55 protein-coding genes and 1 tRNA gene (1 of these 56 only partly in view) are annotated in these 56,130 nt (G+C 53.9%); 23 read left to right on the top strand and 33 right to left on the bottom strand.

Annotation, left to right across the window (positions count from 1 at the left end):
• Positions 1–154 precede the first annotated feature (154 nt).
• Positions 155–1,609, bottom strand: a complete 1,455-nt coding sequence (locus RT657_RS18250) for an AMP nucleosidase (protein WP_313656150.1) — start codon at positions 1,607–1,609, stop codon at positions 155–157.
• Positions 1,610–2,060: 451 nt separating this feature from the next.
• On the opposite strand from RT657_RS18250, the gene RT657_RS18255 reads away from it, so the two are divergent.
• From RT657_RS18255 to RT657_RS18280, 6 genes are all read left to right on the top strand, one after another.
• Entirely contained in the window at positions 2,061–3,470 is a 1,410-nt protein-coding gene (locus RT657_RS18255; protein WP_313656151.1) for an EmmdR/YeeO family multidrug/toxin efflux MATE transporter, read from the top strand.
• Positions 3,471–3,642: 172 nt separating this feature from the next.
• Positions 3,643–4,755: a beta-propeller fold lactonase family protein gene (locus RT657_RS18260; protein ID WP_313656152.1), complete on the top strand. Its 1,113-nt coding sequence runs from the start codon at positions 3,643–3,645 to the stop codon at positions 4,753–4,755.
• 134 nt (positions 4,756–4,889) lie between these two features.
• The gene (locus tag RT657_RS18265; RefSeq protein ID WP_313656153.1) at positions 4,890–5,045 is read left to right on the top strand and encodes a hypothetical protein; all 156 of its coding nucleotides are present in this window, start codon (positions 4,890–4,892) and stop codon (positions 5,043–5,045) included.
• 396 nt (positions 5,046–5,441) lie between these two features.
• Complete coding sequence (locus RT657_RS18270) at positions 5,442–7,109, top strand: ShlB/FhaC/HecB family hemolysin secretion/activation protein (protein ID WP_313656154.1); 1,668 nt, start codon at positions 5,442–5,444, stop codon at positions 7,107–7,109.
• Between the two features lie 15 nt (positions 7,110–7,124).
• Entirely contained in the window at positions 7,125–19,364 is a 12,240-nt protein-coding gene (locus RT657_RS18275; RefSeq protein WP_313656155.1) for a hemagglutinin repeat-containing protein, read from the top strand.
• 2 nt (positions 19,365–19,366) lie between these two features.
• A complete protein-coding gene (locus RT657_RS18280) occupies positions 19,367–19,750 on the top strand; it encodes a DUF6911 family protein (RefSeq protein ID WP_313656157.1) in 384 nt (127 codons plus the stop codon).
• Positions 19,751–21,051: 1,301 nt separating this feature from the next.
• On the opposite strand, the gene RT657_RS18285 is transcribed toward RT657_RS18280, so the two are convergent.
• The 3 genes from RT657_RS18285 to RT657_RS18295 form a co-directional block, all read right to left on the bottom strand.
• Positions 21,052–21,127, bottom strand: a tRNA-Asn gene (locus tag RT657_RS18285).
• 103 nt (positions 21,128–21,230) lie between these two features.
• Positions 21,231–22,004, bottom strand: coding sequence for a DgsA anti-repressor MtfA (gene mtfA, locus RT657_RS18290; protein ID WP_313656158.1), 774 nt, complete (start codon positions 22,002–22,004; stop codon positions 21,231–21,233).
• A 168-nt stretch (positions 22,005–22,172) separates the two neighbouring features.
• Entirely contained in the window at positions 22,173–22,850 is a 678-nt protein-coding gene (locus RT657_RS18295; protein ID WP_313656159.1) for a hypothetical protein, read from the bottom strand.
• Between the two features lie 611 nt (positions 22,851–23,461).
• Here RT657_RS18295 and RT657_RS18300 point away from each other — a divergent pair.
• Together RT657_RS18300 and RT657_RS18305 are read left to right on the top strand one after the other, a co-directional pair.
• On the top strand, positions 23,462–24,166 hold the full coding sequence (locus RT657_RS18300; RefSeq protein ID WP_313656161.1) for a phosphohydrolase: 705 nt from the start codon (positions 23,462–23,464) through the stop codon (positions 24,164–24,166).
• A gap of 72 nt (positions 24,167–24,238) precedes the next feature.
• Positions 24,239–24,520: an Arc family DNA-binding protein gene (locus tag RT657_RS18305; protein WP_313656162.1), complete on the top strand. Its 282-nt coding sequence runs from the start codon at positions 24,239–24,241 to the stop codon at positions 24,518–24,520.
• A 33-nt stretch (positions 24,521–24,553) separates the two neighbouring features.
• Here RT657_RS18305 and dcm read toward each other — a convergent pair whose 3' ends face one another.
• Positions 24,554–25,939: a DNA (cytosine-5-)-methyltransferase gene (gene dcm / locus RT657_RS18310; protein ID WP_313656163.1), complete on the bottom strand. Its 1,386-nt coding sequence runs from the start codon at positions 25,937–25,939 to the stop codon at positions 24,554–24,556.
• Between the two features lie 189 nt (positions 25,940–26,128).
• Here dcm and RT657_RS18315 point away from each other — a divergent pair, with 189 nt between their 5' ends.
• The 5 genes from RT657_RS18315 to RT657_RS18335 all read left to right on the top strand — a co-directional run bounded on the left by RT657_RS18315 (position 26,129) and on the right by RT657_RS18335 (position 28,391).
• Positions 26,129–26,608 carry a DNA mismatch endonuclease Vsr gene (locus RT657_RS18315; RefSeq protein WP_313656164.1) on the top strand — a complete coding sequence of 160 codons (480 nt, stop codon included), beginning with the start codon at positions 26,129–26,131 and terminating at the stop codon, positions 26,606–26,608.
• 52 nt (positions 26,609–26,660) lie between these two features.
• The gene (locus tag RT657_RS18320) at positions 26,661–26,936 is read left to right on the top strand and encodes a hypothetical protein (RefSeq protein ID WP_313656166.1); all 276 of its coding nucleotides are present in this window, start codon (positions 26,661–26,663) and stop codon (positions 26,934–26,936) included.
• Positions 26,937–26,946: 10 nt separating this feature from the next.
• Complete coding sequence (locus RT657_RS18325) at positions 26,947–27,858, top strand: DUF808 domain-containing protein (RefSeq protein WP_313656167.1); 912 nt, start codon at positions 26,947–26,949, stop codon at positions 27,856–27,858.
• A gap of 33 nt (positions 27,859–27,891) precedes the next feature.
• Positions 27,892–28,023: a hypothetical protein gene (locus RT657_RS18330; protein WP_003854444.1), complete on the top strand. Its 132-nt coding sequence runs from the start codon at positions 27,892–27,894 to the stop codon at positions 28,021–28,023.
• 188 nt (positions 28,024–28,211) lie between these two features.
• Positions 28,212–28,391 carry a YodC family protein gene (locus RT657_RS18335; protein WP_128084363.1) on the top strand — a complete coding sequence of 60 codons (180 nt, stop codon included), beginning with the start codon at positions 28,212–28,214 and terminating at the stop codon, positions 28,389–28,391.
• Positions 28,392–28,475: 84 nt separating this feature from the next.
• Here the strand turns inward: RT657_RS18335 and RT657_RS18340 are convergent, their stop codons facing one another.
• The 3 genes from RT657_RS18340 to RT657_RS18350 form a co-directional block, all read right to left on the bottom strand.
• A complete protein-coding gene (locus tag RT657_RS18340; RefSeq protein ID WP_313656168.1) occupies positions 28,476–29,696 on the bottom strand; it encodes a glycosyl transferase in 1,221 nt (406 codons plus the stop codon).
• Positions 29,697–29,726: 30 nt separating this feature from the next.
• Positions 29,727–30,515, bottom strand: coding sequence for a mannosyl-3-phosphoglycerate phosphatase-related protein (locus tag RT657_RS18345; protein WP_313656170.1), 789 nt, complete (start codon positions 30,513–30,515; stop codon positions 29,727–29,729).
• A 352-nt stretch (positions 30,516–30,867) separates the two neighbouring features.
• Positions 30,868–31,101, bottom strand: a complete 234-nt coding sequence (locus tag RT657_RS18350; protein ID WP_313656172.1) for a DUF2525 domain-containing protein — start codon at positions 31,099–31,101, stop codon at positions 30,868–30,870.
• A 316-nt stretch (positions 31,102–31,417) separates the two neighbouring features.
• Between RT657_RS18350 and RT657_RS18355 the strand changes: the two genes are divergently transcribed.
• Complete coding sequence (locus RT657_RS18355; RefSeq protein WP_313656174.1) at positions 31,418–31,576, top strand: YqaE/Pmp3 family membrane protein; 159 nt, start codon at positions 31,418–31,420, stop codon at positions 31,574–31,576.
• Positions 31,577–31,639: 63 nt separating this feature from the next.
• Positions 31,640–31,834, top strand: coding sequence for a protein DsrB (gene dsrB, locus RT657_RS18360; protein ID WP_313656176.1), 195 nt, complete (start codon positions 31,640–31,642; stop codon positions 31,832–31,834).
• A 140-nt stretch (positions 31,835–31,974) separates the two neighbouring features.
• Here dsrB and RT657_RS18365 read toward each other — a convergent pair whose 3' ends face one another.
• From RT657_RS18365 to fliF, 16 genes are all read right to left on the bottom strand, one after another.
• Complete coding sequence (locus RT657_RS18365; RefSeq protein ID WP_313656178.1) at positions 31,975–33,681, bottom strand: methyl-accepting chemotaxis protein; 1,707 nt, start codon at positions 33,679–33,681, stop codon at positions 31,975–31,977.
• 143 nt (positions 33,682–33,824) lie between these two features.
• Complete coding sequence (gene rcsA, locus RT657_RS18370; RefSeq protein WP_313656180.1) at positions 33,825–34,460, bottom strand: transcriptional regulator RcsA; 636 nt, start codon at positions 34,458–34,460, stop codon at positions 33,825–33,827.
• Between the two features lie 30 nt (positions 34,461–34,490).
• Entirely contained in the window at positions 34,491–34,841 is a 351-nt protein-coding gene (locus RT657_RS18375) for a hypothetical protein (RefSeq protein ID WP_313656182.1), read from the bottom strand.
• 246 nt (positions 34,842–35,087) lie between these two features.
• On the bottom strand, positions 35,088–35,873 hold the full coding sequence (gene fliR, locus RT657_RS18380; RefSeq protein ID WP_313656184.1) for a flagellar biosynthetic protein FliR: 786 nt from the start codon (positions 35,871–35,873) through the stop codon (positions 35,088–35,090).
• Positions 35,873–36,142, bottom strand: coding sequence for a flagellar biosynthesis protein FliQ (gene fliQ, locus RT657_RS18385; protein WP_003854466.1), 270 nt, complete (start codon positions 36,140–36,142; stop codon positions 35,873–35,875). Before fliQ ends, fliR begins: the two co-directional genes overlap by 1 nt.
• Positions 36,143–36,168: 26 nt before the next feature.
• On the bottom strand, positions 36,169–36,900 hold the full coding sequence (gene fliP / locus RT657_RS18390; RefSeq protein ID WP_128084380.1) for a flagellar type III secretion system pore protein FliP: 732 nt from the start codon (positions 36,898–36,900) through the stop codon (positions 36,169–36,171).
• Positions 36,900–37,298: a flagellar biosynthetic protein FliO gene (gene fliO, locus RT657_RS18395; protein ID WP_111142211.1), complete on the bottom strand. Its 399-nt coding sequence runs from the start codon at positions 37,296–37,298 to the stop codon at positions 36,900–36,902. The genes fliP and fliO overlap by 1 nt, the downstream gene beginning before the upstream one ends.
• Before the next feature lie 13 nt (positions 37,299–37,311).
• Positions 37,312–37,725, bottom strand: coding sequence for a flagellar motor switch protein FliN (fliN, locus tag RT657_RS18400; RefSeq protein ID WP_313656186.1), 414 nt, complete (start codon positions 37,723–37,725; stop codon positions 37,312–37,314).
• On the bottom strand, positions 37,718–38,725 hold the full coding sequence (gene fliM, locus RT657_RS18405) for a flagellar motor switch protein FliM (protein WP_313656188.1): 1,008 nt from the start codon (positions 38,723–38,725) through the stop codon (positions 37,718–37,720). Before fliM ends, fliN begins: the two co-directional genes overlap by 8 nt.
• Before the next feature lie 4 nt (positions 38,726–38,729).
• Positions 38,730–39,215, bottom strand: coding sequence for a flagellar basal body-associated protein FliL (gene fliL, locus RT657_RS18410; protein ID WP_279768036.1), 486 nt, complete (start codon positions 39,213–39,215; stop codon positions 38,730–38,732).
• A gap of 129 nt (positions 39,216–39,344) precedes the next feature.
• Entirely contained in the window at positions 39,345–40,616 is a 1,272-nt protein-coding gene (locus RT657_RS18415; RefSeq protein ID WP_313656192.1) for a flagellar hook-length control protein FliK, read from the bottom strand.
• Positions 40,613–41,056, bottom strand: coding sequence for a flagellar export protein FliJ (fliJ, locus tag RT657_RS18420; RefSeq protein WP_313656193.1), 444 nt, complete (start codon positions 41,054–41,056; stop codon positions 40,613–40,615). Before fliJ ends, RT657_RS18415 begins: the two co-directional genes overlap by 4 nt.
• Positions 41,057–41,080: 24 nt before the next feature.
• Positions 41,081–42,445, bottom strand: a complete 1,365-nt coding sequence (gene fliI, locus RT657_RS18425; protein WP_140916955.1) for a flagellar protein export ATPase FliI — start codon at positions 42,443–42,445, stop codon at positions 41,081–41,083.
• On the bottom strand, positions 42,445–43,137 hold the full coding sequence (fliH, locus tag RT657_RS18430) for a flagellar assembly protein FliH (RefSeq protein ID WP_313656194.1): 693 nt from the start codon (positions 43,135–43,137) through the stop codon (positions 42,445–42,447). Before fliH ends, fliI begins: the two co-directional genes overlap by 1 nt.
• Entirely contained in the window at positions 43,130–44,122 is a 993-nt protein-coding gene (fliG, locus tag RT657_RS18435) for a flagellar motor switch protein FliG (RefSeq protein ID WP_313656195.1), read from the bottom strand. Before fliG ends, fliH begins: the two co-directional genes overlap by 8 nt.
• Positions 44,119–45,843, bottom strand: coding sequence for a flagellar basal-body MS-ring/collar protein FliF (gene fliF, locus RT657_RS18440; protein ID WP_313656197.1), 1,725 nt, complete (start codon positions 45,841–45,843; stop codon positions 44,119–44,121). Before fliF ends, fliG begins: the two co-directional genes overlap by 4 nt.
• A gap of 230 nt (positions 45,844–46,073) precedes the next feature.
• Between fliF and fliE the strand changes: the two genes are divergently transcribed.
• The gene (gene fliE, locus RT657_RS18445; protein ID WP_313656198.1) at positions 46,074–46,385 is read left to right on the top strand and encodes a flagellar hook-basal body complex protein FliE; all 312 of its coding nucleotides are present in this window, start codon (positions 46,074–46,076) and stop codon (positions 46,383–46,385) included.
• Between the two features lie 74 nt (positions 46,386–46,459).
• On the opposite strand, the gene RT657_RS18450 is transcribed toward fliE, so the two are convergent.
• A complete protein-coding gene (locus RT657_RS18450) occupies positions 46,460–46,957 on the bottom strand; it encodes a hypothetical protein (protein WP_313656200.1) in 498 nt (165 codons plus the stop codon).
• Between the two features lie 253 nt (positions 46,958–47,210).
• Here RT657_RS18450 and RT657_RS18455 point away from each other — a divergent pair, with 253 nt between their 5' ends.
• Positions 47,211–47,675: a hypothetical protein gene (locus RT657_RS18455; protein ID WP_313656201.1), complete on the top strand. Its 465-nt coding sequence runs from the start codon at positions 47,211–47,213 to the stop codon at positions 47,673–47,675.
• 153 nt (positions 47,676–47,828) lie between these two features.
• Here RT657_RS18455 and RT657_RS18460 read toward each other — a convergent pair whose 3' ends face one another.
• On the bottom strand, positions 47,829–48,029 hold the full coding sequence (locus RT657_RS18460) for a hypothetical protein (protein WP_313656202.1): 201 nt from the start codon (positions 48,027–48,029) through the stop codon (positions 47,829–47,831).
• Positions 48,030–48,323: 294 nt separating this feature from the next.
• Between RT657_RS18460 and RT657_RS18465 the strand changes: the two genes are divergently transcribed.
• Positions 48,324–48,572 carry a hypothetical protein gene (locus tag RT657_RS18465; RefSeq protein WP_313656203.1) on the top strand — a complete coding sequence of 83 codons (249 nt, stop codon included), beginning with the start codon at positions 48,324–48,326 and terminating at the stop codon, positions 48,570–48,572.
• A gap of 40 nt (positions 48,573–48,612) precedes the next feature.
• Here RT657_RS18465 and RT657_RS18470 read toward each other — a convergent pair whose 3' ends face one another.
• Complete coding sequence (locus tag RT657_RS18470; RefSeq protein WP_313656204.1) at positions 48,613–49,245, bottom strand: helix-turn-helix domain-containing protein; 633 nt, start codon at positions 49,243–49,245, stop codon at positions 48,613–48,615.
• Positions 49,246–49,382: 137 nt separating this feature from the next.
• Here RT657_RS18470 and RT657_RS18475 point away from each other — a divergent pair, with 137 nt between their 5' ends.
• From RT657_RS18475 to RT657_RS18485, 3 genes are all read left to right on the top strand, one after another.
• Positions 49,383–49,766 carry a hypothetical protein gene (locus RT657_RS18475; protein WP_313656206.1) on the top strand — a complete coding sequence of 128 codons (384 nt, stop codon included), beginning with the start codon at positions 49,383–49,385 and terminating at the stop codon, positions 49,764–49,766.
• Positions 49,753–50,094, top strand: coding sequence for a hypothetical protein (locus RT657_RS18480; RefSeq protein WP_313656208.1), 342 nt, complete (start codon positions 49,753–49,755; stop codon positions 50,092–50,094). The genes RT657_RS18475 and RT657_RS18480 overlap by 14 nt, the downstream gene beginning before the upstream one ends.
• A 151-nt stretch (positions 50,095–50,245) precedes the next feature.
• Positions 50,246–50,512 (top strand): hypothetical protein, encoded by a 267-nt coding sequence (locus RT657_RS18485; RefSeq protein WP_111139970.1) that lies wholly within the window; start codon positions 50,246–50,248, stop codon positions 50,510–50,512.
• 38 nt (positions 50,513–50,550) lie between these two features.
• Here the strand turns inward: RT657_RS18485 and RT657_RS18490 are convergent, their stop codons facing one another.
• Entirely contained in the window at positions 50,551–50,790 is a 240-nt protein-coding gene (locus RT657_RS18490; protein ID WP_111139969.1) for a DinI-like family protein, read from the bottom strand.
• 176 nt (positions 50,791–50,966) lie between these two features.
• On the opposite strand from RT657_RS18490, the gene iraP reads away from it, so the two are divergent.
• A complete protein-coding gene (gene iraP, locus RT657_RS18495) occupies positions 50,967–51,266 on the top strand; it encodes an anti-adapter protein IraP (RefSeq protein ID WP_111139968.1) in 300 nt (99 codons plus the stop codon).
• Positions 51,267–51,427: 161 nt separating this feature from the next.
• Here the strand turns inward: iraP and RT657_RS18500 are convergent, their stop codons facing one another.
• Complete coding sequence (locus RT657_RS18500) at positions 51,428–51,751, bottom strand: DUF6388 family protein (RefSeq protein WP_313656212.1); 324 nt, start codon at positions 51,749–51,751, stop codon at positions 51,428–51,430.
• Between the two features lie 251 nt (positions 51,752–52,002).
• On the opposite strand from RT657_RS18500, the gene yedD reads away from it, so the two are divergent.
• Complete coding sequence (gene yedD / locus RT657_RS18505) at positions 52,003–52,473, top strand: lipoprotein YedD (protein ID WP_313656213.1); 471 nt, start codon at positions 52,003–52,005, stop codon at positions 52,471–52,473.
• 85 nt (positions 52,474–52,558) lie between these two features.
• Here the strand turns inward: yedD and amyA are convergent, their stop codons facing one another.
• The 4 genes from amyA to fliD form a co-directional block, all read right to left on the bottom strand.
• Positions 52,559–54,040 (bottom strand): alpha-amylase, encoded by a 1,482-nt coding sequence (gene amyA, locus RT657_RS18510; RefSeq protein WP_313656215.1) that lies wholly within the window; start codon positions 54,038–54,040, stop codon positions 52,559–52,561.
• A gap of 100 nt (positions 54,041–54,140) precedes the next feature.
• Complete coding sequence (gene fliT, locus RT657_RS18515; protein WP_313656217.1) at positions 54,141–54,506, bottom strand: flagella biosynthesis regulatory protein FliT; 366 nt, start codon at positions 54,504–54,506, stop codon at positions 54,141–54,143.
• The gene (gene fliS, locus RT657_RS18520) at positions 54,506–54,913 is read right to left on the bottom strand and encodes a flagellar export chaperone FliS (protein WP_111139963.1); all 408 of its coding nucleotides are present in this window, start codon (positions 54,911–54,913) and stop codon (positions 54,506–54,508) included. Before fliS ends, fliT begins: the two co-directional genes overlap by 1 nt.
• An 11-nt stretch (positions 54,914–54,924) precedes the next feature.
• On the bottom strand, positions 54,925–56,130 hold the 3' portion of the coding sequence (fliD, locus tag RT657_RS18525) for a flagellar filament capping protein FliD (RefSeq protein ID WP_313656220.1). It continues 207 nt past the right edge of the window; only the last 1,206 of its 1,413 coding nucleotides appear in the window; its start codon lies beyond the right edge, outside the window — the gene reads right to left on this strand; its stop codon occupies positions 54,925–54,927.

Below are 56,130 nucleotides of genomic sequence, written 5' to 3' on the forward strand. Positions count from 1 at the left end.
AATTGCCCGGCCCGTCAGGCGAACGAAACCCGCTCAGCGTAAAACCACTGCAGGCGAACGAAACCTTCTCAGCGTAAAACCACTGCAGTCGAACGAAACCCTCCTGACGCCTGTTCGCGCAGCGGACAAACTTCCCTAAGCCAGCAGTAAAAACCTACCGGAAAGGCGGCTCATTAAACGTCCGTAACTTACGCGAATGCAGCTTATCGCCTTCAGCGCGCAGCAGTTCAACCGCATGGATGCCAATCTGCAAATGTTCCGAAATCGCGCCTTCATAGAAACGGTTCGCCTGACCCGGCAGCTTAATCTCGCCGTGCAGCGGCTTATCGGAAACGCACAGCAGCGTGCCGTAAGGCACACGGAAGCGATAGCCCTGGGCAGCGATGGTGGCGCTCTCCATATCTACCGCGACCGCGCGGCTCAGGTTAAAACGTAGTGCCGATGCGGAGTAGCGCAGCTCCCAGTTGCGGTCATCTGTAGTGACCACGGTGCCGGTACGCAGCCGCTGCTTCACCTCTTCGCCTGGCATGTTGCTCACCGCTTTGGTGGCGTCATAGAGCGCGCGCTGCACTTCGGCGATGCTTGGTACCGGGATATCAGGCGGCAGTACGCTGTCCAGCACGTGGTCATCACGCAGATAGGCATGCGCCAGGACGTAATCCCCAATCCGCTGACTCTCACGCAGGCCGCCGCAGTGGCCAATCATCAGCCACGCATGCGGACGCATCACGGCCAGATGGTCGCAGATGGTTTTGGCATTCGACGGGCCGACGCCAATGTTAATCAGCGTGATACCACGGCGATTTGGCGACGTCAGGTGCCAGGCAGGCATCTGATGCTTCTTCCACGCCAGATCGGAGAGCATCGATTCGCTGTTCGCAGTGTCGGCGGTCAGCACCACATCACCGGCACAGGCCAGGCTGTCATAAGGGGTATTGGGATCGCGCACCTGCTCAATCGCCCAGCGCACAAACTCATCCACATAACGGGTGTAGTTGGTGAACAGCACAAATGGCTGGAAGTGCTCTACGCTGGTGCCGGTGTAATGACGCAGACGCGCCAGCGAAAAGTCGGTTCGCAGCGCGTCGAAATGAGACAGCGGGAACTGGGCATCTGCGTGGAACAGACCGTCGGTCGTCTCATCGCCAATCTGTGACAGCTCCGTGGTCGGGAAATGGCGCGCTATCCCTGCGCTCATGGTGCGATCCAGTGAGAGATCGGAACCGTCAATCACATAAGGATAGGGGATCTCCTGGCTGGATGGCACCACGTCAATCTCCAGCTGATACTCCTTCTCCAGCATCGCCAGCTGTTCCGCTATGTAGTGACGCAGCAGCGCCGGGCGGGTAATGGTCGTGCTGTAACTGCCGGTATGGGTAAAGCGTCCCCAGGCGCGTGTGCGGTTCTGTTGCGGCCCTTCACCGTGCCAGGTGATGCGCAGTTCCGGATAAACAAAGAGCCCCTGCGCCCGCCGATCGGCATCGGGCAGCGTGCCGTTTTCCGTAAAAGCTTTAATCGCCGCGCGCAGCGCCTCAACAGCACCTTCGTACAGACGTTCAAGTTCATCCAGCGCCTGCAGACTGGTCAGGTTTTTACGTTGTGTCGGCATGGTTTCTCCTTCCATTTTTTTCCGTAATTTGCCTCAAGCTTAGCGGGTTTGTTACCGGGATTGGTGAAGAATATTTAGCTGCTTTTATTTTGTGCTGAAAGCGCGTGCTATCTGAGCAGCGCGGTGCTGTGGAAGAAAAGGGAAGCTGAAAACCTGTTAAGAAAATCTTTACTATCAAAGGAGGAGAAATGGGTTTTAAAGGTGCAGCTGAAAGCTCAATGTCCGGCAACGTGAGTGCCAGCTAACAGATCGTCACAGCAGGCAATTAATCAGGCTGATTAAAGCTGGCGGGGGGCTGCGACAGAATCTGCCGGGACGGCCATAAAAAGTTTGTAACTATGATTAATTTCCACCGCAAAGACTTTGCATATTTCTCTGACGCCTATCATCATAATATCTCGTCTGTCACTTCTGATTTGGTAATCCTTTGCAAAATCCCGGCGTAGCAGTGATGCAGGCGATCAGGCGCACGGCGTGGTATCCGAAACGCCGCACTTATCGCACGCTCTACTGGCGTGAAATATCGCCACTGGCAGTGCCTATCTTCTTCGAGAACGCCTGTGTATTGCTAATGGGCGTGCTGAGCACCTTCCTGGTCAGCTGGCTGGGCAAAGAGGCGATGGCGGGTGTAGGCCTGGCCGACAGCTTCAACATGGTGATCATCTCTTTCTTTGCCGCTATCGACCTGGGAACGACGGTTGTGGTGGCGTTCAGCCTGGCCAAACGCAATGGTAAGCGGGCGCGAGCCGCTACACGTCAGTCGCTGGCCATGATGACAATCTTCGCTTTTGTGCTGGTGATCGCCATTGAGTTCTGGGGGCATCTGATTGTCGATGCCATCGCCGGTGCCGCAGATCCTAAAGTCAAAGCACTGGCGCTCAGCTATCTGCAGACCTCGGCCTGGAGCTATCCGGCGGCCGCCATCACCCTAATCGGCAGCGGGGCGCTGCGCGGTGCAGGCAATACCAAAATCCCGATGCTGATTAACGGTGGCATGAACATCCTTAACATCATCATCAGCAGCGTGCTGATCTACGGCTGCTTCTCCTGGGATGGTTTAGGTTTTATCGGGGCCGGACTCGGGCTGACTATTACCCGATATATCGGGGCGATTGCGGTGATCTATGTGCTGATGATCGGCTTTAACGCCTCACTGAAAATTACGCTGTCGAGCTACTTCCGGCGCTGGAACAGCAGCATCCTGATGGAAGTGCTGGGAATCGGCGTGCCTGCCAGTATCGAGTCGGTGCTGTTCAACGGCGGTAAACTGCTGACCCAGGTCTTTGTCGCGGGCATGGGCACCAGTGAGATTGCGGGTAACTTCATCGCTTTCTCGGTCGCTTCGCTGATTAACCTGCCGGGCAATGCGCTGGGGTCGGCATCAACCATTATTACCGGCACCCGCCTGGGCAGGAATCAGGTGTTTCAGGCAGAGCGTCAGGTGCGGCATGTTTTCTGGCTGGCCACCGCCTGTCTGAGCGCCATTGCGCTGTTAACGGTGCCGCTGGCCGGACTGCTGGCGCGTTTCTATACCAGCGATCCGGAAGTGATTAACGTGACGAAGCATCTGCTCTGGCTGAATGCACTGTTTATGCCGCTGTGGGCCGCCTCCTGGGTGCTGCCCGCCGGGCTCAAGGGCGCGCGCGATGCACGCTATACCATGTACGTGTCGATGTTCAGCATGTGGGGCGCGCGCGTGGTGGTCGGTTATCTGCTCGGCATTCAGTTCGGGATGGGCGTGACCGGCGTCTGGCTCGGGATGTTCCTGGACTGGACGGTGCGCGGGATTTTCTTCTGGTGGCGACTCAACAGTGGTAAATGGCTCAACCGCTATCAGAAAATGATTGAGAAATCCGGTTAGCGCTTCACCCTTCCGCCAGCGATGGGGAAGGGCCTCTTCATAAATGATTGTTCCGTCACATCTCCAGACTTTCATTTACAATCTCAGGCAGTTGCATAAAGCCAGCTGCCTCTCACCGGGGTAGCGTAAAACCTGCTGCGCACCGGCGCAGATTTAACTTCCTGAGGTGATCATGAACCGTTTTATACCAACGCTGGCACTGCTGCCTTTGCTGTGCTGTAGTCCACTGTGGGCGACAACCTTTGTCTATGTGTCGAATGCCGAGTCCGGCACGGTTTCCCGTTATCAGCTCAATGAGAATAATGGCGGACTGCAGTGGCTGGGCGATACAGCCGCCGGAAAAAAGATTATGCCGCTGGCGGCCAGCCCTGATGGTAAACATCTTTATGGCGCACTGCGCACGAAGCCTTATGCAATTGTCAGCTGGCGCGTGACCCGTCCGCACGGTGATCTGCAGAAACAGGCGATGACGCCGGTTAAAGCTAGCTTTCCGTGGATCACCACCGACAAGAGCGGGCGCTACCTGCTTGCCGCCTCCTATGACAACGATATCGTCACCAGCAATCGGATCGATGATAAAGGGATTGTGACGACCCAGGTTACGGGCGAGGTGAAAACCGGGCCGCATGCCCATTCGGTCATCACCGACGTCAGCAACCAGTCACTCTATGTCGGGAATCTGGGCGCAGATCGGGTGCTGCAGTACCAGTTCAGTGCTGAGGGCGTCATAACGCCACTGGGCACCGGTTTTGTTCAGGGTGAGAAAAACAGCGGCGCACGGCATTCCGTGATTTCGCCGGATAATCGTTTCCTCTACAACCTCGCGGAGATGAGCGGTGCCATTACGCAGTTCCGGCGTGCAGCCAATGGCACGCTGACGCCTTTAAAAACCTGGTCAAATGCGGTGGCGAAGAAATATAACCTGCAGCATGGCGAGCAGCGCCCGGCGGGCTACAGCGATCCGACGCCGCGCATCTGGGCGGCAGACATTAAAATCACACCGGACGGACGGTTTCTGTTTGTGACAGAGCGCACCTCCAGCACCGTTACGGGTTATCGGGTCGATAAGTCGTCGGGAGAATTGACTCTGACTGGCAGCTGGCCGGTCGAGAAACAGCCGCGCAGTATCGCGATTGATGCGCAGGGTAAATGGCTGATTGTCAGCGGCGAGAAGAGCGCCGTTATAGGGAGTTATGCTATCGATCCTGCCAGCGGCACGCTCACACGGGTCGCTGAAGCGCCGGCAGGTAAAGGCGCGAACTGGGTGACGCTGATCACGCAGTAGCCAGCCCGAAGCGGGCCTTCAGCCGGTCAGAATCCGCTTTGCCATTTCGGGTATAAGCAGCGCAGAAATTTTTGCTTCTGTCATGACGCGCAAGGGGGTTTACTCAGGGCATCAACTGAAGCGGAGATCCTGAGATGAAACAGAAACTGAAAGTCTGGTTTGAACAGCTGCTGAGCGGTTCTGCGGCAGAGGCAGCCGGACGGGATATCAATACTGAACTGCTGTTGCCGCTGGGGCAGCTCTATGGACTGGAATATTATCCGGCCGTACATCGCTACCATGAAAAATAACAGTGATTCTATTTTCTTGGGTTAAAGGCCCGCCATCTGGCGGGCCTTTTTAATTTATGGGGGTGATGTGCTCCGGTGGGTTTTATCCTGATAGCCTTATTGTTTTACCGCGCAAGATTCATCAGATATTTATATTTACAGGCTATCTGATACAGACGAACAGGGACAATAGAATCGCATTACATGCATTTCCTTAACACTCCCTGAAAGCCTCTGATCTGCGAAGGTGATATTTCTGCCATCAATTTAGCTTAAATAAACATTAATTACTGGTAGTTTAGTTTTCTATAACTGTGAATTTTTATTTGCCGTCAATAAGGAACTTCTGATTATTAAGGTGGTAATCTGCACGCCTGTGCTTACACAAAACTTACAATAAGCGTCATTAATACTTCGATGAAAATGCCTCAGACAGGGAAGTGGCTGGTTTTCGGAGCCAGTCTGTTTATCAGCGACCTCATGGCTGCGCCGGTAACGCCCGGTGACCTTGATATTATACAAAATCTGCAGCAGCAGCGCCTGCAACAGGATCAGAAGCAGCGTGATGCCTTAATACAGTCGCATCAGATTGAATTGCAAAAAACCGGGTCGGCGCCTGCCCGCGGCCCCTGCTTCAATATTCATCAGATTTCCCTGCAACAGGCAACCTTAGTTACGCAGGTTCAGCAGGCGAAACTCATCGCGCCTTATATTAATCAGTGCCTGAGCCTGGAACGCATTAATCAGCTGGTTCGCGACATATCAGACTGGTATGTCCAGCGTGGCTATATCACCAGCCGGGCTTTTCTGACAGAACAGAATCTGTCCCACGGCGTGTTAATTATTACTGTGCTGGAAGGCAGGCTGGAAGAGATTCGTTTGCAGGGTGCCCGTTCACATCAGTTGAAAATGGCATTCCCGACTGGTACCGGGCGCATTTTGAATTTACGCGATATTGAACAGGGCATGGAGCAGATAAACCGTCTGCGCACGACGCCAGTGCAGATTGAGATCATCCCTTCGACGAAGCCTGGCTACTCCATCGTTAATCTGACCAGTAAACCTGAATTCCCACTGACGCTGCGACTGAACCTGGACAATAGCGGGCAGAGAAGCACGGGCATCGGTCAGCTTTCTGCCTTGCTGGTGGGTAATGACCTGCTGGGTTTTGCCGATCGCTGGTTTGTCAGCGGCGGTCGCAGCAGTGCGTTCAGCAACTGGCGTGACGCGCAAAATTTCCAGGCAGGTATCAGCGTGCCTTATGGCTACGGGCTGCTGGACTACAGCTATAGCTGGAGCAACTATCACAGCCGCTTCAATGCCAATAATTTCGACTGGTACAGCAACGGCGATAACATCTCTCATCGTCTCAGCGGTTCATGGGTGCTGTTCCGCAACGGGCAGGTCAAGACCGGTGTTCAGGTCGGACTCAACCATTATGTCAGCCATAACTGGCTGAACCAGACGCTGCTTCACAGCAGCAGCCGTAAACTGACCAGCCTGCAGTTCGGCTTCAACCACACCCAAAAAGTCGCAGGAGGTGTTGCCACCTTTAACCCGATGATGAGTCGCGGAATGCCGTGGTTCGATGCGGAGAGCGACAGCGGAAAAAGCGATGATCTTCCCAAAGCGCAATTCCGCAAGTGGAGCATCAGCAGCAGCTATCAGCGACCGCTGACACAGAAAATGGGGTGGCTGAGCAGTTTGTACACTCAGTGGTCGCCGGATCGACTGTATGGCAGCGAGCGTCTGACTATTGGCGGTGAAAATTCCGTTCGCGGTTACAAAGAGCAGTACCTTTCCGGCGATGTGGGCGGTTACCTGCGCAACGAACTCAACTATACGCTGTTCACTCTGCCAGCCATTGGCGCAGTCAGTACCACGCTGGCCCTGGATGGGGGGTGGCTGCAGAGCGACAAACAGGATCGCTATGCCGCCGGCACGCTGTGGGGCAGTTCGCTGGGGCTTGGCACCCGCAACGCCCATCTGACCACGCAGCTGTCTCTGGGCATCCCGGTCAGCTATCCCGATTATCTTGCCCCGGATCGCCTCAGCGTATACGCACGCATTGGACTCACTTTCTAAAAAAAGGCCCTGATTATGGATGATCAATTACCGCTTTCACTGCCGCGTCGTCTGCTGAGCTATCTCATTTGCTCGCTGATTGCGTTTCAGCCCCTGTTGCCCGCTTTCTCAGCCGTGATTACGCCTGCGACGCCGGGAACCCAGGTGGATGCGGCCGGGAATGGCGTGCCGGTCATCAATATCGCGACACCCAATGCGTCAGGCCTGTCGCACAACCAGTATCAGAATTACAACGTCGGCCGGGAAGGATTGATCCTGAATAACACAACCGGCCGATTAACGCAGACGCAGCTGGGGGGACTCATCCAGAACAACCCCAATCTGAAAGCAGGGCAGGAAGCCCGGGCCATTATTAACGAAGTCGTCGGCGCCAACCGTTCCCAGCTTCAGGGCTATACCGAAGTGGCGGGAAAAGCAGCCAACGTTATGGTCGCTAACCCCTATGGCATCACCTGTAACGGTTGTGGCTTTATCAATACGCCAAACGTGACGCTGACCACCGGCAAACCGCAGTTGGATGCGCAGGGTAATCTCCAGTCGCTGGAAGTGACGAAAGGTGCCATCAGCATTGAGGGTAAAGGACTGGATGGCAGCCAGGCCGATGCGGTCTCGATCATCGCGCGCGCAACCGAAATTAACGCGGACATCCATGCCAGAGATCTCAATGTCACGCTGGGTGCAAACCGGGTCGGTGTTGATGGCAGCGTGACACCTATCGGGGGCGAAGGGGCTGCGCCGTCAGTCGCCGTGGATACCGGTGCGCTAGGCGGGATGTATGCAAACCGCATCCATCTGGTCTCCAGTGAAAACGGCGTCGGCGTGAATCTCGGCAACTTGAATGCCCGTCAGGGCGATATGGTGCTGGATGCGCAGGGGCGGCTGAGCATCAATAACAGCCTGACCAGCGGTAACCTGACGGCAAGAGGCAGCAGCATTGCGTTGCAGGGTGAGCATAAAGCGGTTGGCAACGTCGCTCTGACCGCACAGCAGGAAATTGCCCTAACCGGCGCAAAACTTGGCAGCGATGCGTCGCTCGACCTTAACAGTCAGGGTCAGATAGCGCTTAAGGGCAGTAGCCTGAGCGCAGGCCAGAGCGCCCGTCTCAGCAGTGGCGTTCTGAGCATCGATAAAAACAGCAGCGGCAATGCGGCTGACCGGATGCAGCTTTCTGCCACATCGCAGCTGCAGAATGCGGGGCAACTGTCTGCCGCAAAAAATCTTGATATCCAGGCAGCACAGGTTGTTAACAGCGGTAACCTGACAAGCCATGGCGACGCACAGGTTCGCAGCAACAGCCTGCAGCAGCAGGGCATGCTGCTCTCTGAGGGCACCAGCACGGTCGTCGTTGCCAGCGATCTGAGCAATAGCGGTGAAATCAGCGGCAGTAACCTGAACGTTCAGGGCAACACTATCGATAACAGCGGCAGGCTGTTAAGCGCCAGTGATGCACTGATCACAGCGAATAATATTCAGCAACGCGGCACCCTTTCAGCCAGCAAAAAAAATCAGCTTAACGTTACCGGCGTGCTGAACAATAGCGGTGAGATCAGCGGCGGCAGCCTGAACGTTCAGAGCGACACCATCGACAACAGCGGCAAACTGTTAAGCGCCGGTGACGCGCTGATCACAGCCAATCACGTCAGGCAGCGCGGTATCCTGTCCGCCACTAACCTTAATCAGCTGAATGTTGCTTCAGAACTGAACAACAGTGGCGAACTGAGTGGCAGCAGCCTCGCGATTCACAGCGGTTCGCTGCTCAACAGTGGCAGCCTGCTGGGCAGCCAGGAGGCGGATATCACTTCCGTTAGCCTGCAGCAGGAGGGAACGCTTTCCTCTCAGGGGAGCGTGCATCTGAACGTGGCCGATCGGCTGAGTAACAGCGGGGAGCTGAGCGCGGGGCGTCTTGATATCAAAAGCGGTGCGCTGACGAACAAGGGAAAAGTCATCAGCAGCGGTGACACCACGCTGACGGCGAAACGTCTGGATCAGGACGGTGCACTCTCTGTACAGGGTAACGCAACGCTTAACCTCGCCGACGCGCTCAGTAACAGTGGCAACATCGTCAGTCAGCGGTTGCAGATTGACACATCGGCCCTGAAAAACAGTGGCGAAATGGTCAGCCAGGGCGATACCGTGGTTAACGCCGATACGCTGCAGCAGAATGGCTCCCTCACAGCCCGGGGTGACGCGCAGATGACCGCCCGTGGCTGGCTGGAAAATCAGGGCGCCATCAGCAGTCAGAACGCGCTTATTCTGAACAGCGTGCAACTGCGTAATTCCGGTTCATTAATCGCGCCTGAACTGAAGCTGGACACCGTGCAAATCAGCAACGGCGGCCTGCTGCAGGGTAAGAAATTACTCGCCATAAAAGCCACACAGCTGGATAACCTGCCTGCGGGGACGATCAGCTCCGACAACGATTTCGCACTCGCGCTGCCCCAGCTTAATAACAGCGGATTAATAACCAGCGGCAAAACAGTGACGGTCACGAGCGAACAGCTGAACAACAGCGGCGAGATCAACGCCGCCAGCCTGAATGCTACTCTCAAACGTTTGCATAATCAGCAGGGCGGGAAATTGTTGGCTGATGGCCAGCTCCGGTTGCAAGGCGATGCGCTGATCAATCAGGGGACGATCGCGGCCGGAACACTGGACAGTGATCTCAGTCAGGTTAACAACAGCGGGACGATTCAGGGCGACGCGGCACTCTCGTTGCAGAGCGACACATTGACTAACAGCGGCACGCTGCTCAGCGCAGGCCAGCTGCGTGTGAAACAGCAGGCGCTGGACAACAGCGGACTGATGCAAGGCAAACAGCTGACAGTCAATGCTGACCGCTGGCAGAACAGCGGCAATGTCCTGAGCGAAGCCGACGCCGATCTGCAGAGCGATACCCTGAACAATAGCGGCAAAATTCTGGGACAGCAGGACATCGCGCTGAAAGCGAACCACACTGATAACAGTGGCTGGCTGATAGCCCAGGTACTGACGCTGCGCAGTGACATGATCAACAGCGGCCTGCTTCAGGGTAACCAGCAGATGACGCTGGAAGGCAAACAGCTCGACAATCAGCAGGACGGCCAGTTGCTGAGCGACGGCACCCTTAGCGCTGACTTTACGGCACTAAACAACCACGGTGCGATGCAGGCCAGTGAGATGGCATTAAACGCGGAGACATTGCAGAACGACGGCACCGTTCATTCCGGAAACACATTAACTGCCGTGACGAAAGGTAGGCTGACCAACAGCGGCAGTCTTCTCAGTCAGCAGCAGATGAATCTGCTGGCCGCGCAGATTGATAATCAGGGCACGCTGGCGGCGAATAACCTGAGCCTGCACTCACCGGCACTGAGCAACGCTGGACTTCTGCAGGGCAACAGCTCGCTGTTGCTGGACAACCAGCAGATCCACAACCTCAGTATCGGCCAGTTAATTGCCGGAGGCCCACTGACACTCTCCTTAGATCAACTCGATAACGACGGGTTGCTGCAGGTGAATGGTGCACTGGCAGTCAACGGCAACCGTTTCAGTAACAGCGGACGCCTGTTAAGCGATAACCTCAACCTCCGGATAGCCGATACGCTGAACAACAGCGGCACGGGACAGATCGTGACCGGCCATGAGGCTGTTCTTAATACAAAAACCTTCACTAACAGCGGCCAGATTGCGGCAGAGCAGCTCAGCGCAGGCGGCAACACGCTGGAAAACGGCGGGCTCCTGCAGGGTGATACGCTGCTGGGTCTGGGATTTGTTCAGACGCAAAACCACAACAGCGGGCAGCTGCTGAGCGGCGATCGGTTGATCATAAAGGGTACTCGCGCGGCTAATGATGGCCGCTGGCAGGGTCAGCAACTCGACGTCACGCTGGATGCGCTTGACAATCGCGGCAGCCTCAATGGCATCAGCGCCTTACGCGCTAACATCGCCAGCGACCTGGTCAACAGTGGCACGCTGGTCAGTCAGGGAGAAGGCGACCTGAATGCCAGCACGCTGCGCAATAGCGGGAAAGTGCTGGCGAATCGTCTGGGATTGCAGGGCGACAGTCTGAGCAACGATGGCCTGTTACAGGGCACCACGGCGCTGACTGCTCAGGCCAGTAACATCACGCAGTCGGCGGGTGGCAAAACGATGAGCGGTGGAACGCTGACGCTGAACGTGAGCCAACTCACCACTCAGGGGGTGCTACAGGGTGAGCAGGCAGCGGTGTATGCGGATAACTGGCAACACCAGGGATCGCTGCTGGGCAGCAAAGATCTCACTGTCAGCATCAGCAACGAGCTGACTAACCTGGGTTCTCTGCTGAGTCAGGGCCAGGCGCAGATCACGGCCAGCGCGCTGAACAACCGCGGTTCTCTGCTCAGCGAAGGGGCGATGACGCTGAACGGAGCCGCACTGAACAACAGTGGCTCGGTACAGGGTAAAACCCTGACCATTATCCCCGCCAGCGTCATCAATCAGGGTAGCCTGATCGGGCTTCAGGCATTAACTTTTGCTGCGGTGCCACAGATGAGCGGGCGGATGCTGCTCAGGTCGCTGGCCGCGCCAGCACGTCAGCTGATCAATAATCAGGGCGGATCGCTGCTGACGCAGGGCACGCTGAATATCAACGGCAATAACGTTGTAAATAACGGCAACTGGCAGGGTCAGCAGATCCTGCTGAATGCCCAACAGCTGACCAACAATGGCGCGATCCAGAGTGCGGATGCGCTGCAACTGATTCTGGCGGATCGTCTCGATGCAGGCGCGGGCAGTAAAATTTCAGCCAACGGCACAGCGGCGTTGCAGGCGCTGACGCTGACCAACCATGGCGAATGGATTGCCCGCAATCTGACGCTTCGGGGGGACACGTTAAACAATAACGGCGCTGTGACCGGCGTTGACGCGTTGACGGTGGAACTTAACGGCGCACTCACACAGCAGCAGGATAAAACGTTGCTCAGCGCGGGCAGGCTGACGCTTCACTCCTCATCACTTAATAATGCCGGACGCGTGCAGGGCGGCGACCTGCAGATCACCAGTGGCGCGGTAGACAACAACGGGCGCTTACAGGGTGACAACAGCCTGCAGATCAATGCCGGTGGTCGCATCACCAATGGCGGCAATGGCGCCATGATCACGCAAAACGCCCTGACGCTGACCGGCCCCGAACTGTTTAACTATGGGCTGCTCCAGGGTAACGGTGTCGCGACCATCACCGGCTTAACTCAGAATGATGGCCGGTGGCTCTCAGGCGGCGCGCTGACACTGAATACGCCTCAGCTGAACAACAACGGCTGGTTACAGGCGTCGCAGCTTATCCTGAATGCCGCCAACGCCAGCAACAACGGTACGCTGCTGGCCGACGGCCAGGGTACATTGTCCGGCAACGGTTTCAGTAACCAGGGCACAGCCCAGGGCGGCAACCTTGAAGTTAACTATCAACAGGTCAACAACAGCGGCACGCTACTGGGTAACAACCGGCTGAGTGTGATGGCCGCGCAGGTAGGCCAGCAAGGCAGTGGTCGTTTATTCAGCGGTGGCGATCTGCTGGTTCACAGCAACGGCTTTGATCAGCGCGGTCAGGTGGTGGCGCTGGGTAACGCCACACTGGACATCGCCAATGGCTTTACCGGTCGCGATGTGCTGGCGGCAGGTGGACGACTCACCGTCAGCAGTAACGGCGCGATAGATAACCAGGGCACCATGCAGGGCGGGGCGCTGACGCTGAGTGCAGGCGGCGATCTCACCAATAATGGTCAGCTCACGACCGGTTCGGGTGACAGTGCGTTAAGCGGCAATCGCATCGCCATGAACGGGAATGGCACACTGCAGGGCGGCGGTAACATCAACTTAGCCAGTCGCAGCGATATAACGCTGGACGGGTTCACCGGGACTACTGGCAATCTGGTGCTCAACGCACCCGGTAGCATTGTTAATACCGCGCTACTCTACGCAGGCAACAATCTCTCTTTATTTGCAAATAGTATTAAAAACCAACGCGGCGACGTGCTGGCTGGTAACAGCCTGTGGATGCAGCGCGATGCGGCAGGCAATGCGAATGGTGAAATAATCAATATATCAGGCACCATTGAGTCACAGGGCGGCGATATTACGATTAATACCGGGCATTTAGTGAACCAGTGGGAAGCTATCAGCATAGGGGAAACCACCACCGAAAATGTCACTAATAGCTATGGATCGGTTGCGCCGGGTACGGTTGAACTCCCTCTAAGCCTGTTTGAACGAGGCGAGCTGAATTACTATTTTACGGAGCATCCGCTTTCACCCGCTCCGCCCTTTATTGCCTGGGTCTGGAATATTAAACCTATCCCGGCCAGTCTGGATAAGAACAAAGAAATACTCGTTGCCAGAACGACGTCAAGTACGCATGTAACGGGTCAGGCCGGAAGAATAGCCGCCGGAAGAAATCTGACAGGGCGGGCCAGTTCACTGGATAATCTGGGCAGCTATATCCTCGCCGGGCAAAATTTATCGCTCAGCGGCGACAGGTTAAATAACCAGTCTTATTTATCGGGCACGCAGGCCGTATGGCGTATTTTTAAGCCTTCGCCCAGCTATAGTAATTACAATTCGGTCAAAAACAGTAATAGTACGATGCTGACTGATAATATCGATGATTTAAAATTCAGCGGCGCAGGAAAATATAATTATAAGGGGCAGGCAGCAGATTTAGAAGGTAGTGTAACCTATGTCGCTACTGATACATATCGCACCGAGCAGGCCGCGACAATTCGTGGCGTTGTTCAGGCCAATGGCAACATTAACTTACAGTTCAATAAAGTTATTAATAATAGCGAGTCTCAGGATGTTCGCGGAACTATTTCGCCAACGCTGTCGCGCCCCGGACTTAATACGCATATGCAACCATCAGTAAGCGGTGCGCGCACTCCGCTTGCGGTAGCCGCCGCTTCTTCAGTTAGCGTCGGGAGTCCTGACTGGCGCGACCAAATCACCAGCGCTTTGCAGCAGATTAACGGCGCGGCCGGTCTTGATGCTGCAAATGTGGCGCAGACAGACCTGAATACCTATTCTGTCGACCCGCTTCGTCCTGCTGAAATCGAGGAAAGAGGGGTCTTGGGCAAGACGCCCTACGACCTTTTACGACAACAAACTGGAAAGCCATCGCTAACTCCGGTTGATACCAGCGCCTATCCATTGCCGCAGGGAAGCGACGGCTATTTTATTGCCTCAGCGGATATAAAAAGCCCCTATCTGATTGTTGTTAACCCAAAACTAAAAGAATTAGGTAAAATTGATAAAAACTTATTTAGCGATCTTAACCAGTTACTGGGCAAACAACCCCAACAAGCCCCAATAGAAACATCAGTTACCTGGACAGATAAAGAGACGTTTCTGGGCTCATCATATTTACTGAACAGACTTAATCTGAAACCAGAATATGACTATCGCCTGCTGGGGGATGCCGCATTCGATACGCGCTACGTCAGTAACCGCGTGCTGAGCCAGACGGGAAATCGCTATCTAAACAATCTCGGTTCCGATCTTGAGCAGATGCGCTATCTGATGGATAACGCTGCCGCCGCGCAGCAATCGCTTGGATTACAAAGCGGTGTAACGCTTTCTGCAAGGCAGGTAGCCTCACTGGATCACAGCATTCTCTGGTGGGAAGCGGCAACGATAAACGGTGAAACCGTGCTGGTGCCGAAGCTTTATCTGATTGCGAATGATACCACTATTAATAACGGCAGTGTCATTGCTGGCAAAACCGTCACAGTGGATGCAGGTCAGGTAAGTAATAATGCTAGCACCCTGTTGGCAAAGAATACTATAACGCTTAACAGTGAGAACGGCTTTGATAATCTTAACCATGCACTTATTAAAGCTGGTGATAATTTAAAAATCAGCGCCATTAATGATATTAACAATATCGGCTCAGTGATTGGTGGTAAGCGTATTGAGCTCGAAAGCATCAACGGTAACATTAACAACACCACACAGGTCACGAAAAATGATAATAGCTCAACGCTAAATCGTTCATTATTTGATGAGCAGGGCGAACAGGCGACTATTAATTCAATCGATAATCTTATCCTTAATGCTGGTAAAAATATCACCAATCGTGGTGCATCGACTTATTCTGGTGGCGATACCTTACTTAACGCAGCTGGGGATGTATTGATCGGTGCCAATTTTATCGATACCTTTTTTGATAATGGCTGGCGTCATTACAATAGCAAAAATTCTATCGCTTCAAGCGTTGAATCAGCTGGTGCAACGAATATTAAGGCGGGTCGCGATATAACCATTACCGCCAGCGCTCTTAATGCAGGAGGTGATACTACCCTTGCGGCAGCTAACGATCTTAATCTCAACGGTATCAACACAAGCCTGAAGGATATTCGGGGGCGAGATAAATCCTACGCAACCGGCAAGGATCGCACTGCTATTAGCAGTGGTGGCAATCTGGCATTAACCGCCGGACGCGACCTTATCAGTGACGCCGCAGCGATTGCGGCGGAGCAGGATATTTCCCTGAGGTCAGGGCGTGACGTCAATCTGCTGGCAGCTGAAACTGAATCTGGTAATAGCTATAAATCCGGTAAGAAGGTTGAGATCAATGAGTCAGTACGCCAGCAGGGCACTGAAATTGCCAGCGGTGGGAGTACGACGGTTAAAGCGGGTAGGGATATGGTCGCGGAAGCGGCGAGAGTGGATGCACAAGGCGATCTTGCTGTCCAGGCAGGACGCGACGTGGCTATCACTACGGCCACCGAAAGCGATTATCACTACGACGAAGAGACAAAGGTTAAGAAAAAGCTCTTTTCTAAAAAAACCACACACACAGTTCATGAAAACTCAGCAACAACTGAACAGTCATCGGCGTTGAGTGGAAACAATATCGCGATTGTCGCCGGACGTGATCTGGGCGTAACGGGTTCAAGCGTAGTAGGCGATAACAGTGTTGCGCTCAAGGCAGGACGTGACCTCGCGATCGCTGTGGCTACTGAAGAGCAGCATAGCTACAGCCTGAAAGAAACTAAAAAGAGCGGCATGATGAGCGGCGGCAGTATCGGCGTGACGTTCGGCAGTGCTTCTACTCGCCAGCAGCTTAATCGCGACGGCACAACACAAAGTCAGAGCGCCAGCGCTGTAGGCAGTACCGGTGGTAGCGTCACGTTAATCGCTGGTAATAATGCTCACATCAGTGGCTCAGACGTCATCGCTAAAAAAGACATCAGCGTGGTCGGCGGCTCTGTGAATATCGATACGGGTAACGATCTTGTCAGTCGTCGTCAGGTATATGAGCAGAAGAAAAGTGGCCTGACTCTTCAGCTAACCAGTCCGATTACCGATGCTCTGTTAAGCATCGGAGAACAGGCAAAGTCTGCCAGCGAAGCGGGCGACGATCGTCTTAAAGCACTGGGCGCCGTGAAAGCCCTTGAAAGTGGCTGGGCAATGTCAGGCAAACAGACCATGCAGTCCGGACAGGCTCTTGCCAACGGCAATATGAGTGAGGCGGGGATCAAAATTGAACTCAGCGTCGGCGCGAGTAAGAGTAAATCCTCTTCGGAATATAACGCCAATGCCGTCAAAGGCAGTTCGCTTAATGGCGGCGGCAATATTGCCGTGGTAGCGACCGGTGCCAATGGCAGCAGCGGTGATATTACACTCTCGGGCAGCGGCATTACCGGCAAAAATGTCGCGCTTGCTGCGGCGCACGATCTCAACCTCACGGCGGCAACCAATAACACTGAACAGAAGAGCAGCAATAAAGCGTCTGGCTGGAGTGGCGGCATTCATGTCGCAATAGGTCAAGAGACAGGCATTGGTGTGCAGGCCAGCGGCTTTATGGCCAGCGGCAGGGAGAACGGCAAAACCACCGATTACGTCAACAGCCGGGTGAACGCCAGCAATGACCTCACCCTGAGCAGCGGCAACGATACCGTGCTGTCTGGCGCGCAGGCACTGGGTAACAGGATTGTTGCTGATATTGGTCATGACCTGACGATGGCCAGCCTGCAGGATACCGATGATTATCAAAGTAAACAGCAAAGTGCCAGTGGTGGCTTCAGCTTCACGTTCGGCAGCATGACCGGCTCTGCTGGCCTCAGTCTGAGCCAGAGCAAAGTGAACAGTGAATATGCCAGCGTCGGCGATCAGAGTGGCCTGTTTGCAGGCAACGGCGGTTATGACGTTTATGTGGGTAACCACACCCAGCTGAATGGTGCGGTGATCGCCTCAACAGCACAGTCCGCCAACAATGCACTTTCCACCGGTACGCTGGGCTGGTCAGACATCGACAATCACGCTTCCTATAAAGCCAGCAGCTCATCCATCAGCATGGGGGGAGGCAACGAAAATAATAAGATGTCAGGCGGAGCGATACCTACCTCTGCCAACACTAGTGCCAGCGCATCCGGTACGACACGTTCAGCCGTAGCAGAAGGTGCCATCACGGTGCGTGATAGCCAGGCTCAGACACAGAATGTCACAGACCTGAGCAGAGACACTGATAACGCCAACGGCCACATCGATAAGATATTTGACAAGGATAAGGTCGCTCGCAAACTTGAGTTCGCACAGGGAATTCAGGAGCTGGGTCAGCGTGTAGCAGGTGATGTCAGCAGTTACAAAATGCAGGCTGCTGAAGATGAGACCAGAGAAAGACTGCTGAAAGCGGACCCAAAAAATGCCGAACTATCTACTGCAGAATTTAACAAGCTGGTTATAAACGACGCAGGCTATAAGGCCGTTGCAGAGAAATGGGGCACAGGCGGCAGCTATTCGATGGCAGCAGCAGCGGTGACCGGCGTTCTGGGTGGCCTTGGCGCAAGTAATCTGGGTGCAGCCGCAGCAGGTGGAATGGCGCCTTATATAGCTAATAAAATAAAGCACGCTACCAGCACATTTGTTAATGGACAGGAACAGACTAACGTCCTGGCCAACACTATGGCGCATGCGGTAGCGGGCGCTGTATTGGCGCAGCTGGCGGGCAACAACGCATCTGCAGGAGCAGCTGGTGCGGCAGGTGGTGAGTTGATGGCCAGAGCGATCCTCAGCTCGATGTATCCCGGCAAGCAGGCCAGCGACCTGACGCAAGAAGAGAAGCAGGTTGTCAGCGCGCTCGGCCAGCTTGCCGCACAGTTGTCAGCTGGAGTAACATCTGATTCTGTTGAGGGTGGCGTTCAGGGGGCTGTAGTAGGGAAAAATGCGGTTGAGAATAATTTCCTGAGCGTGCAGAAAGCCGAAATATTGAATAAATCCATCGAGGATCAGAAAGCCGGTAAAAACCTGTTAGAAGCTTCACAGAATATTGTCAGGTTGACGAACGAAGATCGAGCCAGCAATTTGCTGCTGCAACAGTTCCAATCAGGTCAGCCACTGACAGAAGGCCAGAAGAAAGAGCTGGCTGGATTACTTAACCAATATGGTTATGAACTTCAGTCTATGTATGGATATACCCCACAGCAAGCGGCTGACGCTATTCACTCACTGATTGCAGGTAAGGCGTTTATCGCCTCAACAGGAAATACAAAAGCGTATAACGAGGCGCTGAGTTATCTGAAAGGGTACAGCGTACAATCCGGCCAGGCTGCAACAGGAACGGATGCTTTGCTCGCTTTGCCTGGTGCTCCTGGTATTATTGCTCGTTCAACGCTGGCAGCCGGTGGCGGTTTTCAAACCGGTACAGGAATTGGCCAGGTAGTCGATGGCAACTACGGCGAAGGTGTACTGAATGTAGGTTTGGGCACAGCGGCTATATTTGGTGGTGTTGCAGGAAATAATGCTATATCGAAAGGAGAAACTGGCATTACTTCTCCGAACAGAGAATTAGCATGGACAAATAGTTCTCAACCACTTGATCCTAAAACACCTTCTGCAAATCCTAAAGTGACAGCAGAGTTAACTGACCCTCAAACAGGTATAATCTTTACCGATACTAACCAAGGCAGTAGACCTGACTTTTTCTTGGGTGATGCGAGTCGACCAACACTGATTAACGGAAGGATTGTTGCAAAAATTGAAAGTAAAGGTAGAACCTTACCAAATGGAAATATGGCGACAGCTCATGCGGAAGTTGGTGTTATTCAGCAAGCTTTCGAACAAGGTATCACTAAAGGTCGTGATATGACATTAACAGTATCACTAGAGCCGGTGTGTGGTTTTTGCAAAGGTGATATTGCTGCAATGGCGGACAAAGCAGGTTTGAAATCTTTGACAGTAGTCGAAGAAAAAACCCAAACGATTCTATATTGGCAGCCTGGTATGAAATCTATCAAGGAGAAAAAATAGAGATGTTCTTATCCTTAAAATGGACATTCAATAATCAGGGAGGTAAAAAAAAATCACCTGCATGGGAACAGGTTGAAGAATACCTGATCAAACTTGAAGGCGAAGCAGGAACTCTGACTCTTGTTGTCCTTGATGGTGCAGACGTTGGACCTGATATGCTTCAGGTAAGAGCAGAGAATGGTAATTATATGCTGACTCTTGGTGAAGAAACAGATGATGACTATAGGGTGCGATTTTACTGGGATCAATCCCGGCCTAATGATAAGTTATTGATATTGGGTGATTATTGGTCTGGGCAACAATTGACAAAAGACTTTGAACTTGTTGTTAGAGTGTTTAAAGAGTTTTTCGATACTGGTAATGTGTCAGGGGATATTTTGAACTGAGATAAGAATCCCGGCCAGTTGGCTAGAGTTCTCAAACATTGAAAATTATCACCTTCCACGGCTGCAATCGGGACACATCAGGTACGATGTTGTGATTGGTTTTTCTTTAACTGCATTGGGTAAAATGGCTTAACAGGCTGAAAAAACGTGCCTGAGAAAAAATTGCCCGCGCTAAAATGCACAGGAAAAATTAGATTATAAAGTGCTCAGTGTTTCAGGATGAATTCTGTTAGATGGCTGATTGCGCCCAGGATAAAGTTGTTGTTGCGAATAATGCTTTGTGGAGCAACCCCGTACATGAGGAAGATGAGCGGAAAGATGAGTGTAGGAATCATTCATTAAAATCATACCGACAAATTCGATGCTCTTGGTATTATTAATGCGGATGGAGAAGCTCTGATAAATGGAATATCAAAAACTTCAGTTCCTAAGATACTGCCAAAGTTACATGAGTTTACAACCCCTGCCCAAGAGTCAGTCATTCCTCAGGGTGAATAAGCAAGCCTGCGCGCACATACGGAAGCACTATTTATTACCCACCAAATAAGAATCCTGGTAGTTTCGGTTGGGTTTTATGCATGTTTACCTATTTAAGTAGCTTCTACAGTATGATATTTATAAAATCAAAGAATATTTATTTACGTTTTCTGTTCGAAGTGACAGTTATTAAATCAGGGCTTTCGTTTTGTTTTATGGCATTTTTCAGTTCATCACTTTTTTAGCCATAATATTCAGAGGGAAGCATACATTCCAACTGCTTTTACTCATTCATACTCTGAACACAAAAGATAAAAGTCCCAGACATCATTCTCAGGCTTTTACCTCCCGGTTGCCTCATGATTAGTGCGTTGACTGACTGACCAGCGCGGTCAAATCGACTTCCTTGTCAATTATGCCTGCGGAAGATGCTTTATCGACCAGCTGAGGCAGATATTTCACAAGCAGGTTCAGTGCGTCGCTGGTGTTAATGCCCGTTTGATCAGCAGGCTGTCCAATGACCTCTGGGTTAATCATCTAGTCCCATCCCAGCAATCCGGATCATATTGCCCCGGGTCAGGTGCTGAAAATCCCTGAATATCGCCAGCCGAATAAGCCAGCGAGTCTGTTATGACGGCGGGTTTTTTGCGGGTCTCTGCGTATGTATCCTGGTGACAGAAGGATGTGTGCCTGTGCGGGCTAAAGCCAGCTGACGTTTACGTTATTGGCAGAGGGATATAAAAGAAACAGTATGCAGGAAAAGAAATCCGGGACATCTGAAAAGCAAAAAAGCAGCTATCCGGAGATAGCTGCTTTTTCTAATCTGGCTCCTCTGACTGGACTCGAACCAGTGACATACGGATTAACAGTCCGCCGTTCTACCGACTGAACTACAGAGGAATCGTTGGAACGAGGCGAATATTAACGACGTCGCCCGAAGGTGTCAACAGCAAAAAATACATTATCATTCAACTGGCTAGCTTTAAAGCAAAGCGATCACGATTTAAGCACTTTGGGCCGTCTCTTCGGCCATTCTGCCCAAGGGATCCTGCTGATAAAAGTGCTGCAGATGCTGATACATGGCCGGAAAGCGTTCAGCCAGCAGAACCGGGGCCGTAAAAAAGTATTCAGAGAGAACGGCAAAACACTCTGCCGGATCGCTGGCGGCGTAGGGATCGATAGTCGCGGCCTGTTCACCCACCAGTTCCACTTCCGTTTCGATCTCCGTCATCGCGGCACGCAGATCGTTTTCCCACTGCGCCACATCACGCAGTGGCATCATGGGCACGCCGCTGGTGTAACCACTGCCGCGCGCGTCCAGCTTGTGTGCCACCTCGTGAATAACCAGATTAAAACCGGAGAGATCAAACGAATCCTGAATATCGAGCCAGTTGAGCACTACCGGCCCCTGCGTCCAGCTCTGGCCGGCATGAACGGCGGGCGAATGATGAACCAGTCCATCTTCATCCTGCCACTGATCCTCAACGCTGAACGGCTCAGGATAGATGAGGACATCATGAAAACCGTCCAGCCACTCCAGACCCAGCTTCAGCACCGGCAGGCAGAAGAGCAGGGCAATGCGCACGCTGCGCAGTTCATCCAGCTCAGCGCCTTCCATCACCACCAGCTTTTTCTGTTGCAGAAAGCGCGTCGCCAGCGCGACCAGCGTCTGCTGCTCGGCTTCACTGAGCGGGCGGAAGATCGGTTGCGCAAGTCCCTGCTGCCAGGGCAAGGCAACCAGCCTGTCGTTATGCGTTTTCCAGGGCCATTTGAACATCGTTACTCCTGCACAGAACCGGACTCTCTGGCTATCCTGACGCGCCAGATATGAAAATGCCAGCATGGAATGCTGGCATCAGATTCTGACTTCAGGGCTGAATGCTTATTCAACCTGTTAGCGCGGCCGTTGTCTGTGATTTAACCCGCAAACCGTAGTTCTGGCGAGTTATTTGCGTTCAACACGCTGGAATTCAATGACCCAGACCCAGGGGTTCACTTCCCAGCTGGTGGCACCGTACTGTTTTTGCCACGCTTTGCGGTACGCCTCTTTGGGCGACTCCGAATTGACGTTCATGGTGAAGAAATTGTTGAGGAAGTGCGAGTCGGTCTGTACGCCTTCCGCCATGATGTCATCTTCACTGATATCCTGAATTTTTTCCGCACGCACACCGGTAATCTCCAGATTGATACGGCTGGCCCAGCGCGGCATGTGGATGGCAGTCTGCCAGCCAAACTCTTCAGCTTCTGGTGTGCTCATCGCATGTTGTCCCAGCTCGTTGCTGTCTGCCCGGTACTGGCAAAATTCCGGCTGACGAAACGGCGTCGGGTCGCGATCATATTCTGCCAGATCGTGCTCTGGCACGATGGGGCCTCGCCAGGTCTCACGCACCCAGAGAATGTCGCCGGGTTTGCCATACGGACACTGGTAGCTGATGTCTGTCATCGACATCATCTTATAGCCATGAAGATGGTTCGCGCTCACATCAAAAGCGTGTACACCTTCGTGATGATCCTGTCCCGGACCGAAAGCCTGCGTTTTCATAATGCGCCGGGTTTGTGTTTGCTGGCCAACCAACAGGGCACGAACACGCTGTTCGGAAAAAAGAATCGGCCGTTCTTTCATGGATTACCTCTTTTTATTAGTAGAACCCGGTTACTGCTGTAAACGTCCATTTGCTTCACATCTGAGAGTTATCATAAAGCTTTTAAATCAATCTGCTTAATAATTTTTCGCCTGACAGTCACTTTAAAAGCGCCATGGTAAACGTTGAAAAGCAGCAAAATGCAAAAAGCGCACCAACGCTTTCACTGCCAGCTTCAGAAAGCGATGAAGAGCACGGATACAGTACGTTATAACGGTAAAAATAGGAACCTTTTCAGTTTTTTTCCCCTATCGCCTGCGATAATTTTACAATTATTGACCAGAAAAAAAAGCGTTCAGGCAGCCCCGAAGACCTTCGGCAGGCAGAACAAAACATTACTGATGTTAAACTAATTTTCTTAGCAGCAATTCACTGAGGAAAGACTGAAAACCGCCGAAATTGCGGTTATTGTGTAACAGAGATGCTATACAGATGATCCAGATCTCATTTTCCTGCCCGAATTTGCAGGCAGCTCCGCTCTTTTTGACCGCACTGTAAAAAAAGTGTCATTAGCCAGTCGCTATGATGGCTTGCCGTTCGCGCACTGATTACGACAGAGAAACCGCTGTCGATCACTACAGGGAGACAGACTATGTCAATTACACTCTGGCAATCTCGTTACGAAAGCTGGTTTCAGGCGAACTGGATCCATGATGATGGCGCGCACGATATCGCCCATCTGCGGCGTGTATGGATGAGCGCACAGCGAATCATGACCGGAACACCGGCCGATCCGCTGGTGATACTTACTGCCTGCTATTTTCACGATGTCGTTAATCTGCCTAAAAATCATCCGGAGCGTCATCTCGCCTCAACGTATGCCGCAGTGGAAACCCAGCGTATTCTGCAGCAGGACTTTCCCGATTTTCCGGCTGAGCGAATTGAGGCCGTTATGCATGCCGTGAAAACGCACAGTTTCAGCGCAGGCATACCGCCGCAGACGCTGGAAGCAAAAATTGTGCAGGATGCTGACCGGCTGGAGTCACTGGGCGCGATCGGGCTGGCGCGGGTCTTCTATACCGCCGGTGCGCTGAACCGTCCTTTGTTCGACAGCCAGGATCCTTTAGGCAAAGAGCGCGAGCTGAATGACGTTAAATGGACGCTGGATCACTTCCAGAAGAAACTGCTGCGCCTGCCAGAGACGATGCACACGGAAACGGGTCGCAGGCTGGCGGAACACAACGCAGATTTTCTGGTGCGTTATATGGCGAAACTCTACGCCGAACTGCAGGGCAATCTCACAGGAATCGACGAGGCCGTGCTGCGGGATTTCTCCCCATTGCGCGCGGAATATTAAATTTTTATGACAGTATGTTAATCGAAACGGTCATCCGGTAGCGTGTAGCCATAACAAAAAAGGAGTGGCGCAATGACCGAAACTGTTAATTTAACGATTAAAATTGACCCTGAACTGAAAGAAACGATCAAACAGCTTGCGCTGGAGAATCAGATTTCGATGAGCCAGGAGATCGTTCAGCGATTACAGGCCAGCCTGGAAACGCATCCGCATCCGGCCATTGATAGTCAGGACCTCACTGAAGAGTCAGCAGAAAAAGCAACCGCTGCTGATGAAAAGGCCGAGGGGCTGACCGCGACCGAGCTGAAGCAGATTCGCCTGCTGCTGAAGAAGCAGGCTAAGAAGAAGAAATAAAAAGAAACCCGTCGAAAGACGGGTTTTTTCTTTTCAGCGCGATGACGTCATCAGCTGGCGGATATGCGGCAGCAGGAGCTGAGCTACTGCGGCGAATACCGGGACCACGACCGAATTACCAAACTGCTTATACGCCTGCGTGTCTGACACCGGAATGCGAAAGGCCGCCTGGCCTGGCACATCAAAACCCATCAGGCGGGCGCACTCGCGCGGCGAGAGGCGACGCGGACGGCGGGCCATGTTTTCAGCATTCTTAAACCCGGCCTCACCGGATGCACTGTCCCAGCCGCGGTCAATCAAAATTTCTGAGCCATCTTTATAATAACGCGCCGACAGCGTTCGTACGCAGCAGTCAGGATTGCGTGGATCGTTCAGGCCAAAACCAAATCCATTGCCACGGGCTTTGTGCTTTTTCGCATACTGATAGAGGTAGCGCCACAGCACCGGCGACAGAATATATTTGTCGTCCGGGGCCTGCTCCAGCAGGCTCTGCAGGCTCGGCACCTGCGCAGGATAGAAGCGACGGATATCGCGCAGCGTAAAGTCCTGTTTTTTCAGATCGCGGCGAATGCCCACCAGCACAATGCGTTCGCGATGCTGGGGCAGAAAGTGACGCGCATCGATCACTTTGGCATCCGGGCTGTCGGTACTGGCATCGGCGACGTCATAGCCCAGCTCATCCAGCGTCTCCATGATAATGGTGAAGGTCCGGCCTTTATCATGGCTTTTCAGGTTCTTCACGTTTTCCAGCACAAAAAACGGCGGCTTTTTGGCGGCCAGAATACGGGCCACATCAAAGAATAATGTGCCCTGAACCTGGCATTCAAAACCATGTGCACGGCCCATCGCATTCTTTTTGCTGACGCCCGCCAGTGAAAAGGGCTGACAGGGGAAACCGGCCAGCAGCACCTGATGATCGGGAATGGCGGCATCAATCGCCCGGTAGATTTCGTCATCACCGGTCAGTCCTTCCGGCTGCGTGACCTGACGGATATCGGTGTTGAAGTGATGCTCCAGCGGATCGCTGTAGTGGTTCGCTTTATAAGTGCGCACCGCCTCTTTATTCCATTCACTGGTGAAGACGCACTTGCCGCCAATCGCCTCGAAGCCTTTACGAATGCCGCCAATCCCGGCAAAGAGGTCGATAAAACGGAATTCAGGATTATCATAATGGGCCGGCCGCGACGGCAGCAGCGACTGCAGCAGCTGCTGCTCCCCCTCACTCAGAGGAGGCAGGGGGCTTTTACCCTGACGTATGCGGTTCAGCAGGGCTGACGTCCAGCCGGTAAATCCGGCCTGTTGCAGGCGGGCCGTGAGATCACGCACCGAATAGATTTCCAGCAACTGCTGCACGCGTTCAGACGCATCGGCAGAGGAAAGGGCGGCAGAGAGTGGTTCAGTGAGGGCGGCGGGATGCATGCATTTTTCCTTAACAGTAAGGCGCCTATGCTATCACTCCCTGCGACGTGAGGAAATTCCGGGATGTATTCTGCCGCAGCACCCCGGAATCTTCTGCTTTTACGGCCCTGCATCCAGCGTCAGCCTGCGGCGACTTTCGCTTTTCGCCGTGCAGGCTAAAGTTACATAACCAGCAAAAAAGGAGAGGTTATGGCTGATGTTCACTCCAGCGAAACACGCAGCAAAAATATGCGTGCGATTCGCGCTCAGGATACGGCCATTGAGCAGCGTATTGCGCTGTTGCTGAAAGACCGTGGCTTCAGCTATCGCGTGCAGGATAAAAACCTGCCGGGGCGGCCTGACTTCGTTCTGACAGAGCAGCAGGCGATTATTTTTGTTCATGGCTGTTTCTGGCATCGTCATCACTGCTATCTCTTCAAGCTGCCCGCGACGCGCACAGAGTTCTGGACCGGAAAAATCAACAGTAATGTTGAACGTGACCAGCGCTACGTGCGGCAGCTGCAGGCGGCGGGCTGGAAGGTGCTGATTATCTGGGAGTGCGCACTGCGGGGCAAACAGCGCCTGGCAGATCAGGATTTGCTGGAACGGCTGGAGGAGTGGCTGCTGGCAATGTCAGAGAGTGCTGAGATCGATTATCAGGGCATTCATCATTACCACGCAGATTGCTAATCCCCGACATAATTGGTTAGATCTGCGCTTTCTCCGTGGCCAGGAGGCCGAAATGAGCAGCATAAAACTGACCGTAAAACGCCTTTATCAGATCCGTGATGAGCGAATGGTTAACACAAAAGCGACCGCGCGGGTCTACTGCGGGGAGAGGCTGATCGCCACGGAGGAAATTACCGGCATGACCGAAAGCCCGGTCAGTAAATATCTGCATGCGGAAAGCACAGCAGGCGAGAAGGTGCGGGTCGAGTGGGATTGTGAGGGCATCGCCGAGATGACCGTGACGGAAATTGAGCGATGCCCATGTTGTCAACATAACGAACCAGACTAAGGATAAGATTTTGGCGGGAACCAGTTTACTCACTTTACTTGATGATATTGCAACACTTCTGGACGATATTTCCGTCATGGGGAAAGTGGCGGCGAAAAAGACCGCGGGCGTGCTGGGAGACGATTTGTCACTGAACGCTCAGCAGGTCACGGGCGTGAAAGCTAATCGCGAGCTGCCGGTGGTCTGGGGCGTGGCCAAAGGATCGTTTCTCAACAAGCTGATTCTGGTGCCGCTGGCGCTGATCATCTCAGCGTTTGCGCCCTGGCTGATCACGCCGCTGCTGATGATTGGCGGTGCCTACCTCTGCTACGAAGGCGTAGAGAAGGTGCTGCACAGCCTGCAGCACGACAAGCAGAGTAAATCACCGGAAGCACGACAGAAGCGACTGGATTCGCTGGCGAATCAGAACGCGGCGGAGTTCGAAAAGAAGAAGATTAAAGGTGCGGTGCGGACCGATTTTATTCTCTCTGCCGAGATCGTTGCCATCACCCTGGGCATCGTCTCGGCGTCGCCGCTGCTGAATCAGGTCATTATCCTGGCGGGCATTGCGATTCTGGTCACCATTGGCGTCTACGGCATCGTTGCGGCGATTGTAAAAATCGACGATCTGGGCTTCTGGCTGCGCGAGAAACCCTCCCGCCTTGCGCAGGGCATTGGCGGCGTGCTGCTGGCTGCTGCGCCGTGGCTGATGAAGATTCTCACCGTAGTCGGCACTATCGCAATGTTCCTGGTTGGTGGCGGCATTGTGGTGCACGGTATTGCTCCGCTGCATCATCTTATTGAGGAGGTCAGCGGCGGCTTTAGCGGCTGGATCGCGATGCTGCTCAGTAATGGAGCCAATCTGGTGCTCGGCTTTATCATTGGGTCGATCGTGCTGTTAGTGGTCAACCTTATTGCCAGAGTGCGCGGAAAATCGGTATAAAGCGCACTGTGATTTACGGTCAGGAGAATGACGATGAACGACGACATGTTTGAATTTGATATCGACGCACAGCTTGAGCAGGCTGAAGCGAAAGCGGAAAAGAAGGCCAGCGAAGTGCCGGACGATCTCGGTGACGAAGCCGACTGCGAAGGGTGCAAAATCTGACGTCAGCGCCACAGCTATTCCCTCAAAGCGGATAATATTTTTTATCCGCTTTTTTTATTTTCCGCATATCTCTCTGCTTTATTCTGAATTTGCCCACTTTTTGCGTGCCCTAACAGGCAGGAACCCCATTCGCCTGCTATAAAGGAAATCATCACCCCGGTTATTAACATTGGTAAAAGGAGCGCATCATGGTTTTTGCAATCAGTGAGGAAGTGCAACACAAGGAAGAGGGGCAGACAATGGTGGTGACCGGCTACGCGAGTGGCATGGTCGAGTGCCGCTGGTACGACGGCTATGCGGTGCGCAGTGAAGCCTTCCGCAGCGATGAGCTGTGCGCAACAGCTCCGGCGCAGCAGCTGGCAGGCTGAGACGCTGGCCTGAGGGGTTTGCGACCCGACAGGCCCGGCTTCTGACAGGCGGTGGCAGATATCTCCTGTGCCGCCCGATCAGTCTCAGACGTTGCCGTCGTTATCCTCTTCAACGGCCTGATAAATACGCTGTAAGACATCCGGGAACGCGGACTGAACCCGACTCCAGCTCGGGATAAACGGCTTGTCGTTGGGGCGCTCGATAAAGGCCTGTCCCGCTTCCAGAATCGACTGGGTAAACATCTCCACCGCCGCTTCCTCCACATGCTGATCAAACTTCAGGCCGTTCATCGCAGCCTCATGGTTGTAAGTCTCCATGATATCCAGCGCATTACGATAGTAAGTCGCCTTCAGCACCCGGAATGAATCACTGGTCAGCGGGACGCCCATCGTCGCGAGCTTACGCAGCAGAGACTGAACGATATCGTTACTCATGCGTTTCAGGCCGCCCGTGCCATCATCTTCCGCCAGCGGCTGGTGTTTATGATCATAATTGTCAGCAATTTCAACCTGACAGGACTGGCGGGTCGTGTAGTTACGGTAAATCTCCGACAATACGCCGATCTCCAGCCCCCAGTCGCCCGGAATTTTTATGCCGTTCAGCACATGCGTCCGCATAGCAAATTCGCCGGAAAGGGGGTAACGGAAGCTCGACAGGTAATCCAGGTATTCTGAATGGCCGTAGACTTTCTGCAGTGAGCGCAGCAGCGGGCCAACTAGTAACCGGCCTACGCGGCCATTAAGTTTGCCATCGGCCACGCGTGCGTAAAAGCCTTTACAGAACTCATACTGAAAGGCCGGATTCGCCAGCGGATAGAGCAGGCGGGCCAGCATTCCACGCTCATAAGTGACGATATCGCAGTCATGCAGGGCAACACAGCTGGTGCGATCTGAGGCGAGTGTATAGCCGGTGCAGAACCAGACGTTACGCCCTTTGCCTGGCTGGGTAGGGGATAAGCCCTCTTTATCCAGTTCAGCATCAATCGCCTTAAGGCGCGGGCCGTCATTCCACAGTATGCGATGCCGTTGCGGCAGGCGGGAGAAAAATTCGCGGGCATACAGAAACTGGTCGCGGTCAGCCCGATCCAGACCGATCACAATCTCGTCCAGATAGGGCACTTTTGCCAGCTCATCGACGATATTCGTCAGCGCCGGGCCTTCAAGTTCGGAAAACAGCGATGGCAGGATCAGCCCCATTTTGCGTTTGCGGGCAAAGCGTACCATCTCTTTTTCCAGCGACTCCACGCTGCGGTGGGTCAGGTTGTGGAAGTTAGTGATTACGCCATTCTGATAGAAGTCACTCATCGCATCATCCTTTCAATGCCCGTGGGCAGCTTATTGAGGTTGAGTCAAAAAATAGTCCAGCCCTTCGCGCCAGCCCTCTGGGCCGTGATGCGCCGTGTGATAGACCTGCTGCTGGTCGGTGCGCGTGAGCGTGACCGGGGTCTTACTGTAGCCCCGGATCACCACGGCGTAATCTACCGCATCCAGCATCAGCGCATCGTTAGGTCCGTCGCCCAGGCCGATGGTAATGCGCGCCTCGCCGGGTGAGTGATCCAGTAGCCAGCGCAGGGCTTCACCCTTGCCGCTGCCCGCAGGCATCACATGCCAGAAACGTCCCCCCTGAGTCAGCGCCAGGCCTTCAGCGCCCAGCGCCTCGCGAAACTGCACCAGCGCGTCCTCACTGTCGCGCCAGACCACTACCTCGGAAGCTTCGCGCTGACGCGACAGCGCCGCATCCGCCTCACTCAGGCCGGTCATTGAGGCCACGTCCGTATCGGAGAAGTCATGAAAACCGGTAAAGCGATAGCGGGCTTTCATCTTAGCCAGTTTGCTGCAGATCGCCTCATAGGTCAGCGCAGGATTCAGGCGGACGCGTTGCTGATCGTGCGTCTGCACCACGGCACCGTTTTCAGCAATAAAGGGCGAGCCGCTAATGCCCAGCTTTTTTTGCAGCGGAACAATCTCGGCGGCCGTTTTGCTGGTACAGATCACCAGCGGGACAGCCTGCTGTTTCAGTGTGGTAAGCCATTCGCTGGCCGCATCCCAGCGATAGGTATGGTGGTCGAGCAGTGAACCATCCAGGTCAGTAATAATCATTAACGGCTGATGGAGATGGGGCATTAGCAGGCTCCTTTCATCACATTTGCGGCTAAAGCAGCGATTTTTCAGTATTATAGTTGAATCTGGCGCACACTTTTATTAATGCGCCGTCAGCCACCAATCCAGGAAAAATCTTAAAAAATAGGGGCAAAGGAGAGAGTCAGGGTAAGTAAACAGGAACTAAGTGACTGTCTGGCGCGGTGTTTTCGGCAACATCGCAACAGTAATTTCCAGACAGCGTGCAGAAATATGCATATCAGGTACTTGTTTCATGGATGGGATCGCGTAATCTGCACAGGTGTTAAGAATTCCCTGGTGTAACGAATTGACTTTTTACCCGGCCATCCCGCCGGGTATTTTTTTGAAATCGATTTCAGCGGTTGGCTTCGCTGGCACGGTAGTCGCAGATGTCAATTTCAAACGCCTCAGCCAGTTCACGATAAGAGTGAAAAATCCGGCCATCCGCTTCAAGCCGCGGTGCCTGATCCTGCTCCATATAATCCCGCACCTCGCCCGATGTTCTGGCCTGAATTGCCGCCAGCAATCCTTCGACATCCACCATCAGTTCTGACGGCTGCCTGTCACTGAGCTGTTTTTCGTCTGTCATAGTCTGACTCCCGGGTGGAAACAGAGTAATCAGTATAGAACGCGACAGTGAAAGCGAAGATCGGACAGATCGCAGATAAAAAAAAGCCCGCGCTGCGCGGGCAAAATCCTTGTTACTAACAGGTTAGCTGCACCTCTGGGGGGGCAGCAGCAGGCAGAGTGTAAAGGCCAGGGGCGTCAGAAGTCCTGCAGCAAACTGTCAGGAAATCGAAAAGGGGCATCCTTACTCAGATTTACCTGACTTTTCGCCTGAGCAGAGCATATTCGGCTATAGTTGAAAATAAAGCTGATTTATTTCAACACCTAAAGGAAGGGTTATGGATTTCTTAAAAATTATTATCGCCATTCTTCTGCCACCACTGGGCGTGTTTATGCAGGTCGGTTTTGGCGGGGCTTTCTGGCTGAATATCCTGCTGACGCTCTGTGGCTATATCCCGGGTATCGTTCACGCTGTCTGGGTCATTGCCCGCCGTTAACGCGCTGCATCGCCACGGTTCTTCGTTTAGACTGTATGCAGCTAATCATCAGGAGAACCGATAATGAAGGTTAATGACCGCGTCAGCGTCAAAACCGATGGTGGCCCGCGCCGCATCGGGACTATTCTGGCTATGGAGCCATTTAATGAGGGCACCATGTTTCTGGTGGCGCTGGAGGATTACCCGCTGGGCATCTGGTTCTTCAACGAACTGCACCAGCCGGATGGCATTTTTGTTGAACCGCACCAGGACGCCTGAAACTGACGCAGTAAAAAAAGCCGCCTTTCCCTGAAACGGGGAGGCGGCTTTTTGCTGTCTGAGGCTATGTGGCGGCTGGCGAGTGAAACCAGCCTGCTAAATTTTCGGTGAATGCTGCCCGCAGCCTTAACCGGCGTGAATCAGAAAGTTTCCCAGTTATCGTTACCGGCAGCCAGCGCCGGACGTGGGGTAATAGCAGGGCTCTTTAACTTTGCCGCGTCACGCGCAGGTGCATGCGTCCTGTCAGTGGTTTCCTGCAGACGAAATGCTGACACGGCCTGGGTCAGTTTGCCGGCCTGATCTTCCAGCGAGGCGGCTGCAGCGGTGGCTTCTTCCACCAGAGAGGCGTTTTGCTGAGTCACATTGTCCATCTCGGTAACCGCCTGACTGACCTGCTGAATCCCCCGGCTTTGCTCGTCCGATGCCGCCGCGATCTCTGACATAATATCGGTCACGCGACGTACCGCTTCGACAATCTCACCCATGGTGCTGCCGGCGGCGCCAACCTGAAGCGAGCCATCATTAATCAATGTGACCGACTCCGAAATCAGGGATTCAATCTCCTTAGCCGCCTGCGCACTCCGCTGCGCCAGATTGCGCACTTCACTGGCCACGACGGCAAAGCCGCGACCCTGTTCACCCGCCCGTGCAGCTTCAACGGCGGCATTGAGCGCCAGGATGTTGGTCTGAAACGCAATGCTGTTAATGACGTTGGTGATCTCGGCAATTTTCTTCGAGCTGCCAGAAATATTGTTCATGGTTTTCACCACACTGCCGACCAGTTCGCCCCCGCTGCGCGCTTTACCGGACGCATCAGCGGCAAGCTGACTGGCGTGATGCGCGTTCTCGGCGTTCTGTTTCACAGTCGCGGTCAGCTGCTCCATGCTGGCTGCGGTCTGCTCCAGCGCGGCAGCCTGCTGCTCAGTCCGGGACGAAAGATCGGTGTTACCCGCTGAGATCTCACTGGAACCCTGGTAAATCGCTACCGCACCTTCACGTACTGTTCCCACCGTGGTGACCAGCGCCTGCTGCATCAGCTGCAGGTTATAGATCAGCGTGCCGATTTCACTGCGGCCATGCGGCAAAGGCGGGGAGGTCAGATCGCCCTGAGCAATACGTTCGATATGCTGCACCGACTGGCGCAGCGGCGTGATAACGATGCGGCGCAGGAAGACAAAGGTCATCAGCACCAGCACCAGCGCGGCAGTAAAGGCCGCTGCCATCGAGATAAAGCCGATGCGCGACTGATGATCCGCCTGTGCAGTGATCGCATTCGCCCGGTCAGTACGGATCTTGATCGCCTTCAGTAGCACCGCGTTATAGTCATCATCCAGCTTACGGGTGACATCGGTTTCCTGAGCGATAATACCCTCAAAGCTGCCCTGCTTACCGGCGTCAATCATCGGTATCAGGCCTTTAGTAATGTAATCATTAAAGCGGGCCCTGAGGCTGGCATCCAGTTCCGTATCGGCAGGTGATTTCACTTCACGGGCTTCATAAACGGCGAAGCCCTCTTTTGCCTGCTGAATGCGTTTCTCAGCAGCCGCTACATTGGCGCGAAACGCATCCATTTCGCCAATGCGCGCGGCGGCACCGGCCTGAATAATGGTCAGACGCGCGGTACGCAGGTGGTTGGAACTGTTTGAAAGGCCCATGCGCACCTGAATTTCATTGGTCGCATCATCGAGGGAGTGATTGCTCAAAATCAGAAAGTAACTGGCGACACCGATACAGAGTGCAAACAGCAGCAGAATGCCGCCGAAGATCAGGCTAAACAGCGGCACCAGACGGAGATTCTGCCAGAGGCCCGCGCTTTTTTGTCCATTATTATCTACTGCAGTGTTCATATCCTTACTCTCTTGAGGCTGTTGTTATAAAGCGTAACATCGGCAAAAGAGCATAAACACTTAACAGTAAGAGTGAGACGTAGCTCCCAATTTCAAGCAATAAAAAAAACCGGCCAGTAAGGCCGGTCTTAGACGTGCGACAATCAGCGAATATTTACATAAATACCCGAGGTCACATTATCGGTTAAACGCACCACATGATAAATAACCTGTTTATTATGGGTTTTGATTTTGCGTTTAATATTTCCTTTGTGTGACGAGACCGTTTTGGCCTTAATTTGCATTTTATCTGAAATCTGGATGGTGTCATGACCTGACATCCACATTTTCAGCATGTTTGACTCAGTCTGACTTAACGTCAGCGGGTGCACATCCATGCCCGAAGAGATGCGTGCAGACTGATTAAGCTTCTTCTGCAAATAGGTGCTGAGTAAGGAATCAAGGGTCGAAGTTTTCATCGATTTTGATGTAATAATCAGGTTCTTACGAACGTAGAGATATTCCTCAAAATGGATATTGCTGATCGCCATGAATATAAAAAACAGTGTATCAGGATGCTGCGTAATAATAGTGCGAATGCGTTCGCTGGAGTCTGACTCATGAATGAAACAATCTTCATTAATAAAGACGACACCAGGATTTAATTGCTCACATTTTTGCTGTAGTTGCTCAATATCGGAGACAGACGAGATGTTCTTCTTCTTAACTCCTTTTAAAGACATGTAGTCTGTTAATCCCAGGCGTGTGTAGTTGCAGGAATCCATAATAATAGTTGGCATAATAGCGACCCTCACCAATTTGTTATCCGTTTAAATCAACGATGAATACGCGTTGCGGTACGAGAGAGATTTCTTAGGTACTTTTTTATTCTGCTCGTGCAGTTTGGCAACAGGCAAACGCCCATAAAAGTCTTCATCCCTGACCCGTTCTGCAAAAATTTTGTGCTGCCCTGACGTCACACATTCTCCGGCCATGGCGGGGAGTGCCACTGAAGTGCCGGAGGTAAAGTAAAACGCATTTTTTGAGAGCAAAATCACTATCCCTGAAAACACAGAGTTTTCTGATAGGATAATTCTCAAAAGCATTTGTTTTACGAAAGTGTGACGCCTCAGCGTGCGATGACAATGCCGGAAAAAACATTTTTTAACAAGAAAAATCACTTAAAGATTTTTTTCCTGTAAATTCAATGTCTTGACCGATTTGTCCGCCAATTCACAGTCTGAGTGCTTCTGTGAACCACCCGACTAAAATACGCGAAGCCCGGTTTAATAAGAATTATTTTCAGACTCTGCGCACATTTATCAGAATTTCCTTAGTTGCATTCTGGAAAACATGGTTCGGAAAATGCAGTGATGGTTTTGTGATACTTAAGTTTTGTGATGGAAAGATAGTTAGAAACTTAATGTTCAGGGACGGGACAGTTCCGTGAGGAAGCGGGTGAGTAAATCAAAGACTTCCCCAAACAAATGCTCACAAAACGGGGCGAGAAGGGGCATCAGCAGACTGAGGGTTAAAATTCCGACTGTTAAGGTAATGGGGAAGCCAATAGCGAAGATTGATAACTGTGGTGAAACACGGTTTAACAAACCTAGTACCAGATTTAGCATGAGTAACAAAACGATTAAGGGTAGCGCTAACATCATGCCATTAAGGAAAATTAATCCGCCTGATTTCACCAGTGCCATAAATGCGTTGGCATTAAGCGGGTGACCACCAATCGGTAGCGTATGAAAACTGTCCGCCAGCAGCGAGATCAGCCATAGATGACCGTTGAAGGTCAGGAAAAGTAACATTGCCAGCATGTCGAGGAAACGGGCCAGCACCGGCATGTTAAGCCGGCTGCCAGGATCAAAAAAGGTGGCGAAGGAGATACCCATCTGCAGACCAATGACCTCACCCGCGCAGCGCACGGCAGCAAAGGCAAACTGCATGGTAAAACCGAGTGCAATACCAATCAGCATTTGCTGAATGAGCAGCCAGAAGCCAGCCGGAGAAAACAGGGTGACATTGACGGCAGGTAACAGCGGCATCAGTAGCCAGGTAATCATCACAGCCAGCCCAATTTTGACACGCTTGCTGACCGATCGTTCACTGAGAATCGGTGCGGTGGCGAACAGCGCCATGATGCGCACCAGAGGCCAGAAGAACTGGCTGACCCACTGAACCAGCTGACTGCTGTCGAGAGTAATCATCAGCCGATGATATAAGGCAGGTTAGTAAAGACGGTGCGGATATAGTCCAGCAGCAGATTCAGCATCCACGGACCCGCAATAATGCCGGTCGTGGCGACCGCCAGAATTTTAGGAATAAAGGATAAGGTCTGTTCGTTGACCTGCGTCGCCGCCTGAATCAGGCTGATCAGCAGACCGCTGACCAGCGCGGCCAGCAGCAGCGGGGCGGCCAGCATCAGGGCGACGCGCATCGCTTCCTGTCCCATTACCATTACTGATTCAGGTGTCATGTGTTGCTCCGGTAAAAAAAGGGGGATCAGGAGTAGAAGCTTTGCGCCAGTGAACCGACCAGCAGCTGCCAGCCGTCGACCAGCACAAACAGCATCAGCTTAAACGGCAGCGATATGGTTGCGGGCGGAACCATCATCATGCCCAGCGCCATCAGCACACTGGCGACAACCAGGTCGATGATCAGGAACGGAATGAAGACGGTAAAGCCAATCTGGAAAGCGGTCTTGAGTTCACTGGTCACGTAGGCTGGCAGCAGAATACGCATCGGCACCGCTTCCGGGCCGGCAATCGGCGCGGTGTTAGCCAGCCGGGCAAACAGGGCCAGATCCGCTTCGCGGGTCTGACGCAGCATAAAGTCACGCAGCGGCTGGGCACCTTTCTCAATCGCTACATCCATGCTGATCTTGTCCTGACTGAAGGGCAGATAAGCATCCTGATAAATTTTGTCGAAGGTGGGCGCCATAATAAAGAAGGTCAGGAACAGCGACAGACCGAGCAGCACCTGGTTAGGCGGCGCCGAGGGCGTGCCCAGGGCGTTACGCAGTAAACCAAATACAATGATGATGCGGGTGAAGCTGGTCATCATCAGCAGCACCGCCGGAATAAAGGTCAGCGCAGTAATAAAGACCAGCGTCTGAACCGGCAGGGACCAGCTCTGTCCGCCGCCAGGCAGCGAGTGGCTCACCAGGCCCGGCAGCTGGGCATGAGCAGCCGGTGCCAGTAACAACAGTGGCAGTAAAGGAAGCAGTCGACGCATCATTGTGGTTTTCCGGGACGTTTAACCAGGTTCTGTAACAACTGACGAAAATCCTGTGGCGCACGGTTGTCGGGCGTCACGGAGACCGGCTGACCCGGCGGAAGCGTATGCAGATGCGTAATCTGCTGCGCGGTGACGCCCAGTACCAGGCGGGCATCGGCCGTATCAACAATCACGACGCGTTCACGCTGGCCAACGGAGACGCTGGCGGTGAGCTTCAGCTCCTGGCTACTGACTTTCTTCGGGGCGAAGCCGGCACGACGTGCCAGCCAGGCGCAAGCCAGAATCAATAAAATAATAACGGCTAAAACGCTGCTAACCTGCGCCAGCATTGAGCCGGTTGAGATCGCCTGGGCGTGCGGTGTCGCCGTTTGCAGCGTTTGATTCTGGCTGTTCATAGTCAGGGACTCTTTAGCGACTCAGACGACGCATGCGTTCAGACGGGGTGATGATATCGGTGATGCGTACGCCATATTTGTCGTTCACAACCACGACTTCACCCTGCGCGATCAGGTAACCGTTGATCAGAATATCCAGCGGTTCACCTGCCAGGCCATCCAGTGACACCACAGACCCCTGCGTCAGACGCAGCAGCTCTTTGATGGTCATCTTGGTGCGGCCCAGCTCCACGGTCAGCTTCACCGGGATATCCATAATCAGGTCGATATCCTGCAGCGAGCCAGCGACGTTGCCGCTGTCGAATGATTTAAAGACATCGTCGGTCTGCGGCGCACTACTGCTGCTGCTGCCGACCTGCTCATTCATCGCTTCAGCCCACAGATCGTCTGCAGAGATATCATCAGACGGTTTATTACTGTCAGTCATGGGGCTGTTCCTCGTTCAGCGAATTCAAAATCGGGTTAATCAGGTGTTCAACACGGAGCGCGTACTGACCATTCATCGTGCCATATTGGCTGGTTAAGACCGGGACGCTATCGACATGGGCGATAATGCGTTCAGGCTTCTCAATCGGCAGCACGTCGCCAGGTTTCAGCTGCAGGATCCGTGACAGACGCAGTGAGGTTTCGGCAAAGTGTGCAATCAATTCCAGCTCAGAGTGCTGCACCTGTTTGACCAGGTTGTCACGCCAGTGGTTATCTTCCTGACGTGAGTTTTCGAGCGGTGGATTCACCAGCAGCTCGCGCAGCGGTTCAATCATTGAAAACGGGATGCAGATATTAAATTCACCCACCAGGTTTCCGATCTCTACCTGGAACGGCGTGTTAACCACGATGTCGTTCGGCGAGGTCGTAATGTTGGTGAACTTCACCTGCATCTCTGAACGTACATACTCGACGTCCAGCGGATAAATCGCTTTCCAGGCATCGCTGTAACCATCCAGCGCCAGCTTCAGCATGCGGCGGATGACGCGCTGCTCGGTATGAGTAAACTCACGGCCTTCGACCTTGGTCGGAAAGCGTCCGTCGCCACCAAACAGGTTGTCGACGGCAATAAACACCAGGCTCGGTGAGAACACCACCAGCGCCGTGCCGCGCAGCGGTTTCAGGTGGATCAGGTTCAGGTTAGTTGGCACCGGCAGATTGCGGGCAAACTCATGGTACGGCTGAATCTTGATCGCCCCGACGCTGATATCCGGGCTGCGGCGCAGCAGGTTAAACAGCGCCATACGGAAACTACGGGCAAAACGCTCGTTAATAATCTCCAGCGCCTGCAGACGCTCGCGCACCACGCGGCGCTGGGTATTCGGGTCGTAAGGACGAATATCGCCTTCCGGCCCCATTTGTTTCTTTTCTTCTTCCGCGCCGCCACTGTCGCCGTTCAGAAGGGCGTCAATTTCAGCCTGGGAGAGAATACTATCGCCCATTGATTCACCTCAAAATGAAGGCAGTAAACAGCACGTCGTTTACAGCCTGCGGAGGTTGACCTTTTACCAGTGGAGGGGTCAGCACTTGTTTAATTTGTTCAACAAGTGCCTGTTTTCCCTGCTCTGTCGCCAGTGCCGCAGCACTCTGACGCGAGAGCAGCAGCAGCAGACGGCTGCGCACCTCAGGCAGATAATCATTCAGCCGACGACGGGTATCCTCATCGGCCAGACGCAGGGTAAAGCCTACGTAGAGCACGCGGTCAGGATCGTTGTCGGGATTGACCAGGTTAACCGTAAATGTATCAAGTGCAAAAAAGACCGGAGCGGGAGGCGGTTCAACTTTCGCCACCTCAGGCTTATCGCCCTCGTGTTTGTTCATCATTCGCCAGACTGCATAGCCTGCTACGCTGCAAGCGGCCAGCGTTACAATGAGCAACACCGGTATTAAGAGTTTACGTTTGCGGCCTTTTGCTTTTGCGTTATCAGACATGGTTGCAGTTACTTCCTGTGAATTATGGGCAAGCCTCTCGGCTCACGGGACAGATTATCCCGCGTCTTAAGTCAAACCAATGGGAAGAAAAGACGCGGGTTTTACGCTTACCTTCAGCGTTTGTCGCTGTCAGGCAAAAGTGTCGACGGCGCTGTTGCCGCTGACGCGAGCCTGAAGGGCGGCGGGGACGGCAATCGGCGTGATGTCGTTGTCATTGTCCTGGGAGAGGGAGAAGCGGCCATGCTGTCCATCGCGAGGCGCCTCCTGCTGCTGGAAGCTCTGGCCCTGCGCGGAACTGTCACTGCTCACCTGACTTTCGCCCAGGTTGATGCCGCTCTCTGCCAGCGCGCTGCGCAGCTGCGGTATCGCGGCTTCCAGCGCCGATCTGACATGGCTGTGGCTGGAAACCAGACTAATTTGTGCCTGGTCGTTATCCAGCTTCAGGCTAATCTGGATAGCGCCAAGGTCTTCCGGATGCAGGCGCAACTCCGCGTTCTGCTGCCCGTTACGGCTAAACATCACAATCTGCTGACTCAGTGCCTGCTGCCACTCATCGCTGCCCAGTTGTGCATTCAGCATCGGTGTGGCCGGCGTGCTGCTGGTCGCCGAGGCGGTCACAGGCGCAGGCAGGCTGCTGGCGCTGGTGACAGGCAGTGCAGTAACTGTGTTATCGCCGTTGCTGGCGTTTGCCGCAGCCTGATCGTCCTGTTTCACAAAGGTGTTCAGTGCCTGCTGAAAACTGCTGTCGGGCGTCAGACCAGTGCCTGGCGCGCTGTGCGCAGCGGCTGAAGCCGGGCTGGCTGGGCTGCTGAGCACGGGCGAGTCAGGAATGGCGCCTTTAGCGTCATGCTTTTCATCTTTCCCCGCTGGCGCACTATTCTGCGCACTGCTGAGCAGTGACATCAGCGGGTTCTGTGCTTTGCGGCCGCCGTCAGCCTGGGCCGTCAGCTCGCCTGCCTCACTACTGACTGGCGTCGGCGTTGGCGTCGCGGCAGCAGCGGTGGTCACGCCCGGTAACATGGCAAACAGCGCCTGCACATTCTGCAGCTCGCTGGCGCTCAGGGAGGCCACGTCCGGCTTGTCTTTATCATCGGCTGATTTTGTATCAGCTTTAATATTTTCCGGTGTAAACAGACCGCTTAACGCAGCCGGATTATCCAGCGCCGCCATGAGCCCATTCAGCGGGGCTTTTGCACGCGGATCTTCAGCCTTTTCTGCTTTAACATCAGCCGATTGCAATGTTTTGCCGGGCTGTTTAGAAAGGCCCAGCAGCTGGTTGCCCAGTGCAGTCAGAAAGTCCTGCGGCAGGGCCTCCTTTCCCGTCGCCGCATCAGCGGAGACGAGGGGGTCTGCGTCGGTTTTCACCGCCGCTTTTGTGGCAATGTGTGGCAGCGTGATCATTCGCCTCTCCTCAATGCGGCCCGTTGGGCAAATTCGTCCATCCGTTTCTGGTCGAGACGGTTTTCCTGTCGTGATGCGTTTTCTGCTGCCCGCGTAATCAGGGTCTGATAGGCGTTCAGCCGTTTCTGCTTGTCGCGCCAGTTGATCAGCGCCTGCTCAAGCCGCTGATTCCAGTGATTGAGCTGGTTACGGTGCTGTTCGATTGCTTTTTCCAGCGTCTGAATAAACTGGTGATAGTTGGTCCAGCGGGTACTGGCGATACCCGATGACATATCATCATTAAGTTTGTTGCGATATTCGTCCTGATAGTCGAGCAGCATCGTCAGCTGCTCGCTGGCGGCATGCTGGCCGCGACGCATATCGCCTAAGTAAATGGCGGCACGTTCGAGATCCTGCTCCGCTAAATCACGCAGCGTGTCGATGGCATTTGCCGTTTTCATTGCCGTTACCTCGCGTTAAAGGGTTCACTGACCAAACAGCGCATGCAGATGCAGGGTGGCGTCGTCGTAATCGCTGCGCTCAAAAATCCCCTGTTGCAGGAAGGCTTCCATCTGCGGGTAGAGCTTAATCGCTTTATCGAGCATCGGGTCGCTGCCGGCAGCGTAGGCGCCGACGCTGACCAGATCGCGGTTACGCTGGAAGCTGGAGAGCAACTGCTTGAACTGGCGCACCTGCGCATAGTGGTTCTCATCGATCAGATGCGTCATCGCACGGCTGATTGAGGCTTCGATATCGATAGCCGGGTAGTGACCCGCTTCGCCCAGACGGCGCGACAGCACGATGTGGCCGTCGAGAATAGCGCGCGCGGAGTCGGCGATCGGATCCTGCTGATCGTCGCCTTCGGTCAGCACGGTATAAAAGGCGGTAATGGAACCGCCGCCGTCAATGCCGTTACCGGCGCGCTCAACCAGTGCAGGCAGTTTGGCGAACACGGAAGGCGGATAGCCTTTGGTCGCAGGCGGCTCGCCGATCGCCAGTGCAATCTCACGCTGCGCCATGGCGTAGCGGGTGAGGGAGTCCATAATCAGCAACACGTGCTTGCCGCGATCGCGGAAATCTTCAGCGATGCGCGTGGCGTAGGCGGCACCCTGCATACGCAGCAGCGGTGACACGTCGGCCGGGGCGGCGATGACCACCGAACGGGCGCGGCCTTCAGCACCGAGAATATTCTCAATAAAATCTTTGACCTCGCGACCACGTTCACCGATCAGGCCGACTACGATGACGTCCGCTTTGGTATAGCGTGCCATCATGCCCAGCAGTACACTTTTCCCTACGCCCGATCCGGCAAACAGGCCCATACGCTGGCCGCGGCCGACCGTCAGCAGGGCGTTGATCGCCCGCACGCCGGTATCCAGCACGTCGGTAATCGGCGTACGCTGTAATGGGTTAAACGGTGGCGTGATCAGCGGCGCGCGATAGCCGGTATCCGGTGAAGGCAGCCCATCCAGCGGGCGGCCACTGCCGTCGAGGACGCGGCCCAGCAGTTCCGGCCCCAGCATCAGCTGCTTGCCCGCCTGCGGGTTATCGCCGTTCTGACGCGCATAGACCCGCGCGCCCGGTAAAATGCCGTCCACCTCTTCCAGTGGCATCATCAGCAGTTTCTGCCCGTTAAATCCCACCACTTCGCTTTCGATTTCACTGATGGCTTTGCCATCGTTACGTTCAATGATGCAGGTCGCGCCCAGCGGCAGTTGCAGGCCGGTCGCTTCCAGTACCAGACCCGTAGCACGGGTCAGGCGACCATAGCGGCGCACCGGTTGTACCTGAGCAATGCGTTTTTCAAACGCATCAAGCGATCCCAGCCAGCGATTCAGACGGGTGGTCATCAAATTTCTCCTGGTGCCGCAAGACGGCAGAGTTCCTGCCAGCGCGTGGCGACGCTGGCATCCAGGTCACCATCTTCTGCGCTGAGTTTGCAGCCGCCGGGATGGAGGGTGCTGTCGGCGATCAGACGCCAGCCGTGCAGATCCAGCGTCGGGCCCAGGGTCTGCTCAATGCGCTGTAAGTCATCCGGGTGAACACGCAGCTGCGGTTTGCCGCTGAACATCGGTTCCTGCTGCAGTAATCCCTGAATCTGGCGCAGCAGGGCGGTGCCATCGACGGCGGTCGCCTGGCCGATAACCGAACGGGCCGCTTCCAGAGCCAGTTGCATCAGACGGGCGGCGATTACGCTGTCCAGAGATTCCAGAGTGTTCTGGAACTCAGCGACCAGCTGCTGCATCCGCGCCTGAAGCGGCGCCTGCTGCTGCTGCGCATCCACCAGACCCTGCTGAAAACCGGCGTCGTAGCCCGCTTTCTGACCTTCGGTCATGCCCTGCTGATAGCCTTCGTTATAGCCCTGGCCCTGCGCCTCTTTGCGCATCTGCTGCTGCAGGCGTTCGAGCTGCTGTTGTTGCTCATCCACGCCATCATCAGACTCGGTAAACTCCGGCTCCGGCTCGGCTTCAGGCTCATCAAAACGGCCTAAATCTGTGGGCTGCCACAGCTGCCAGGGACGGGCAGAAAATGCATCAGACATACGTTTCCTCGCCACCACCAATTACCATCTCGCCGGATTCGGCCAGGCGGCGAACCACCAGCAGGATCGCTTTCTGTTCGTTTTCCACCGCAGACATACGCACCGGACCCCGGTTGGCCAGATCGTCGCGCAGAATATCCGCTGCACGGGCTGACATGTTTTTGAGGAACTTCTCGCGCAGTGGCTGTTCGGCACCTTTCAGCGCCACCAGCAGCTGCTCGGACTCCACTTCCTGCAACAGACGCTGGATGCTGCGGTCGTCCACTTCCACCAGATTCTCGAACAGGAACATCTCGTCGATAATTTTCTGTGCCAGTTCGCCGTCGAAGTCGCGTACCGCCTCGATAACCGCCTCTTCCTGCTGCGTTTTCATCAGGTTGATGATTTCGGCTGCGGTTCTCACGCCGCCCATCTTCGCACGCTTGAGGTTGGTGCCATCCAGCAGGCCGTTCAGCACTTCGGTCAGCTCGGCCAGCGCGGCTGGCTGCACACCACCGAAGGTGGCGATACGCAGCATCACGTCGTGACGCAGACGCTCGTCGAACAGCGCCACAATGTCGGCTGCCTGCGAACGCTTCAGATGCACCAGGATGGTGGCGATGATCTGCGGATGCTCGTCGCGAATCAGGTCGGCAGCAGCCTGTGGCTCCATAAAGTTGAGCGTCTCCATGCCGCTGGTGGTGTCGCGCGTTTCGAGAATATCTTCCAGTAGGCTGGAGGCGCGCTCTTCGCCCAGCGCCCGGGTCAGTACCGAACGCAGATATTCGTTGGAGTTCAGGCTCAGCGCCGCGAACTGCTCGGCATCTGCTTCGAACTCACGCAGGACTTCGGTCAGCTGTTTATGTGACACCTGACGCATGTTGGCCATTGCGCCGCTCAGGTGCTGCACCTCACGCTGGTTCAGGTGTTTGAAGACTTCCGCCGCGCGCTCTTCACCAATGGTCATCATCAGGATGGCGCTTTTTTCAGTTCCGGTCAGACTCATAGCTCTTTACTCATCCATTCACGAATGACCAGCGCTACCACACGCGGATCGTTTTCTGACATGTCGCGGATGCGTTGACTCATCACTTCTGCGCTCATGCGGTTGTTAGACTTACGTTCCTGTTCCAGCTCATCTTTGCTGAGTTGCACGCTGAAGGCTTCTTCTTCCGGTTTCTCAGCTGCGCGGGCGGCAATCGCTTCAGCAGCGGCTTTATCGGCGGCCTGTTTACGCACCAGATGCGGACGAACCATTTTGCGATAAAGAATGAAGGCAATCAGGGCAACCAGCAGCCACTTACCGGCATCCATCAGCTGTTCAAAGAATGACTGCTGTTGCCAGAAGGGCAGGTCAGCACTCATCGGTTCGGTGGTGTTGAACTGCGAGTTCACCACGTTGACGCTGTCGCCACGGGTCTGGGAGTAGCCCATCGCTTCACGGGTCAGGTCTTCAATCTGCTTCAGCTGCTGCTCGTTCAGCGCAACGGCTTTGCCTTTATCATCCGCACGGTAGTTCACCACCACCGCGACCGACAGACGCTGTACGTCACCGACGTTCATTTTGGTGTGACGAATGGTGCGATCCAGCTCGTAGTTCACCGTGTCGTCGCGACGGGAGTTCATCGGTGTCGTGCTGGCCGCGGCGGTGCTGGTGGTCTGAGTGCCGTTATTGGCCGCGTTATTCTGTCCGTTGGCGTTCTGGCCATTGGCCGCATTATTGTTCGGTGTCGTTACCGGCGCAGTGTTGGCTGGCGCAGGCTGATTAGAGAGTGCGCCCGGCACGCCGCCAGGGTAAGGGGAGCCCGACTGGTCGCTGGTGCTGGTCTGACGCGAACGGATAGCCGTGTTCGACGGGTTAGCATTAGGCTGATATTTCTCATCCGTCTGCTCACTGGTGTCGAAGTTAATCTGTGCGGTAACCTGCGCGTGCACATTACCCTGGCCGAGAATCGGATTCAGGATCGCTTCAATACGCTGCTGATAACGTGCTTCAACTTCTGCGGCATATTTCAGCTGCGCATCATTGAGGTCACGACCGGCGGCATCGGAGCGGGTCAGCAGGCGACCGGTCTGATCGACGACGGTCACATTGCCCGGCGGTAAACCTGCAACGCTGCTCGACACCATGTGCGCGATCGCCTGAATCTGACCTTCATCCAGCGCGCGTCCGGGCTGCAGGGTTAAGGTAACAGAGGCGGAAGGCGCTTTTTGCTCGCGCACAAACAGGGTCGGTTTTGGCATCGCCAGATGAACACGGGCCGTTTTAACCGGGCCGAGTGATTCGATGGTGCGGGCCAGTTCGCCTTCCAGCGCACGCTGGTAGTTCACCTGCTCGCTGAACTGGCTGATACCAAACTTCTCTTTGTCCAGCAGCTCAAAGCCCACCGAGCCGCCCTTTGGCAGACCCTGCTGAGCCAGACGCAGACGCAGCTCATGCACATTCGCTTCCGGCACCATCAGCGCGCCGCCATTTTCGGCGAAACGGTAAGGAATGTTCATCTGCGTCAGCTGCGTGACGATGGCACCGCCATCCTCATCTGAGAGATTGTTATAAAGAACGCTGTAGCTGGGCTGCTTTGCCCACAGCACCATCGCGATCACAATCGCCACCACTGCGGCAGCGGCAACGATTAATGGGATACGCGGATTTGCGCGCAGGCGAGCGAGCAGGTCACCGAAGCCTTTCTTATCTTGTTCTGTTGTGGCGGCTGTGCTCGCATTCATGACCGATTCCTGCCTGACGTAATTGACCGGGTAAGTTGAGATGGCAAAACAGACTCCCTGACCTGCGTAGATAAAATTTCCACTTCAATGCCAGGCATTATTAGGTGATAAGCAAAATTCGATGGCTGGATAAGGTAGGTTTTTTGCTGTCATTTAGCGGCTTTGTCTCATTGACAACGTGCTAACTTTTGGGCACAGAGAAAATACTCCCTCTTTAAAAGGTATCGTTTATGTCCATTCAGGCTATCGACGGCGTGCTGCAGCAGCTGCAGGCGACCTCTCTTCAGGCCAGCAATCGCAGCAGTGAAGCCTCCAGTCAGATCGATTTTGGCGCCACCATGAAAGCGGCACTGGATAAGATCAGTGAGACCCAGACCACCGCCCGCACTCAGGCGCAGGATTTTGAGATGGGGAAACCCGGCATCGCCCTGAATGATGTGATGGTCGATCTGCAGAAATCCTCAATTTCTATGCAGATGGGGATTCAGGTCAGAAACAAACTGGTGTCAGCGTACAGTGAAATTATGAACATGCAGGTTTAGGTGAGTAACGGCCTGAAGCTGATAAGCTTTATCATGCTGTCCCTTAGTGGAGCACGTCTGTAGCACAGGATCGCTCATTTTCGTGTTAATGAGCGATAGCTGGTTGATATGTTCTCTGACATCCAGGCGCTCTGAATCCGGCACATCCTCTGCGCATTGACGTGATCCATTTTCGAGGTGATGTCGTTCGGGTTTGCGCCTGCTGAGAGCCCGGCACGCGAATGCGTGACGTGACGGATATATTTCCGGTGACGGAGGCCTGCACGGCTTAGTGCGCCGGTGCATCTCTGCCCTGATGATTCTGCTGAATAATATGCTCCAGAACGGCCATTGACTGCATTTGCGCCGGGATTGAGCACGAATGTCTTCTGTTGCTCAATGCGCTCGCGATACTCCCGGGAATGAAAAGTGAATGCAGTCCGAGGATATATTCGGGTAAATTCCTTCTGGTCACGCAGAGTATCAACGGCTGCATCTGGCAGGCAGATGACACGATTACCGGCTTCTCTCTTCGGCGGCGTAAACGATTTGAGTCCAGCTACGCCATGTTTTCTCAGTGCTTCTCTGACCATTCCAGTCACAATTGTAGTGTCATGGATAACATATAAATATATTGAGGTTCCCGGAATGAATCCGGGGCGCTGGTTTATTTACAGAAAACCGAAACACCAAATGGATTTGTTCTGGTTAACCGGTTACAGGCTCCGGCGTCGGACGATACTGACGCTATCAGCCTGCTGAGCCGATGCCGCTGGGGAGCTGTTCAGGCCCGGGATTAGCTCTGAGGATGGCGAGACGAGCAACGGAGAGGGGCTAAGGATCAGCATGCTGGGGAAGATGACCACCGCCGGTTATACTTCTCTTTATTCCATATCGCAGCAGAGAAAAGGCTGTTTCATCTCTGCCGAGCCTTTTCCGTTTACCGGCAACCAGCAGGACGCTCACTCTATGTTAAAAAAACTTGCCCTTATAACCTGTTTAGCCTGCCTCTCTTCCTCTGCCGTTGCTTCCCTGCAGTGCGGGCCGTTTACCCTTAAACCTGACAGCAGTGGCTGGTTCTTTGTGAATGGCGAACGTGCCAGAACACAGAAGGTGACATTCACCAAACAGAAGGGCGATTACAACAACGTCATGATTAAACTGCGGGTCAAAAATAGCCGGGCGCCGGGGATGGTGGATCTGGAGCAGACGACACAGGCTGGTAAAAGGATGCTGAGAGCCGAAATTGTCCGCACCAGTCAGAGTCAGATACGTATACGAGGTGCTTACGACTGTGAACAGGCAAATTAACATGATGCAGGCGGGTCTGCGCATCATCTCGGCTGTTAAAACAGCCTGACCGGATGGCGTCAGGTGAAAAGAACATCTGCGGGCGAAAACTGGCAATAACGTGCCCCTTGCCCCTCTCTGTAATCAGCGCGCCCATCGGGCGCGCCACGCGTCTTAGCTTGCTTTAAACGGATCCTTTTTATCATCCTGGCTGTCGTCATTTTTACGCGGCACTTCGCCATGATCCTTAGGTGCATCAGTTGCAGGATGATCGTCCTCTTCATACATGTTACCTGCATGAGGAGCTCCCTCTGGCAGGCTTTTGCTGACATCACCTTCTTTCTTACGTTCTTCGTTCGAATTGTGCTTAAACATGTGTCGCTCCTTTTTTCAGTACGTTAAGTCTAGACCAGCCTGCACAACCTGACAGAACCAGGTTCGTTAAGTGAGAAAAGTCTGTCAGGTGCTGACTGTGCTGTGGGTGACTGATCTGGCCTGAGCGAGAGAGAGTGGTGTAAAGCACGTAAGCCGGTTGATGAAATCAGCAGATTCGCCGGGGTAAGTACCATCAGAAGCGGGGGAGACGTCACCTCATCTTCGATTAATAAATTCGATTGAAGTGATTAAAAAAAAGAATATAGTAACCAGCGTTACCAGGAGATAGATGTAATGTTAAAAGACTATTTAAAGATTGCAGCTGACGATCGGCTGATTGAGCAACGCACGCGGAGCCTGAGAAACCGTGGTCAGGAAGAGGTCACAGAGTGGATTATCGTCAACGATCAGGGAATAAAGATCGGCGGCGTCACCCTGTTTGATAAACTCAGTACCCGCCGATCATGGCCGGTCAGTTATCGCATCATGCAGACCGATCTGCAGGGCAACGTGGTGGTTGATAAACTCACCGACGTCCTCTGACCGCGCATGCGACCGCCCGCTGCAGAGCCTGCTCCGCAGCCTAAATCTGCCGATAGCGGCGCAGTTCAACCAGTGTGCCGATCAGTTTCAGGCTATCCCGGCTTGAGTACAGATCGGGAAAGTTAATGTTAACCGGGGCCAGTTCAAACTGCATGACGCCATCCTGTGAGCCGCGCTGACGCCAGGTGCGCAGCAGAGGAGTCTGCTGCTGCAGGGCCAGCACGCAGTCGCCCGGCTGAGGCGACTGCGTGGGATCGATAATCACCACATCATTCTGCAGGATGGCGGGCGTCATGGCCTGTTCCTCCACGCGAAAAGCAAAACTTTGCTGCGCAAGGGCTATGTCGTTATGCATCAGCCATTCACACTTCACAGCGTCAGCATCCGCCAGCCATTGCGTCACGTTCCGCTGAGTCAGCAAAGGGATCTGGTGCAGACCACTCCATGCGCTTTCGCTGAAAACAGGACCATCTCCATCTATCAGAAAAGCCGGTGCGCAGCCCAGCGCTTCAGCGAGCCGCAGCAGGTTCTCACCACGCGGCAGCGTCTCCTCTTTTTCCCACTGTGATATAGCGACATGGGACACTTTTACCTGCTGAGCCAGTTGCTTCTGCGTCAGCTCCAGTGCTTTACGGCGAAGTCGGATGCGGTCACCCAGCGTTCTGTTTTTCATCGGCTTGACTTTTTGATTAAGTGTGCTTTAAGTATACTTAAGTCTGGTGTTTAAGCAATCTTAAATTCATGGCGGGGGATCGTGTCTGATAAGCACGCAGTAAGTTCCAGAGACCTTACCAGATAAAGGGGTGTGGCATGGAAAGTAGTCTGATTACCAGTATGGGTGCGTTAGTTCTGGGTGGGGGCGCTGCAGCACTGTTCTGGAAACCGTTACTGGCAGGCATTGCCTCTATTGTGACCAGTAATCGTGCAGGCGGCGAAATTATTACCAGTTACAAAGAGCAGGTGCTGTTGCTGAAAGAGAGTAATCAGCTGATACGCGAGGAGAACGACGAGTTGCGCGAACGTCATGACAGAAATCTGCGCCGGATTGCGACGCTCGAAACCGATCTTCGATTAATCAAAAATGCGGTAGGAATTTTACTGGCCATGACTGAAGCCGAGCAGAACAACAAGTTTCGTATTGAAATTGATCGGCTTATCTCAACTCTGGAGGATCGCAGTGATGACAACCGTTAAAGATACGCATGATCCTGTGTCAAACCGGCGCAAAATCATTCTGGGCACCATTCTCCTGGTCTGTTCAATGATTTGCATCCTGATGACGATTATTTTTCTCTATGTCAGTCACACCGCCAACAAGCGAGTGGAGGAGATCCGGGCAGATTATTGGGGAATGGCCGAACGACGGGATGATCGTGTCGATGCGCTGACGACGCAAGTAACTGCTCTTCAGCAGAAACTGGATGCCATTCCCGATCGCACTGCGGATAAAACGGTCATCAAAGTCAAAGAAGTGGTAGTGGATGGAGAACTGCCGCCGGTCAAAGCAAACGCAAAACCGTAACTTCCGATTATTCTTAGTGCGGCTTCGCTATTATCAACTACATTTAAATCTCACGGCGACATTTTATCTCTTAATGTATGCCGATTGATTGGCCGGTTGATGAACCGCTAAGCCTAATCATTTTGGATAACTGACCAGAAGGAAATTCAGCATGAGCGATTCAACTGAAACCAAGACCAAAACTGAATATCTGCGTGACGTGACCTCTCAGCTTAAAGAGATGCGCCACTATGCGCAAACCAACACTGAAACCCTTTCGAGCCACTGGCTAGCCTTTGATGCCGGTGAGTACAAAGATAAAACCAACGCCGATCGAATCGATGCGTTGCTTAACAAGCAGGGGAAACTGCTGGAAGACCTGGATGCCGCGATTCAGGATATCGAGATTGAAATCAATCACAGTGAGCAGGAGAGCTGAGTTTTCTCCCGCTAACTGATGCGGTGGCCGTTAAGGGATTAATCGGCCACCAGCCACATTTCCGCTTCGTCAAACATCTCTTCAACAATCCGCGCAACTGTTGCTTTATCGTTCTTACTTAAATCAGTATCAATCGCGTTACGTTCCATCGGCTTAACCCTGACTTCGAGATCAGGAAACACCCGATGCACCCGCTTTTCCAGCTCCTCACGAATCATCTCGCGGGCACCCGGTAAACCGGCAACGTTGCGCTTGTCATAAATCAGTTCAACAAACATGATGGCAATCCATTCTGAGCAAAATCGCTGACCTATGATACTGTAAATAAAAACAGTAGCAAGGCGGCATAGCCGATTTCGGGCAAAATTTTCGGGGTAAAGAAGGCGTCATCTTCGGCTGGCTAAACCGGCGCGCCTCACGACATAATGGCAGCTTACTTTTCAGGAGGTGCGCGATGCGACAACTGGTGATTGATATTCTGCTCAAGCTGGCAAAAATGGACGTCGATGCAAAGGAGCTGACCGCGCAGCTGGAGGCTCAGTCCCTGCTGGTTGCCGCGCTGCTGGTACAGGCGAAACAGGATAACTCACTGACCATCACGGAAACGGTTCAGGATGCGATTATCACCGCCTCGCAGTCTTCGGCTGAATTTATGCAGTCTGACGTTGACCTGTTGCTGACACACATCAATCGTTTGCTGGCGGTGGCAAGCTATGTGGAAGTGAAAGGCAAAATCGCAGAAGAAAGAGAATAATCGGCGGACCTCTGCGCCTCTTTCGGGGCCGCGCAGAGGTCCGCTATCTTCAGGGCCCGTTAACGCCAGCGTTATCTTTTAAGGCGAGCTTTCCGGCTTATTGTACAATTCGCCGCCCGACGGCTCTGAAGCGTGAATCTGGCCCCTTAGCGCGGTGCCGATCAGAGTTCGTTTTTGATACAGAACTCTTCCCAGCTCATCCCCAGCGATTCCGCGTGAGATTTGAGATAGCTTTCGATCGCTTCCGCCGCAACCGCTTTATCTGGCTCAGCGAGCTGAATAGAGAAGATCATCCCATCCAGATTTTTTTGCCGTAAAAATGCGGCATAGATGCGTTCTGCATGCCATTCGCGTAGCTCGCGCAGCGACAGATTGGCGGCACGGGCATCGCTCTCTGTTAACTCATCCAGCGCAGCCCGAAAGTCGGGATGCGCGGTAAAAAACATGTCGCGCGCCTGGGCATAATAGGCTTCTGGGGTTTTCATATTCCTGTTCCTGAAAAGTATGGCAGCGCGCCAGTGTAGCGGGTTGTGTTTCGCTTGTCAGGCGTGAGCGCGCGTGCTTCTGTCATCCTCATTGTAGAGCGTCAGACGACCGGGGAGGGCATCCAGCCTAGATCGCCGTGGAAATGTGGCTTTTATTACCTCTTCCCCGCTCACCCGACACCAGATACCTTGCGCAACGCGGTGGAAAAATTATAACGTAGCCGCCATTGACGCGATCTTAGGGATTAAACATGAAAAAGTGGATGCTGATTGCCGCGCTGGCATTGGGTGGCTGTGCGCAAATCAACGATTATGAGAATGCGGTGCAGACGCCGGCACCTGCGGAATTGCAGGGGAACTGGCAGACCGACGGCCCGCAGAGCGGCCTCGTGAGTGACCAGGCCATCGGCAGCCTGTTAATCACTGCGGAGGGGACCACGCTGGATTGTCGTCAGTGGCAGCGGGTGATCGCGAAGCCGGGTAAACTGACCCGACTGAACGGGGATTATGTCAACGTCACGCGTCAGATGCGCGTGATGCCGCTGAACGTGGATAACGGTGAGCTGGAGTATGACGGACTGACCCTGCGCAAAGTGGAACGTCCGACCCTGGAGTGTCAGCAGGCATTGAAAGAAGTGGCGAAACAGCCTAAAGCTGCGGTGATCCAGAATATCGAACCGCAGCTGTTGCGGACGGCGATCACCGAACATAACGCGGGTTAACCCCCCTGAAAAGCACCGCCCCGACAGACAGATGGCGTACTTCACGCCTCTGCCCGCCGGGGCGGTGCTGTTTTTACTGTGTAGCTTATTCTGCTAACACCCAGACACTGACGCTACCCCCGTTGCAGACAAAGACCGCTGTGCCGTGCTCATCGGCGGTAATGGTCTCTTCACGGTTACCCAGATGATCGCGCCAGACCTTACCGGCAAAGCCGTCACCCATCGGCACGCTTTTCTCGCCCGCATCGCCGTTTGACATGATGACGACACAGCCCGGCTGGGTTTCGGTGCCGCTGCGGCTGAACGCCACACAGTTGGGATGATCAAAATAGTCGGTCTGCACACCCCAGCCATACTGCTGGCGGGCCCGGATTAACCCTTCCAGCTCCGGGATCACGGGCATTTCAATCTTATGCTTTTCGCCGTCGCCGCCTTCATCCTCATAGGTCGCACCGAACAGATCCGGATAGAAGATCGTCGGCACGCCCTGTTCGCGCAGCAGAATCAGCGCATAAGCCAGCGGTTTGAACCAGGCTTCAACCGGCGCTTCCAGCGACTGCAGCGGCTGTGTATCGTGGTTGGCCACAATGGTCACCGCATGCCAGGGATCGGCGACGACCAGAGAGTTAGCAAAAATCTGGCTCATGTCGTAGGCGCTGCCAGCGGTAGAGGCCTGATGGAAGTTCATGTGCAGGGGGGCATCAAACAGCATAGTTTTGCCTTCTACCTGGTGCACATACTCCTGCAGTTTCTCCGTTTCAAATGACCAGTATTCCGCCACGATAAACATCGGCTCCCGGGCGGCTTCCTGAATATGGTCAATCCACTCTTTGTAAAACCAGGCCGGTATATGTTTTACCGCATCCAGGCGGAAGCCGGTGCAGGGCACCTGTTCCATCACCCAGCGCGCCCAGTATTTCAGCTCTTCCCGGACCGCATTATTACGAAAATCGATGTTGGCACCCATCAGATAATCGAAGTTACCCAGCTCACTATCAACCTGATCGTTCCAGCCTTCGGCGGTATAGTCATTGATGACTTTGAAAACCCCGTTTTCATCCGGATTTTCAATGTGGTCTACGCCGCTAAAGCATTTGTGGTCCCAGACGAATTTCGAATACTTTCCTTCGCGTGCCGGAAAGGTGAATTTAGTCCAGGCTTCGCACTCGATGACCTCGTCATAGATTTCATCGCGGTTATCCGGATTGACGCGGTTGACGCTGATCGGCTCTTTCTCATCAGCACCCATTTTGTGGTTCAGTACCACATCCAGCAGCACCCCAACGTTATGGCTGCGGAGCGCCTCTGTTGCTGCCAGTAACTGCTGTTTGTCACCATATTTAGTGGCAACGCCGCCTTTCTGATCGAACTCACCCAGGTCGAAGAGATCATAGGTGTCATAACCGACAGAATTACCACCAGAACCCCCTTTGTAGCCTGGCGGGAGCCACACCATCGTAATACCAATTTCACTAAGCCAGGCTGCACGTTCGGCAACTTCAGGCCACAGTTTGCTGCCATCCGGATAATACCAATGGAAAAACTGTAATAACGTCGGGTTTTGCATTTACCACACTCCAGGGGATGATGAAAATTAAGTATGGAGTAAGCGGCAGAAAAGAGACGCCGCGCAGAAAAATAAATCTGGCGGCGTAAAAAGCAGACGATCAGGAGAGCGTTTCGCGCGGCACCATGACGACACCGCCTTGCTTACCATAGGCAGAGAGCACCGATTTCTGGCGGCTGCTCTGATTCACTAAAGCGGCCAGCTCATCCATCCGTGCCTGCAGCAGGCGTTTCACTTCAGTTTCATTATCCAGGATGCGGCGCAGCACCGGGCGTAACAGCTCCTGCGTCTGAGAAGAGGGCGATATCGCCTCTGTCGAGTGCGCTAAATTCTGCACCGCACTGACATACTCCGTCTCCCTGTTGATCAATTCATCCCATTCGCCCTGTGCGGCGTGACGCAGCATTCCCTGGCTGAGATCGAGTAACTGTTGGTAAACGGCAAGCAGATGCGGTGCAGTTGTCATTAAACGGCGTCCTGAATAGGGTTAGGTTGAACCACTTCTTTCCACGCGTCTGCGATGTTGCGCAGGAGGCCTTCGACCTCCTCGATCGCGGCAACATCATTATGCAGGTTCGCCTCCAGGAGGCGACGCGTCATGTAGTTGTAAAGATCCAGCAGGTTATCTGCCAGCTCATCACCACGGTTTTCAGCCAGACCCTCTTTCAGGCCTGCTTCGATAATATTGATGGCTTTGGAGATCGATTTACCTTTGCCTTCAATATTGCCATCCTGCATAAACAGGCGTGCGCGGATTAACGCGCTCAGTGCGCCGTCGAACAGCATGACCACCAGCTGCTGCTGGCTGGCACTCATGACGGCGCTTTCGACGCCAATTTTTGCATAGGCCTGGGTGCCTGTAGCGGTGTACATGGTCCCTCCTGTTATTTTTTAGACGAATCGGATGTGTCGAACTGCTGCGTCAGATAGGTGCTGGTCGAGTTGAGTTTACTGATCGCCATATCCAGCTGGGTAAACTGTGTTTTATAACGGGCGATATCCGCATCAATGCGATCGCTGGTGGTGTTATAAAGCGCGGTTAAGTTATTCAGCGTTTTGCTGACGCCATCGGTGGCGGCCTGAACAATCCCCTTTGAGGAGAGCCATTCGGTCAGTTTAGCGTCCATTTTTGCGGTGATGCCGGTCTTGCCGTCACCCACAATCATCTCTTTCACGCCCGCCGCATCTTTATCCAGGGCGGCGCTGAGCTTGGTCGAGTCCAGTTTCAGTGAGCCGGTCGTCGGATCGGTGGTCACGCCAATCTGGCCCAGTGATTTATATTCCGAGGAGCTCTGCGCATTGGTCAGCAGGCTTTTCAGCTGGGTCTGAATGGTCCGGAGCGTGCTGTCACCGAGCAGCGCTCCGTTGCTGCTGTCCTGCGAATCTGTATTGGTGTCGACCTTGGTGTACTTGGTCAGCGTATTAAACTGATCCAGCAAGGTGTTGTAAGCATCTACCCAGCTGCTGATCGCGCTGGAGGCCTTTGAGGTGTCTTTAGTGATCGTCAGTGTCTGATCGCCCACCGTCTGCGCAGTCAGATTCAGCGTAATGCCTTCCAGGGCATCGCTGATCTGGTTGCTGCTGTTCTCAATCGCGATGTTATTCACGGTCAGTTTAGCGTTCTGTGCCGCCACGCTCTGCGTCATCGGATTGCTGCTGGCGCTGGCGTCAAAGCCGACGATCCCCTGCAGGGTGCTGTCACCCGTGACGGCAACAGAAGCCACCGCATTGTCGCTGCCGGTCTTGTTGGCACTCATAGAGAGGCGGAAGCTGCCGTCTGAGACTTTAATAATCGAGGCGGTCACACCTGCGTTAGCGCCATTAATCGCATCGCGCATGCCGGTCAGCGACGTCTGGTCGTTACTGAGCGTGACGCTTTTACTGGTGCCATCTTTCAGGGTAATCGCAATGCTGCGACTGGCCACGGAGCTGTCGCCCAGTGCAGCACTGTTGCTGCTCTGAACTGCCGAGGTCAGAACCTGCGCCTGCGCCAGCTGCGTCACGTTAATCGAATATTTACCGGCCACGGTGCTGCCAGAGGTCGTGGCGCTGAACGCGCTTGAGCTGCTCGTCGCGGTAGTGGCGGTAAA

The organism is Pantoea sp. (assembly GCF_032114055.1).
GTDB lineage: Bacteria > Pseudomonadota > Gammaproteobacteria > Enterobacterales > Enterobacteriaceae > Pantoea.

What these genes read in the sequence shown, in the direction of transcription:
- RT657_RS18250 (WP_313656150.1), bottom strand. Translation starts at nt 1,609, where the DNA reads ATGCCGACACAACGTAAAAACCTGACCAGTCTGCAGGCGCTGGATGAA.
- RT657_RS18255 (WP_313656151.1), top strand. Translation starts at nt 2,061, where the DNA reads ATGCAGGCGATCAGGCGCACGGCGTGGTATCCGAAACGCCGCACTTAT.
- RT657_RS18260 (WP_313656152.1), top strand. Translation starts at nt 3,643, where the DNA reads ATGAACCGTTTTATACCAACGCTGGCACTGCTGCCTTTGCTGTGCTGT.
- RT657_RS18265 (WP_313656153.1), top strand. Translation starts at nt 4,890, where the DNA reads ATGAAACAGAAACTGAAAGTCTGGTTTGAACAGCTGCTGAGCGGTTCT.
- RT657_RS18270 (WP_313656154.1), top strand. Translation starts at nt 5,442, where the DNA reads ATGAAAATGCCTCAGACAGGGAAGTGGCTGGTTTTCGGAGCCAGTCTG.
- RT657_RS18275 (WP_313656155.1), top strand. Translation starts at nt 7,125, where the DNA reads ATGGATGATCAATTACCGCTTTCACTGCCGCGTCGTCTGCTGAGCTAT.
- RT657_RS18280 (WP_313656157.1), top strand. Translation starts at nt 19,367, where the DNA reads ATGTTCTTATCCTTAAAATGGACATTCAATAATCAGGGAGGTAAAAAA.
- mtfA (WP_313656158.1), bottom strand. Translation starts at nt 22,004, where the DNA reads ATGTTCAAATGGCCCTGGAAAACGCATAACGACAGGCTGGTTGCCTTG.
- RT657_RS18295 (WP_313656159.1), bottom strand. Translation starts at nt 22,850, where the DNA reads ATGAAAGAACGGCCGATTCTTTTTTCCGAACAGCGTGTTCGTGCCCTG.
- RT657_RS18300 (WP_313656161.1), top strand. Translation starts at nt 23,462, where the DNA reads ATGTCAATTACACTCTGGCAATCTCGTTACGAAAGCTGGTTTCAGGCG.
- RT657_RS18305 (WP_313656162.1), top strand. Translation starts at nt 24,239, where the DNA reads ATGACCGAAACTGTTAATTTAACGATTAAAATTGACCCTGAACTGAAA.
- dcm (WP_313656163.1), bottom strand. Translation starts at nt 25,939, where the DNA reads ATGCATCCCGCCGCCCTCACTGAACCACTCTCTGCCGCCCTTTCCTCT.
- RT657_RS18315 (WP_313656164.1), top strand. Translation starts at nt 26,129, where the DNA reads ATGGCTGATGTTCACTCCAGCGAAACACGCAGCAAAAATATGCGTGCG.
- RT657_RS18320 (WP_313656166.1), top strand. Translation starts at nt 26,661, where the DNA reads ATGAGCAGCATAAAACTGACCGTAAAACGCCTTTATCAGATCCGTGAT.
- RT657_RS18330 (WP_003854444.1), top strand. Translation starts at nt 27,892, where the DNA reads ATGAACGACGACATGTTTGAATTTGATATCGACGCACAGCTTGAGCAG.
- RT657_RS18335 (WP_128084363.1), top strand. Translation starts at nt 28,212, where the DNA reads ATGGTTTTTGCAATCAGTGAGGAAGTGCAACACAAGGAAGAGGGGCAG.
- RT657_RS18340 (WP_313656168.1), bottom strand. Translation starts at nt 29,696, where the DNA reads ATGAGTGACTTCTATCAGAATGGCGTAATCACTAACTTCCACAACCTG.
- RT657_RS18345 (WP_313656170.1), bottom strand. Translation starts at nt 30,515, where the DNA reads ATGCCCCATCTCCATCAGCCGTTAATGATTATTACTGACCTGGATGGT.
- RT657_RS18350 (WP_313656172.1), bottom strand. Translation starts at nt 31,101, where the DNA reads ATGACAGACGAAAAACAGCTCAGTGACAGGCAGCCGTCAGAACTGATG.
- RT657_RS18355 (WP_313656174.1), top strand. Translation starts at nt 31,418, where the DNA reads ATGGATTTCTTAAAAATTATTATCGCCATTCTTCTGCCACCACTGGGC.
- dsrB (WP_313656176.1), top strand. Translation starts at nt 31,640, where the DNA reads ATGAAGGTTAATGACCGCGTCAGCGTCAAAACCGATGGTGGCCCGCGC.
- RT657_RS18365 (WP_313656178.1), bottom strand. Translation starts at nt 33,681, where the DNA reads ATGAACACTGCAGTAGATAATAATGGACAAAAAAGCGCGGGCCTCTGG.
- rcsA (WP_313656180.1), bottom strand. Translation starts at nt 34,460, where the DNA reads ATGCCAACTATTATTATGGATTCCTGCAACTACACACGCCTGGGATTA.
- fliR (WP_313656184.1), bottom strand. Translation starts at nt 35,873, where the DNA reads ATGATTACTCTCGACAGCAGTCAGCTGGTTCAGTGGGTCAGCCAGTTC.
- fliQ (WP_003854466.1), bottom strand. Translation starts at nt 36,142, where the DNA reads ATGACACCTGAATCAGTAATGGTAATGGGACAGGAAGCGATGCGCGTC.
- fliP (WP_128084380.1), bottom strand. Translation starts at nt 36,900, where the DNA reads ATGCGTCGACTGCTTCCTTTACTGCCACTGTTGTTACTGGCACCGGCT.
- fliO (WP_111142211.1), bottom strand. Translation starts at nt 37,298, where the DNA reads ATGAACAGCCAGAATCAAACGCTGCAAACGGCGACACCGCACGCCCAG.
- fliN (WP_313656186.1), bottom strand. Translation starts at nt 37,725, where the DNA reads ATGACTGACAGTAATAAACCGTCTGATGATATCTCTGCAGACGATCTG.
- fliM (WP_313656188.1), bottom strand. Translation starts at nt 38,725, where the DNA reads ATGGGCGATAGTATTCTCTCCCAGGCTGAAATTGACGCCCTTCTGAAC.
- fliL (WP_279768036.1), bottom strand. Translation starts at nt 39,215, where the DNA reads ATGTCTGATAACGCAAAAGCAAAAGGCCGCAAACGTAAACTCTTAATA.
- RT657_RS18415 (WP_313656192.1), bottom strand. Translation starts at nt 40,616, where the DNA reads ATGATCACGCTGCCACACATTGCCACAAAAGCGGCGGTGAAAACCGAC.
- fliJ (WP_313656193.1), bottom strand. Translation starts at nt 41,056, where the DNA reads ATGAAAACGGCAAATGCCATCGACACGCTGCGTGATTTAGCGGAGCAG.
- fliI (WP_140916955.1), bottom strand. Translation starts at nt 42,445, where the DNA reads ATGACCACCCGTCTGAATCGCTGGCTGGGATCGCTTGATGCGTTTGAA.
- fliH (WP_313656194.1), bottom strand. Translation starts at nt 43,137, where the DNA reads ATGTCTGATGCATTTTCTGCCCGTCCCTGGCAGCTGTGGCAGCCCACA.
- fliG (WP_313656195.1), bottom strand. Translation starts at nt 44,122, where the DNA reads ATGAGTCTGACCGGAACTGAAAAAAGCGCCATCCTGATGATGACCATT.
- fliF (WP_313656197.1), bottom strand. Translation starts at nt 45,843, where the DNA reads ATGAATGCGAGCACAGCCGCCACAACAGAACAAGATAAGAAAGGCTTC.
- fliE (WP_313656198.1), top strand. Translation starts at nt 46,074, where the DNA reads ATGTCCATTCAGGCTATCGACGGCGTGCTGCAGCAGCTGCAGGCGACC.
- RT657_RS18450 (WP_313656200.1), bottom strand. Translation starts at nt 46,957, where the DNA reads ATGGTCAGAGAAGCACTGAGAAAACATGGCGTAGCTGGACTCAAATCG.
- RT657_RS18455 (WP_313656201.1), top strand. Translation starts at nt 47,211, where the DNA reads ATGCTGGGGAAGATGACCACCGCCGGTTATACTTCTCTTTATTCCATA.
- RT657_RS18460 (WP_313656202.1), bottom strand. Translation starts at nt 48,029, where the DNA reads ATGTTTAAGCACAATTCGAACGAAGAACGTAAGAAAGAAGGTGATGTC.
- RT657_RS18465 (WP_313656203.1), top strand. Translation starts at nt 48,324, where the DNA reads ATGTTAAAAGACTATTTAAAGATTGCAGCTGACGATCGGCTGATTGAG.
- RT657_RS18470 (WP_313656204.1), bottom strand. Translation starts at nt 49,245, where the DNA reads ATGAAAAACAGAACGCTGGGTGACCGCATCCGACTTCGCCGTAAAGCA.
- RT657_RS18475 (WP_313656206.1), top strand. Translation starts at nt 49,383, where the DNA reads ATGGAAAGTAGTCTGATTACCAGTATGGGTGCGTTAGTTCTGGGTGGG.
- RT657_RS18480 (WP_313656208.1), top strand. Translation starts at nt 49,753, where the DNA reads ATGACAACCGTTAAAGATACGCATGATCCTGTGTCAAACCGGCGCAAA.
- RT657_RS18485 (WP_111139970.1), top strand. Translation starts at nt 50,246, where the DNA reads ATGAGCGATTCAACTGAAACCAAGACCAAAACTGAATATCTGCGTGAC.
- RT657_RS18490 (WP_111139969.1), bottom strand. Translation starts at nt 50,790, where the DNA reads ATGTTTGTTGAACTGATTTATGACAAGCGCAACGTTGCCGGTTTACCG.
- iraP (WP_111139968.1), top strand. Translation starts at nt 50,967, where the DNA reads ATGCGACAACTGGTGATTGATATTCTGCTCAAGCTGGCAAAAATGGAC.
- RT657_RS18500 (WP_313656212.1), bottom strand. Translation starts at nt 51,751, where the DNA reads ATGAAAACCCCAGAAGCCTATTATGCCCAGGCGCGCGACATGTTTTTT.
- yedD (WP_313656213.1), top strand. Translation starts at nt 52,003, where the DNA reads ATGAAAAAGTGGATGCTGATTGCCGCGCTGGCATTGGGTGGCTGTGCG.
- amyA (WP_313656215.1), bottom strand. Translation starts at nt 54,040, where the DNA reads ATGCAAAACCCGACGTTATTACAGTTTTTCCATTGGTATTATCCGGAT.
- fliT (WP_313656217.1), bottom strand. Translation starts at nt 54,506, where the DNA reads ATGACAACTGCACCGCATCTGCTTGCCGTTTACCAACAGTTACTCGAT.
- fliS (WP_111139963.1), bottom strand. Translation starts at nt 54,913, where the DNA reads ATGTACACCGCTACAGGCACCCAGGCCTATGCAAAAATTGGCGTCGAA.